Origin of the sequence: Streptomyces sp. NPDC048516, assembly GCF_043199875.1 — a bacterium.
Lineage (GTDB): Bacteria > Actinomycetota > Actinomycetes > Streptomycetales > Streptomycetaceae > Streptomyces.
Genome location: NZ_JBICWS010000008.1, coordinates 1 through 57,671 on the forward strand (window position 1 = coordinate 1; position 57,671 = coordinate 57,671).

The 57,671-nt window shown below is 70.7% G+C and carries 45 protein-coding genes (1 of these 45 running past the window's edge); 14 read left to right on the forward strand and 31 right to left on the reverse strand.

Going from position 1 to position 57,671, the window contains the following annotated elements; genetic code table 11:
• Positions 1–692 precede the first annotated feature (692 nt).
• The 3 genes from ACGFR7_RS17465 to thyX form a co-directional block, all read right to left on the reverse strand.
• Positions 693–2,378, reverse strand: a complete 1,686-nt coding sequence (locus ACGFR7_RS17465; protein ID WP_088800362.1) for a ribonuclease J — start codon at positions 2,376–2,378, stop codon at positions 693–695.
• 114 nt (positions 2,379–2,492) lie between these two features.
• Complete coding sequence (dapA, locus tag ACGFR7_RS17470; RefSeq protein ID WP_088800361.1) at positions 2,493–3,392, reverse strand: 4-hydroxy-tetrahydrodipicolinate synthase; 900 nt, start codon at positions 3,390–3,392, stop codon at positions 2,493–2,495.
• A gap of 197 nt (positions 3,393–3,589) precedes the next feature.
• Positions 3,590–4,348 (reverse strand): FAD-dependent thymidylate synthase, encoded by a 759-nt coding sequence (gene thyX, locus ACGFR7_RS17475; protein ID WP_393319450.1) that lies wholly within the window; start codon positions 4,346–4,348, stop codon positions 3,590–3,592.
• Positions 4,349–4,580: 232 nt separating this feature from the next.
• Between thyX and ACGFR7_RS17480 the strand changes: the two genes are divergently transcribed.
• Positions 4,581–4,820, forward strand: a complete 240-nt coding sequence (locus ACGFR7_RS17480; RefSeq protein WP_088800359.1) for a hypothetical protein — start codon at positions 4,581–4,583, stop codon at positions 4,818–4,820.
• 99 nt (positions 4,821–4,919) lie between these two features.
• Positions 4,920–5,477 carry a PH domain-containing protein gene (locus tag ACGFR7_RS17485; protein WP_393319453.1) on the forward strand — a complete coding sequence of 186 codons (558 nt, stop codon included), beginning with the start codon at positions 4,920–4,922 and terminating at the stop codon, positions 5,475–5,477.
• 67 nt (positions 5,478–5,544) lie between these two features.
• Here the strand turns inward: ACGFR7_RS17485 and ACGFR7_RS17490 are convergent, their stop codons facing one another.
• From ACGFR7_RS17490 to eccD, 6 genes are all read right to left on the reverse strand, one after another.
• On the reverse strand, positions 5,545–6,000 hold the full coding sequence (locus ACGFR7_RS17490) for a hypothetical protein (RefSeq protein ID WP_393319456.1): 456 nt from the start codon (positions 5,998–6,000) through the stop codon (positions 5,545–5,547).
• 5 nt (positions 6,001–6,005) lie between these two features.
• The gene (gene dapB / locus ACGFR7_RS17495) at positions 6,006–6,758 is read right to left on the reverse strand and encodes a 4-hydroxy-tetrahydrodipicolinate reductase (protein WP_393319459.1); all 753 of its coding nucleotides are present in this window, start codon (positions 6,756–6,758) and stop codon (positions 6,006–6,008) included.
• A gap of 36 nt (positions 6,759–6,794) precedes the next feature.
• Entirely contained in the window at positions 6,795–8,174 is a 1,380-nt protein-coding gene (locus ACGFR7_RS17500; RefSeq protein WP_393319461.1) for a M16 family metallopeptidase, read from the reverse strand.
• The gene (locus ACGFR7_RS17505) at positions 8,171–10,390 is read right to left on the reverse strand and encodes a polyribonucleotide nucleotidyltransferase (RefSeq protein WP_393319464.1); all 2,220 of its coding nucleotides are present in this window, start codon (positions 10,388–10,390) and stop codon (positions 8,171–8,173) included. The genes ACGFR7_RS17500 and ACGFR7_RS17505 overlap by 4 nt, the downstream gene beginning before the upstream one ends.
• 293 nt (positions 10,391–10,683) lie before the next feature.
• Positions 10,684–10,971 carry a 30S ribosomal protein S15 gene (gene rpsO, locus ACGFR7_RS17510; protein ID WP_006602744.1) on the reverse strand — a complete coding sequence of 96 codons (288 nt, stop codon included), beginning with the start codon at positions 10,969–10,971 and terminating at the stop codon, positions 10,684–10,686.
• 155 nt (positions 10,972–11,126) lie between these two features.
• Positions 11,127–12,590: a type VII secretion integral membrane protein EccD gene (eccD, locus tag ACGFR7_RS17515; protein WP_393319468.1), complete on the reverse strand. Its 1,464-nt coding sequence runs from the start codon at positions 12,588–12,590 to the stop codon at positions 11,127–11,129.
• A 256-nt stretch (positions 12,591–12,846) separates the two neighbouring features.
• On the opposite strand from eccD, the gene eccCa reads away from it, so the two are divergent.
• Positions 12,847–16,803 (forward strand): type VII secretion protein EccCa, encoded by a 3,957-nt coding sequence (eccCa, locus tag ACGFR7_RS17520; protein WP_393319471.1) that lies wholly within the window; start codon positions 12,847–12,849, stop codon positions 16,801–16,803.
• A gap of 251 nt (positions 16,804–17,054) precedes the next feature.
• Here the strand turns inward: eccCa and ACGFR7_RS17525 are convergent, their stop codons facing one another.
• Positions 17,055–17,852 (reverse strand): WXG100 family type VII secretion target, encoded by a 798-nt coding sequence (locus tag ACGFR7_RS17525; protein WP_393319474.1) that lies wholly within the window; start codon positions 17,850–17,852, stop codon positions 17,055–17,057.
• Positions 17,849–18,157 carry a hypothetical protein gene (locus tag ACGFR7_RS17530; RefSeq protein ID WP_393319477.1) on the reverse strand — a complete coding sequence of 103 codons (309 nt, stop codon included), beginning with the start codon at positions 18,155–18,157 and terminating at the stop codon, positions 17,849–17,851. The genes ACGFR7_RS17525 and ACGFR7_RS17530 overlap by 4 nt, the downstream gene beginning before the upstream one ends.
• 238 nt (positions 18,158–18,395) lie before the next feature.
• Here ACGFR7_RS17530 and ACGFR7_RS17535 point away from each other — a divergent pair, with 238 nt between their 5' ends.
• From ACGFR7_RS17535 to ACGFR7_RS17545, 3 genes are all read left to right on the forward strand, one after another.
• Complete coding sequence (locus tag ACGFR7_RS17535) at positions 18,396–18,803, forward strand: hypothetical protein (RefSeq protein WP_393319480.1); 408 nt, start codon at positions 18,396–18,398, stop codon at positions 18,801–18,803.
• 477 nt (positions 18,804–19,280) lie between these two features.
• Positions 19,281–21,578 carry an ATP-binding protein gene (locus ACGFR7_RS17540; protein ID WP_393319483.1) on the forward strand — a complete coding sequence of 766 codons (2,298 nt, stop codon included), beginning with the start codon at positions 19,281–19,283 and terminating at the stop codon, positions 21,576–21,578.
• On the forward strand, positions 21,575–22,912 hold the full coding sequence (locus ACGFR7_RS17545) for an SUKH-4 family immunity protein (RefSeq protein WP_393319485.1): 1,338 nt from the start codon (positions 21,575–21,577) through the stop codon (positions 22,910–22,912). The genes ACGFR7_RS17540 and ACGFR7_RS17545 overlap by 4 nt, the downstream gene beginning before the upstream one ends.
• Positions 22,913–23,013: 101 nt before the next feature.
• Here ACGFR7_RS17545 and ACGFR7_RS17550 read toward each other — a convergent pair whose 3' ends face one another.
• Positions 23,014–23,313 (reverse strand): hypothetical protein, encoded by a 300-nt coding sequence (locus ACGFR7_RS17550; RefSeq protein WP_393319487.1) that lies wholly within the window; start codon positions 23,311–23,313, stop codon positions 23,014–23,016.
• A gap of 581 nt (positions 23,314–23,894) precedes the next feature.
• Here ACGFR7_RS17550 and ACGFR7_RS17555 point away from each other — a divergent pair.
• Together ACGFR7_RS17555 and ACGFR7_RS17560 are read left to right on the forward strand one after the other, a co-directional pair.
• On the forward strand, positions 23,895–24,224 hold the full coding sequence (locus ACGFR7_RS17555) for a WXG100 family type VII secretion target (protein WP_393319488.1): 330 nt from the start codon (positions 23,895–23,897) through the stop codon (positions 24,222–24,224).
• Positions 24,225–24,442: 218 nt separating this feature from the next.
• Positions 24,443–25,471, forward strand: coding sequence for a PE-PGRS family protein (locus ACGFR7_RS17560; RefSeq protein ID WP_393319491.1), 1,029 nt, complete (start codon positions 24,443–24,445; stop codon positions 25,469–25,471).
• A 145-nt stretch (positions 25,472–25,616) separates the two neighbouring features.
• Here the strand turns inward: ACGFR7_RS17560 and ACGFR7_RS17565 are convergent, their stop codons facing one another.
• From ACGFR7_RS17565 to ACGFR7_RS17595, 7 genes are all read right to left on the reverse strand, one after another.
• Positions 25,617–26,927, reverse strand: coding sequence for a S8 family serine peptidase (locus ACGFR7_RS17565; RefSeq protein ID WP_393319494.1), 1,311 nt, complete (start codon positions 26,925–26,927; stop codon positions 25,617–25,619).
• A gap of 90 nt (positions 26,928–27,017) precedes the next feature.
• A complete protein-coding gene (locus tag ACGFR7_RS17570; RefSeq protein ID WP_393319497.1) occupies positions 27,018–28,520 on the reverse strand; it encodes a hypothetical protein in 1,503 nt (500 codons plus the stop codon).
• Between the two features lie 40 nt (positions 28,521–28,560).
• The gene (locus tag ACGFR7_RS17575) at positions 28,561–28,908 is read right to left on the reverse strand and encodes a hypothetical protein (protein WP_393319499.1); all 348 of its coding nucleotides are present in this window, start codon (positions 28,906–28,908) and stop codon (positions 28,561–28,563) included.
• Positions 28,909–28,928: 20 nt separating this feature from the next.
• The gene (gene mycP / locus ACGFR7_RS17580) at positions 28,929–30,074 is read right to left on the reverse strand and encodes a type VII secretion-associated serine protease mycosin (RefSeq protein ID WP_393319502.1); all 1,146 of its coding nucleotides are present in this window, start codon (positions 30,072–30,074) and stop codon (positions 28,929–28,931) included.
• A gap of 332 nt (positions 30,075–30,406) precedes the next feature.
• Positions 30,407–30,700, reverse strand: a complete 294-nt coding sequence (locus ACGFR7_RS17585) for a WXG100 family type VII secretion target (RefSeq protein ID WP_006602760.1) — start codon at positions 30,698–30,700, stop codon at positions 30,407–30,409.
• 125 nt (positions 30,701–30,825) lie between these two features.
• Positions 30,826–31,149, reverse strand: a complete 324-nt coding sequence (locus ACGFR7_RS17590) for a WXG100 family type VII secretion target (RefSeq protein ID WP_393319506.1) — start codon at positions 31,147–31,149, stop codon at positions 30,826–30,828.
• Positions 31,150–31,536: 387 nt separating this feature from the next.
• Positions 31,537–33,156, reverse strand: coding sequence for a type VII secretion protein EccB (locus tag ACGFR7_RS17595; protein WP_393319508.1), 1,620 nt, complete (start codon positions 33,154–33,156; stop codon positions 31,537–31,539).
• A gap of 345 nt (positions 33,157–33,501) precedes the next feature.
• On the opposite strand from ACGFR7_RS17595, the gene eccE reads away from it, so the two are divergent.
• The 3 genes from eccE (at position 33,502) to ACGFR7_RS17610 (ending at position 38,910) form a co-directional block, all read left to right on the forward strand.
• The gene (gene eccE / locus ACGFR7_RS17600; protein WP_393319511.1) at positions 33,502–34,728 is read left to right on the forward strand and encodes a type VII secretion protein EccE; all 1,227 of its coding nucleotides are present in this window, start codon (positions 33,502–33,504) and stop codon (positions 34,726–34,728) included.
• Positions 34,728–35,570: a hypothetical protein gene (locus ACGFR7_RS17605; protein WP_393319513.1), complete on the forward strand. Its 843-nt coding sequence runs from the start codon at positions 34,728–34,730 to the stop codon at positions 35,568–35,570. Before eccE ends, ACGFR7_RS17605 begins: the two co-directional genes overlap by 1 nt.
• Positions 35,571–35,904: 334 nt before the next feature.
• A complete protein-coding gene (locus ACGFR7_RS17610; RefSeq protein ID WP_393319516.1) occupies positions 35,905–38,910 on the forward strand; it encodes an SCO5717 family growth-regulating ATPase in 3,006 nt (1,001 codons plus the stop codon).
• 737 nt (positions 38,911–39,647) lie between these two features.
• On the opposite strand, the gene ACGFR7_RS17615 is transcribed toward ACGFR7_RS17610, so the two are convergent.
• The 9 genes from ACGFR7_RS17615 to rimP all read right to left on the reverse strand — a co-directional run bounded on the left by ACGFR7_RS17615 (position 39,648) and on the right by rimP (position 52,599).
• The gene (locus ACGFR7_RS17615) at positions 39,648–40,595 is read right to left on the reverse strand and encodes a bifunctional riboflavin kinase/FAD synthetase (protein ID WP_393319519.1); all 948 of its coding nucleotides are present in this window, start codon (positions 40,593–40,595) and stop codon (positions 39,648–39,650) included.
• A 305-nt stretch (positions 40,596–40,900) separates the two neighbouring features.
• Positions 40,901–45,007 (reverse strand): hypothetical protein, encoded by a 4,107-nt coding sequence (locus tag ACGFR7_RS17620; RefSeq protein WP_393319522.1) that lies wholly within the window; start codon positions 45,005–45,007, stop codon positions 40,901–40,903.
• A 404-nt stretch (positions 45,008–45,411) separates the two neighbouring features.
• On the reverse strand, positions 45,412–46,341 hold the full coding sequence (gene truB, locus ACGFR7_RS17625) for a tRNA pseudouridine(55) synthase TruB (RefSeq protein ID WP_393319525.1): 930 nt from the start codon (positions 46,339–46,341) through the stop codon (positions 45,412–45,414).
• On the reverse strand, positions 46,338–46,790 hold the full coding sequence (gene rbfA / locus ACGFR7_RS17630) for a 30S ribosome-binding factor RbfA (protein WP_086720471.1): 453 nt from the start codon (positions 46,788–46,790) through the stop codon (positions 46,338–46,340). Before rbfA ends, truB begins: the two co-directional genes overlap by 4 nt.
• Positions 46,791–46,855: 65 nt before the next feature.
• Positions 46,856–47,149 (reverse strand): DUF503 domain-containing protein, encoded by a 294-nt coding sequence (locus ACGFR7_RS17635; RefSeq protein WP_033269483.1) that lies wholly within the window; start codon positions 47,147–47,149, stop codon positions 46,856–46,858.
• Positions 47,150–47,326: 177 nt separating this feature from the next.
• The gene (gene infB / locus ACGFR7_RS17640) at positions 47,327–50,473 is read right to left on the reverse strand and encodes a translation initiation factor IF-2 (protein WP_393319528.1); all 3,147 of its coding nucleotides are present in this window, start codon (positions 50,471–50,473) and stop codon (positions 47,327–47,329) included.
• A gap of 163 nt (positions 50,474–50,636) precedes the next feature.
• Entirely contained in the window at positions 50,637–50,933 is a 297-nt protein-coding gene (locus ACGFR7_RS17645; protein ID WP_350254394.1) for a YlxR family protein, read from the reverse strand.
• A 137-nt stretch (positions 50,934–51,070) separates the two neighbouring features.
• Positions 51,071–52,063, reverse strand: coding sequence for a transcription termination factor NusA (gene nusA / locus ACGFR7_RS17650; protein WP_393319531.1), 993 nt, complete (start codon positions 52,061–52,063; stop codon positions 51,071–51,073).
• Between the two features lie 2 nt (positions 52,064–52,065).
• On the reverse strand, positions 52,066–52,599 hold the full coding sequence (rimP, locus tag ACGFR7_RS17655) for a ribosome maturation factor RimP (RefSeq protein WP_393319534.1): 534 nt from the start codon (positions 52,597–52,599) through the stop codon (positions 52,066–52,068).
• A gap of 160 nt (positions 52,600–52,759) precedes the next feature.
• Between rimP and ACGFR7_RS17660 the strand changes: the two genes are divergently transcribed.
• From ACGFR7_RS17660 to ACGFR7_RS17670, 3 genes are read left to right on the forward strand one after another with little or no spacing between them, the layout of a single operon-like run.
• The gene (locus ACGFR7_RS17660) at positions 52,760–53,320 is read left to right on the forward strand and encodes a hypothetical protein (protein ID WP_393319537.1); all 561 of its coding nucleotides are present in this window, start codon (positions 52,760–52,762) and stop codon (positions 53,318–53,320) included.
• Between the two features lie 49 nt (positions 53,321–53,369).
• Entirely contained in the window at positions 53,370–53,888 is a 519-nt protein-coding gene (locus ACGFR7_RS17665; protein WP_393319540.1) for a ferritin-like domain-containing protein, read from the forward strand.
• A 46-nt stretch (positions 53,889–53,934) separates the two neighbouring features.
• Positions 53,935–54,846: an aminoglycoside phosphotransferase family protein gene (locus ACGFR7_RS17670; protein WP_393319543.1), complete on the forward strand. Its 912-nt coding sequence runs from the start codon at positions 53,935–53,937 to the stop codon at positions 54,844–54,846.
• Between the two features lie 125 nt (positions 54,847–54,971).
• Here the strand turns inward: ACGFR7_RS17670 and ACGFR7_RS17675 are convergent, their stop codons facing one another.
• The 3 genes from ACGFR7_RS17675 to ACGFR7_RS17685 all read right to left on the reverse strand — a co-directional run.
• Positions 54,972–56,681: a proline--tRNA ligase gene (locus ACGFR7_RS17675; protein WP_393319546.1), complete on the reverse strand. Its 1,710-nt coding sequence runs from the start codon at positions 56,679–56,681 to the stop codon at positions 54,972–54,974.
• 235 nt (positions 56,682–56,916) lie between these two features.
• On the reverse strand, positions 56,917–57,453 hold the full coding sequence (locus ACGFR7_RS17680; RefSeq protein WP_393319550.1) for a GNAT family N-acetyltransferase: 537 nt from the start codon (positions 57,451–57,453) through the stop codon (positions 56,917–56,919).
• A 24-nt stretch (positions 57,454–57,477) separates the two neighbouring features.
• A protein-coding gene (locus ACGFR7_RS17685; RefSeq protein ID WP_393319553.1) for a GNAT family N-acetyltransferase crosses the window boundary here: on the reverse strand, positions 57,478–57,671 show its 3' end. It continues 652 nt past the right edge of the window; 194 of the gene's 846 nt are visible here — the last part of the coding sequence; its start codon lies beyond the right edge, outside the window; it ends in the stop codon at positions 57,478–57,480.

Genomic DNA, 57,671 nt, shown 5'->3' on the forward strand with positions numbered 1-57,671 from the left:
CTTTTGGCACGCTGTTGAGTTCTCAAGGAACGGACGCTTCCTTTGCGCCTGTTTCACCAGGCTCTCCGGGCGCTTCCCTTCGGTCTTGCGTTTCCGACTCTATCAGATCCTTGCGGGCCCGATTTTCGCCGGTGCGTTTCCGCCTTTCGGCTTCTTCGCGTTTCCAACCTACCAGATCCGTTTCCGTGTCTGGCCCCGTGCTGGAGCGGGTCGGCCGTTCTGCTTTCGCTTTCCGGCCTTTCCGACTCTATCAGATCCGATTTCGTTCCGTTGCCGGTTCTTATTCGGTCCGATTTCCCGTCGGAGGGGGTTTACCTTTCGGCTGATCCGACTTTATCAGATTGCTCTGGGCCGGAATTCCGCCTGGTTTCGCGGAGGCGCTCCGTACGCACAGGCGTGTGGTGCTTCCCGTTCAGGAGGAGACGTAAACGTACTGGAGCGGGGGGGGGGGGCGGGGGGGGGGCCCCCCCCCCCCCCCCACCGAGAAACAAGCCCCGGGCCGGGCCGCGCGACGCCGCCCCCCCCACCGCGGGGGGGGGCGGGGGGGGGGGGGGGGGGGGGGCGGCGCGGCGCCCGGGGGGGGGGGGGGGCCCGCCGGCCCCCCCCCCCCCCGCCCGGGGGGGGGGCCCCCCCCCCCCCCCCCCCCCCCCCCCCCCCGCTCCTACTTGAGTACCTGCGTACGGCCCTGGGCGTCAGACCTCGACGACCACGGGGAGGATCATCGGGCGGCGGCGGTAGTTGTCCGACACCCACTTGCCGACCGAGCGGCGGATCAGCTGCTGGAGCTGGTGCGCGTCCGCGACACCGTCCTGGGCCGCCTTGGCCAAGGCCTCATCGATCTTGGGGACCACGCCCGACAGGGCCGAGTCCTCGATGCCGGAGCCGCGCGCATGCAGGTCCGGGCCTCCGACGATCTTGCCGGTGCTGCTGTCCACGACCACGAAGACCGAGATGATGCCTTCGTCGCCCAGGATGCGGCGGTCCTTGAGATGGGTTTCCGTGACATCGCCGACCGAGAGGCCGTCGACGTAGACATAGCCCGCCTGGACCTTGCCGACGATCTTGGCGACACCGCCGACCAGGTCGACCACGACACCGTCTTCGGCGATGACGATCCGTTCCTTCGGAACACCGGTCAGGGCCCCCAGCTCGGCGTTGGCGCGCAGATGGCGCCATTCACCGTGGACCGGCATGAGGTTCTTCGGCTTGCAGATGTTGTAGAAGTACAGCAGCTCGCCGGCCGAGGCGTGGCCCGAGACATGGACCTTGGCGTTGCCCTTGTGGACGACGTCCGCACCCCATCGGGTGAGGCCGTTGATCACGCGGTAGACCGCGTTCTCGTTGCCCGGGATGAGGGAGGACGCCAGGATCACCGTGTCGCCCTGGACGATCCGGATCTGGTGATCGCGGTTGGCCATCCGGGAGAGGGCGGCCATCGGCTCACCCTGGGAGCCCGTGCAGACCAGCACGACCTCGTCGTCGGGGAGGTCGTCGAGCGTCTTGACGTCCACGACGAGGCCGGCGGGGACCTTCAGGTAACCCAGCTCGCGGGCGATGCCCATGTTGCGGACCATCGAACGGCCCACGAAGGCGACCCGGCGGCCGTACTCGTGCGCCGCGTCGAGGATCTGCTGGATGCGGTGCACATGGCTGGCGAAGCTGGCGACGATGATGCGCTTCTGGGCGTTCGCGAAGACCGTGCGCAGGACGTTGGAGATGTCCCGCTCGGGCGGTACGAAGCCCGGGACCTCGGCGTTCGTGGAGTCGGAGAGGAGAAGGTCGATGCCTTCCTCGCCGAGCCGCGCGAAGGCGGGGAGGTCGGTGAGCCGCCGGTCCAGCGGGAGCTGGTCCATCTTGAAGTCGCCGGTGTGGACGACCATGCCCGCGGGGGTGCGGATGGCGACGGCCAGGGCGTCGGGAATGGAGTGGTTGACCGCGACGAACTCGCAGTCGAAGGAGCCGATCCGCTCCGTGTGCCCCTCCTGCACCTCGAGGGTGTAGGGACGGATGCGGTGCTCCTGGAGCTTGGCCTCGATGAGCGCGAGGGTCAGCTTCGAACCGATGAGGGGGATGTCCGGCTTCTCCCGCAGGAGGTAGGGGACACCGCCGATGTGGTCCTCGTGGCCGTGGGTCAGCACGATGCCGTCGATGTCGTCGAGCCGATCCCTGATGGACGTGAAGTCCGGCAGGATCAGGTCGATTCCGGGCTGCTCCTCCTCGGGGAAGAGCACTCCGCAGTCGACGATCAGCAGCCGGCCGCCGTACTCGAAGACCGTCATGTTGCGGCCGATTTCACCCAGGCCGCCGAGGGGGGTGACGCGCAGGCCACCCTTGGGAAGCTTCGGCGGGGCGCCGAGCTCAGGATGCGGATGACTCAAAAGACTCTCCTCACCACACACGCCACGCTGCCGTCGAGGGCACGTGGCGCGCATGACATTCGTGCACTTGCTATGAGGCGGTTGTTGGTCCGTATTCAGTTGTGAAGCTTGTGATCAGAGCTGTACCCCGCCGGCGGCGAGATCGCGCGTGAGCTGTTCGGTCTCCTCGGGGGAGAGCTCCACGAGCGGCAGCCGCAGCGGCCCGGCGGGCAGACCCTGGAGGCCGAGGGCGGCCTTGGTCGTGATGACGCCCTGGGTGCGGAACATGCCGGTGAAGACGGGCAGCAGCTTCTGGTGGATCTCGGTGGCCTTGGTGACGTCGCCATTGAGGTGGGCGTCCAGGAGGGCGCGCAGCTCGGGGGTGACGACATGGCCGACCACGGAGACGAAACCGACGGCACCGACCGAGAGCAGCGGGAGGTTGAGCATGTCGTCGCCGCTGTACCAGGCGAGGCTGGAGCGGGCGATGGCCCAGCTGGCGCGGCCGAGGTCTCCCTTGGCGTCCTTGTTGGCGACGATCCGGGGGTGCTCGGCGAGCCGGACGATGGTCTCGGTGTTGATCGGGACACCACTGCGGCCGGGGATGTCGTAGAGCATGACCGGCAGGTCGGTGGCGTCGGCGATGGCCGTGAAGTGCCGGAGCAGGCCCTCCTGCGGGGGCTTGCTGTAGTACGGCGTCACCGCGAGCAGACCGTGGGCGCCGGCGTCCTGGGCGGCGCGTGCCAGCTCCAGGCTGTGGCGGGTGTCATTGGTACCGGCTCCGGCGACCACAAAGGCGCGATCGCCGACCGCATCGACCACCGCGCGGACCAGCTGGGCTTTCTCCGCATCGCTGGTGGTCGGGGACTCTCCGGTGGTGCCGTTGACGACGAGACCGTCGTTGCCGGCGTCCACCAGGTGGGCAGCCAGCCGCTGTGCGCCATCGAGATCGAGGGCGCCATCCGGCGTGAACGGCGTGACCATGGCGGTCAGCACCCGCCCGAAGGGGGTCTGCGGTGTGGAAGTCGGAGCCATGGGTCCCACGCTACTCGTAGCTCACCGCGGGATGCGCCTCTGGGGAGCAGGGATGTGGACTCCGGCACTGCCTGCTCGGGGGTTCAAGCAGTGCCGGGTCCGTCTGTTCAGCGTAGATGAACTTCTCAAAATGCCGCAATCCGGACACTTCGCACGTCTGTCCCGCGCGCTCCGGTATCCGGCCCGCAACCTGGGCCTTACGGAGCGATCCGGCCGTTCGCATTGAATGCGCCGTACGTGAGCGGCATGAGCTTCGCCCAGTGCGCTTCCATCTGCTCGCCGACCATTTCGATCTCGCGCTGCGGGAAGGACGGCACCTTCGCCTGCTCGTGCTGGGTGCGCAGGCCGAGGAAGTGCATCAGGGAGCGGGCGTTGCAGGTGGCGTACATGGAGGAGAACAGGCCGACCGGGAGCACCGCGCGGGCGACCTCGCGGGCGACGCCGGCGGCGAGCATCTCCTGGTACGCCTCGTAGGCCCGGCGGTAGGAGTCCTCCATGACGCGGCCGGTGAGCTCGTGCTGCGCCTGGGTGCCCTCGACGAATTCGTACTTCCCGGGGCGGCCCTGCTGGACGAGCTTGCGGGACTCGCCGGGGACGTAGAAGACCGGGTCCAGCCGGCGGTAGCGGCCCGACTCCTCGTTGTACGACCAGCCGACGCGGTGGCGCATGAACTCGCGGAAGACGAAGATCGGCGCGCTGATGAAGAACGTCATGGAGTTGTGCTCGAAGGGGCTGCCGTGCCGGTCCCGCATGAGGTAGTTGATCAGGCCCTTGGAGCGCTCCGGGTCCTTCTGCAGCTCCTCCAGGGACTGCTCACCGGCCGTGGAGACCCGGGCCGCCCACAGCACGTCGCTGTCCGCGGCGCTGTGCTTGACCAGCTCGACCGTCACCTCGCTCCGGAAGCTGACGGCTGCACTGTCGGGGCTCTCAGTGCTCTCGGCGGGGGTTTGGGACACCGGCGGTTCCTTCCAATCGATCCTCGTGCGCGACCACCCTACGGCCCGCCACTGACAGTCCGGGAAACACCGCGTGATGCCGCGTTAGCCGCAAAACGGGCGCGCCGTAGCAGCGCACGGAGCGGCCGTTGATATTTTTCACAGAAGTCCCTGAAAACGGGCACCAACTGCACGCCACAAACGTCTAACCCTGTGACAGTGCCCACTTCGAGGTTCCTAGGAGAGCCCGCTCATGTTCCGCCGGCGAGAGCCCGTCCCGTTCGCCTTCGTTGCCGAGGCAGACCGGTTCCGCAGCAATGTCACTCCCCCGCCGCGGCAGCGCGCCTCGCGCGCGCAGCTCCTCGGCCAGTCTCTCATCACGCTGACAGTCGTGGGCGGCCTGGCCGGCGCCCTGCTGTTCGGCGTTCCCGCACTGCAGCAGGACAGCTCCGGGTCGAGCCGGGTGCATCAGTCCGAAGCATCGCATCGCTGAACGGGCGGGCGGGGCGTGCCGCCAAGTGGTTCCGCTCCGCCGGTCCCGATAGCCTCACCGGTCACAGCTTCCGTGCGTGCCCATGAGTGAGGATCAGCCGTGCCCCTGCCCTTCCTGACGGCCGACCGCGACCTCGATCCCGACACCCGTGCCGCGGATTCAGCCGCGCTGCCGCATGACGAGCCCGACCACTGGCGCCGTCCCTACCGCCCCGGACCGTGGCGGGTAGGGGCGGCGGCGGTGTTTTTGCTGCTCGCCTCGTTCGTGCTGATCTCCGCACTGATCATCACGATGGCCGGCTCGCTGCCCGGCGCCGCGGCCTGTGCGGTGGTGGGGGCAGCGATGATCACTCTGGCCCTGCGGCTGCTGCGGGTCGGGGTGTGGGTCAGCGCGCACGGCCTGCGGCAGGTGAATCTGCTGCGTACGACGACCGAACCCTGGAGCGCCGTCGCCTCCGTGCGCACGCGCCAGCAGCCGGTGCGCTGGCTGGGGCTGCCGCGCACGGTGCAGGGACAGGCGCTGATCATCGAGCGGACGCAGGGTGAACCGCTGCGGTCCCTGCTCACGGACCACAACGGCGACTTCCTGTCCCGCCCGGAGGCGTTCGAGCGGGCCGCGGATGTGCTGGAGGCCTGGGCGGCGGAGTACCGCGCCTGAGGCCCGGCGCCGCGGACCCGCCCCTGGCGCGGTACCGGGCCCGTACCGGCCCTGGGGGAAGTCTCCCCTAGGCGGCGGGTACGGGCTTGTCGTCGTGCAGGGCGATGGCGCGCTGCATCGCCTTCCGGGCGCGCGGGGTGTCCCGGGCGTCGTGGTACGCGACCGCGAGCCGGAACCATGCACGCCAGTCGCCGGGGGCGTCCTCCGTCTCGGCCTGCCGCCGGGCGAAGACCGCGTCGGCGGCGTCCCGGTCGACCCGGCCGCCAGGGGTCCGCGCCGGCTCGTCGGCCGGCAGGCCGCCCTCGGCCTCCAGGGCATGCGCCAGCCGGTGGGCGTCACGCGCGAAGCGGGTGTTGTGCCGGAGGAACCAGGCTCCGATGAACGGCAGCACGAAGGCCACCGCGCCCATGCCCATGGCAGCCGGCTCGCCGGTCATCAGGAGGAGTACTCCCTCCAGCGCCACCACCCCGAAGACGAGGACCAGCACGGTGGCGAGGAAGAAGTACGTGATCTTTCCGCCCATACCCGTCAGCCCAGGTCGAGGAAGTTTTCCAGGCCCACGGTCAGGCCCGGAGTGGTGACGACGCGGCGCACACCGAGCAGGATGCCCGGCATGAAGCTGCTGTGGTGGAGGGAGTCGTGGCGGATGGTGAGGGTTTCGCCCTCCCCGCCGAGAAGTACCTCCTGGTGGGCCAGCAGACCGCGCAGCCGCACGGAGTGCACGGGGATGCCGTCCACGTCCGCGCCACGAGCGCCGTCCAGCGCGGTGGTGGTGGCGTCCGGCTGCGGGGCGCAGCCGGCCTCCTCCCGGGCCGCGGCGATCAGCTGGGCGGTGCGGGTGGCGGTGCCGGACGGGGCGTCCGCCTTCTTCGGGTGGTGCAGCTCGATGATCTCGGCCGACTCGAAGAAGCGGGCCGCCTGCTGCGCGAACCGCATGGTCAGCACCGCACCGATGGAGAAGTTCGGGGCGATGAGCACGCCCGCCCCGGGCGAGGCGGCGAGCGAGGTGCGCAGCTGCGCAAGGCGCTCATCGGTCCAGCCGGTCGTTCCGACCACCGCGTGGATGCCGTGCCGCACACAGAAGTCGAGGTTGCCCATCACGGCACCGGGGTTGGTCAGCTCGACCACGACCTGGGCTCCGGCCTCGACCAGCGTCTCCAGCTTGTCGCCCCGGCCGAGCCCGGCCACCAGCTCCATGTCGTCGGCGGCCTCGACGGCCCGTACGGTCTCGGAGCCGAGGCGTCCCTGGGCTCCCAGTACGGCCACGCGCAGCTTGCTCATCGTTTCCCGTCCTTCTCTTGGTGGTGTCGCGGGGGCCTAGGCGACGATGTCGTCCAGCCGGGCCGCCTGCCGGTCCTTCAGGGGGCCGATGACGGACAGCGAGGGCCGGGTGCCCAGCACCTCGCGGGCCACCTCGCGCACCTCGTCCGGGGTGACGGCCGCGATCCGCGTCAGCATCTCGTCGACCGACATCTGTTCGCCCCAGCACAGCTCACTCTTGCCGAGGCGGTGCATCAGCGCTCCGCTGTCCTCCAGGCCGAGGACGGTGGACCCGCGCAGCTGTCCGACCGCGCGGCGGATCTCGTCGTCGGTGAGGCCGTGGGACGCCACCTGCTCGAGTTCGTCGCGGCAGATCTTGAGGACGTCCTGCACCTGGTTGGGACGGCAGCCGGCGTAGACGCCGAACAGCCCGCAGTCGGCGAAGCCGGAGGTGTAGGAGTAGACGCTGTAGGCCAGGCCGCGCTTCTCGCGGACCTCCTGGAAGAGGCGCGAGCTCATCCCGCCGCCCAGGGCGGTGTTCAGTACGCCCATCGCCCAGCGCCGGTCGTCGGTGCGCGCCAGCCCCGGCATCCCGAGGATCACATGGGCCTGCTCGGTCTTGCGGTTGAGCAGTTCGACGCGGCCGGCGGCCTTGACGGCGCGGGTACCGGAGCGCGGGGCGATCGGGACGGCGTCCGTACGCTCCAGGGCCCCGGCCTGCTCGAAGGCGCGGCGGACCAGGCGGACGACCTTGGCGTGGTCGACGTTGCCCGCGGCCGTGACGACGAGGTGCGTGGGGTCGTAGTGCTTCCTGTAGAAGCGGCGGATGCGCTCGGGGGTGAGGGCGTTGACGGTGTCGACGGTGCCCAGGACCGGGCGGCCGAGCGGGGTGTCACCGAGCATGGTGTGCGCGAACAGGTCGTGCACGCAGTCGCCCGGGTCGTCCTCGGTCATCGCGATCTCTTCGAGGATGACCCCGCGCTCGGCGTCCACGTCCTCGGCCTCGACCAGCGAGCCGGTGAGCATGTCGCACACCACGTCGATGGCGAGCGGCAGATCGCTGTCCAGCACCCGCGCGTAGTAGCAGGTGTACTCCTTCGCGGTGAAGGCGTTCATCTCGCCGCCGACCTCGTCGATCGCGGCGGAGATGTCCAGTGCGCTGCGCCGCTCGGTGCCCTTGAAGAGCAGGTGCTCGAGGTAGTGCGTGGCGCCGTTGAGCGAGGGGGTCTCGTCGCGGGAGCCGACGTGCGCCCAGATGCCGAAGGTGACGGAGCGGACCGTGGGCAGCGTCTCGGTGACGATCCGCAGACCGCCGGGCAGGGTGGTCCGGCGGACCGTTCCGGCGCCCGCGGTGCCCTTGAGAAGCGTTTGGGTACGGGCGACGGCCCGCCCCTCCGAAGAGGTGCGGGCCGTCGTCGCGTGCGTACGGGACGTCACTTGGCGGCGTCGTCCTTCGTGTCCGCGTCCGCGTCCTCTTCCTCGATCACGGGGATCAGGGAGAGCTTGCCGCGCTGGTCGATCTCGGCGATCTCGACCTGGACCTTGGCGCCCACGCCGAGCACGTCCTCGACGTTCTCCACGCGCTTGCCACCGGCGAGCTTGCGGATCTGCGAGATGTGCAGCAGGCCGTCCTTGCCCGGGAGCAGGGAGACGAACGCACCGAAGGTGGTGGTCTTGACGACCGTGCCCAGGTAGCGCTCGCCGACCTCCGGCATGGTCGGGTTGGCGATGCCGTTGATCGTGGCGCGGGCGGCCTCGGCGGCCGGGCCGTCGGCGGCACCGATGTAGATGGTGCCGTCGTCCTCGATCGTGATGTCGGCGCCGGTGTCCTCCTGGATCTGGTTGATCATCTTGCCCTTGGGGCCGATGACCTCACCGATCTTGTCCACGGGGATCTTGACGGTGATGATCCGCGGGGCGTTCGGGGACATCTCGTCCGGAACGTCGATGGCCTCGTTCATGACGTCGAGGATGTGCAGACGCGCGTCGCGGGCCTGCTTCAGCGCGGCGGCCAGGACCGAGGCGGGGATGCCGTCGAGCTTGGTGTCGAGCTGCAGCGCGGTCACGAACTGCTTGGTGCCGGCGACCTTGAAGTCCATGTCACCGAAGGCGTCCTCCGCACCGAGGATGTCGGTGAGGGCGACGTAGTGGGTCTGGCCGTCGATCTCCTGGGAGATCAGGCCCATGGCGATACCGGCGACCGGGGCCTTGAGGGGCACACCGGCGTTCAGCAGCGACATGGTCGAGGCGCAGACCGAGCCCATGGACGTCGAGCCGTTGGAGCCCAGCGCCTCGGAGACCTGGCGGATCGCGTAGGGGAACTCCTCGCGGGTCGGCAGCACCGGCACGATGGCGCGCTCGGCGAGCGCACCGTGGCCGATCTCGCGGCGCTTGGGCGCACCCACGCGGCCGGTCTCACCGACGGAGTACGGCGGGAAGTTGTAGTTGTGCATGTAGCGCTTGCGGGTCACCGGGGAGAGGGTGTCCAGCTGCTGCTCCATGCGGAGCATGTTGAGGGTGGTGACGCCCAGGATCTGGGTCTCGCCACGCTCGAACAGCGCGGAACCGTGCACCCGCGGGATGGCCTCGACCTCGGCGGCGAGCGTACGGATGTCCGTGACGCCGCGGCCGTCGATGCGCTTCTTCTCCTTGATGACGCGCTCGCGGACCAGGCTCTTGGTCAGCGAACGGTACGCGGCGGAGATCTCCTTCTCGCGGCCCTCGAACTGCGGGAGCAGCTTCTCGGCGGCGACAGCCTTGACGCGGTCCAGCTCGGCCTCGCGCTCCTGCTTGCCGGCGATGGTCAGCGCCTGGGAGAGCTCGTCCTTGACCGCGGCGGTGAGCGCCTCCAGGACGTCGTCCTGGTAGTCGAGGAAGACCGGGAACTCGCCGACGGGCTTGGCGGCCTTGGCGGCGAGGTCCGACTGGGCCTTGCACAGGACCTTGATGAAGGGCTTGGCGGCCTCGAGACCGGCGGCGACGACCTCTTCGGTCGGGGCCTCGGCGCCGTCCTTGACCAGCTGGATGGTCTTCTCGGTGGCCTCGGCCTCGACCATCATGATCGCGACGTCGCCGTCCGGGAGGACGCGGCCGGCCACGACCATGTCGAAGACGGCGTCCTCGAGCTCGGTGTGGGTCGGGAACGCCACCCACTGGCCGTTGATCAGGGCCACCCGGGTGCCGCCGACCGGGCCGGAGAAGGGCAGGCCCGCGAGCTGGGTGGAGCAGGAGGCGGCGTTGATGGCGACCACGTCGTAGAGGTGGTCGGGGTTGAGCGCCATGACCGTCTCGACGATCTGGATCTCGTTGCGCAGGCCCTTCTTGAAGGAGGGGCGCAGCGGCCGGTCGATCAGCCGGCAGGTGAGGATGGCGTCCTCGGAGGGACGGCCCTCACGGCGGAAGAAGGAACCGGGGATCTTCCCGGCTGCGTACATCCGCTCCTCGACGTCGACGGTCAGCGGGAAGAAGTCCAGCTGGTCCTTCGGCGTCTTGGAAGCGGAGGTGGCCGACAGCACCATGGTGTCGTCGTCCAGGTACGCCACGGCGGAGCCGGCGGCCTGCTTGGCCAGGCGGCCCGTCTCGAAGCGGATGGTGCGGGTGCCGAAGGGGCCGTTGTCGATCACGGCTTCGGCGTAGTGGGTCTCGTTCTCCACCAGGGATATCTCCTCGTCTGCGTCCGCTGCCCGTATGGCTGCGGACCGTCTTCGGTGGAGCGCCGGTGCGGGCCGGTCTTCGATCGAAGCACCCGGAGTGATGACACATGGCGTCCATGGATCGTCCGGGGGCCACTACCGAGGACCGGCGGCCAGGTGGCGCTCCTACCGCGTTCAGTTTTGCGATATGGCACCAGACTACAAAGCTTCCGTCCACCATGAGGTGGCGCGAGTGTCCGGCGCCTATGGCAAAGGGAGCGGCCCCTGGTAGGAACCGCTCCCTCTACGGCGTCTTACTTGGCGCCCGCCGCGCCGCGGCGGATGCCCAGGCGCTCGACCAGCGCACGGAAGCGCGTGATGTCCTTCTTCGCCAGGTACTGCAGCAGACGGCGGCGCTGGCCGACGAGCAGCAGCAGACCACGGCGGGAGTGGTGGTCGTGCTTGTGGGTCTTGAGGTGCTCGGTCAGGTCCGAGATGCGGCGGGAGAGCATCGCGACCTGGACCTCGGGGGAGCCGGTGTCACCCTCCTTGGTGGCGAACTCGGCCATGATCTGCTTCTTCGTAGCGGCGTCGAGCGACACGCGGTACTCCTCAGGGTTCCGGCCGGTGAGCGCCCCTGGTTTACCTCACAGGGAATCTTGGATGACTCATCCGGGCCGTCACACAGCGTACCAGCTCAAAACGGCCCCCCGACCGGGTGGTCGGGGGGCCGTGGAACGGGCCGGTGAGCGGGGCCTCAGCTGGTGGTCAGGCCGCGCACCTTGCCGTACACGTCCAGGACCGCCAGGCACAGCGGCACCAGGGAGAGCAGGACCAGGCCGTCGAAGATGTCGAAGATCCGGCCCCAGAAGGGGGTGACACCCTTCTGGGGGACGATCAGGCCGACGCTGACCAGGAGGGCGGCGCCCGCCGCGATGCTGCCGGAGAACCAGACGGTGTGGATGTTCAGCGGACCTGAGTCCTGGTAGCGGGCCAGATCGATGAACATCTCCGTCGGCGGGTTCAGCGCGATACCCAGGATGAGCAGGACGATCGTGAGGATGCCGGCGATGGTCAGGCAGGCGACCTGCGCGGTGTAGTCGAAGAGCCGGGCACGGAGCATGATCGTGATGCCGGCGGCCAGCGCGAGCAGCTGGGCCCACACGTTGTCCGAGAAGCCGAGGACCACACCGGCCGAGCCGACGGTCAGGGCGGCGCAGCCGGCGACGAGGCCGAGCAGCAGCTCGTGCCCGCGCTTGGCCTGGTTGCCGATCTTGACGAAGTCGACGGACTCGGTCTCGCCGCCGTTGTCGTAGGAGCCCTTGGCGATCTGGTCGGGCGACTTGTAGCCGATGGGCAGCCGGGCGAAGCGTGCGGAGAGGCCGGGCAGCCAGGCGACCAGGGCGATGGAGACGACGGCGGTGACGGCGGCGACCTCACTGGGCGAGGCGTCGGTGAGGATCGCGGCGAAGACCGCGAGGGTCCCCGTGGCGGCCAGGAACGCGGCGGCGACGAAGGGGGCGTCACCGCGCGGCAGCATGACCACCAGCAGCGCGGAGGCGATCAGTACGGTCACACAGCCGACGAGGAGGTGCAGCCGGCCGGGGTCGGTGCCGGCGTCGACGGGGAAGATGCCGGAGCCGGCGAGCAGGAGGTGCGGAAGCGAGGCCAGGCCCAGCGCGATGGAGGAGCCGTGGTCGTCGTAGACGCGGGCGCGGACGCCGGACAGCGCGACCAGCACGATGCCGACGACACCGGCGATGATGCCGGGCAGGCGGTGCATGTCGCGGTGCTCGGGCTCGGAGACCCACAGGGCGAACGCCATCATGACGAGCAGCAGCACACCCGCGGTGAGGCCGACGACGCGCATGAGGTCGTCGCTCCAGCGGCTGCGGTTGCGCTTGACCGCGGAGGCGACGGCGTCGGATACATCGTCGAAGACCGGGAGCGGCAGCGACTCGGCGAACGGCTTCAGGAGAAGAAGGTCGCCGTCGAGAATCTGCTGCTGCGCCAGCGACTGTCCGGCGTCAAGAACCGTGCCGTCGCGGCGTACTAGGTGATAGCCGGTCGGAGCGCCCTCCGCCTGCGACTGACCGGAGAGCCTCAGAATCTCCGGATAAATGTCGACGAGTGCGACGTCCTCCGGCAGAGCCACGTCAATCCGTGCGTCCGGCGCGGCGACTGTGACCCGGCAAAAGCCGGTGCCAGTGCTCGTGCTCACCTGGCGGTTCCCCCTATCCGTTGGGCGTTTTGTCGCGTCGCGCGCCCTATATATAGAGCCGTCACTTCGGGGCTGTGGGCACGCTCGCGAGGCGTCAGCGTACCGTCCAATTCAACGGCCGCCCCACCCACCCCGAGACTTGACCGTTGACAGTAGGATCAACGCCTGGTTCGGGCCAAGCACTTGGTCCGGGGGGACCGTCGAATCCAACGGGGGCGGTCCGAGTCTGCGAGATGCATGAAGGACTGATGCCTCGGTGAGCGTTGTCATCGTCAAGCGCCCGCCCCGCGCGCTGCCACCCGAAGTTCCCTCCGAGGAGGTGACACTCGAGGCGCCCCCGGAGCTTCCGCGTGAGGGCGATTCAGAAAACATGCTGATGACCCTTATGCCCATGATGGGTATGGCGTCTTCGGCGGGATTCTTGTTCATGGGCAACCAGCCGTTCATGAAAATCATGGGCGGCTTTATGGTGGCGTCCACCCTGGCAATGGCGATCGTGCAGATCGTCAAAGCCCGCCAAGGGCCTTCCGGGCAAATGCTCCAGGAACGCCAGGATTACCTCAAGTACCTTACGCAGAAGCGGAAAGAGGTACGGCGCACCGCGCGCAAGCAGCGCGACGCGCAGCTGTTCACCCACCCCGACCCGAGCCAGTTGTGGTCGATCGTGGCCGAGGGCAAACGCGTATGGGAGCGCCGGGCGGGCGATCCGGACTTCGGGCAGGTACGGCTGGGGCTGGGGCCGCAGCAGCTGGCCACTCCCCTGCGGGCTCCGGAGACCGCTCCGGTCGACGAGCTGGAACCGCTCACCGCGCATGCGATGAAGGAATTCCTCGACAAGCACGGGCAGCTGGACGACCTGCCGCTGGCGGTCTCGCTGCGCGCCTTCTACCACCTGACCGTCTCCGGCGACCCGGACACGGTCTACGGCGCCTCGCGCGCCATCGTCGCCCAGCTGTGCACCCTGCACTCGCCCGAGGACCTGGTGGTGGCCGTTGTCGCCGCGCCCGGTGCGCAGGCGGAGTGGGAGTGGACCAAGTGGCTGCCGCATGCGCAGGGCAAGACGACGGACGGCGCAGGCAGCCGCCGGCTGGTCGTCGGTGACCTCGGTGAGATCGAGGAGCTGCTGGCGGACGAGCTGGAGGGCCGCGGCCGGTTCAACCCGCAGGGCACTCCGGTGACCGACACCCCGCATGTGCTGGTCGTGCTGGACGGCGGCGACGTGCCGATGGATTCGGTGATCGCCGGGGCCGAGGGCCTGCAGGGCGTCACCATCCTGGAGGTCGTCCCGGGCGATCTGGACGAGATCCGCGGCGGCCTGGCCGTCCAGGTGTGGCCGGGCAAGCTGGTGCTGGAGTCGGCCGGCGGCGCGGTCTACCACGGTGTCTGCGACACGCTGTCGATCGCCGAGTCGGAGGCGCTGGCGCGCCAGCTGGCCCCGCTGCGGGCGGGCTCCGGGGCGGACGGCGAGGAACCGCTGCTGTCGAACCTGGACTTCACCGATCTGCTGAACCTGGGTGACGCCGGTTCCGTCGATGTGTCGCGTACCTGGCGGCCGCGCACGCTCCACGAGCGGCTGCGGGTGCCGATCGGTGTCGACAAGGACGGCCAGCCCGTCATGCTCGACATCAAGGAGGCCTCGCAGGAGGGCATGGGCCCGCACGGTCTGTGTGTCGGTGCGACCGGTTCCGGTAAGTCCGAGGTGCTGCGCACCCTGGTGCTGGCGCTCGCGGTCACCCACTCCTCGGAAACCCTCAACTTCATCCTCGCGGACTTCAAGGGTGGCGCCACCTTCACCGGCATGTCGGAGATGCCGCACGTCGCGGCGGTCATCACCAACCTCGGTGAGGACGTCACGCTGATCGACCGCATGCGCGACTCGATCACCGGTGAACTCCAGCGCCGTCAGGAGCTGCTGCGCTCGGCGGGCAACTACGCCAACATCACCGACTACGAGAAGGCGCGTGCCGCGGGTGCCCCGCTGGACCCGCTGCCCTCGCTGGTGATGGTGCTCGACGAGTTCTCCGAGCTGCTGACCGCCAAGCCCGACTTCATCGACATGTTCATCCAGATCGGCCGTATCGGCCGGTCGATGGGTGTGCACATGCTCCTCGCCTCGCAGCGCCTGGAAGAGGGCAAGCTGCGCGGCCTGGACACCTTCCTGTCCTACCGGCTGGGTCTGCGGACCTTCTCCGCGGCTGAGTCGCGGACCGCGATCGGCGTGCCGGACGCCTACCACCTGCCGAACGTCCCCGGTTCCGGCATCCTCAAGTACGACACCGAGACGATGGTCCAGTTCAAGGCCGCGTATGTCTCGGGCCCGTACCGCGGTCCCGGTGCCGGCGGCGGTTCCGGCGGCAGCCGGACGAACCGGCTGCCGGTGCCGTTCACGGCGGCCCCGGTCGTCGAGCAGATCATCGACGACCCCACGCCGGTCGCGCCGGCCGAGCCGGAGCAGGACGACGCGCTGGCCGACACCGTGCTCGACGTCATCGTCCAGCGCATGCAGGGCCAGGGCCCGCCGGCGCACCAGGTGTGGCTGCCGCCGCTGGACGAGGCGCCGACCGTCAACCAGTTGCTGCCGACGCTCGCGGTCACGCCCGAACGGGGGGTGCACGCGCCGGAGTACACCGCGCTCGGCAAGCTCGTGGTGCCGGTGGCGCTGGTGGACAAGCCGTTCGAGCAGCGGCGTGACGTGATGTACCTGGACTTCTCCGCCGGTGCCGGTCACGGCCTGGTCGTGGGTGGTCCGCAGTCCGGCAAGTCCACGCTGATCCGGTCCGCCATCGCCTCGTTCGCGCTCACCCACACCCCGTCCGAGGTGCAGTTCTACTGCCTCGACTTCGGTGGCGGCGGCATGCTGGCCATGGAGGGCCTGCCGCACGTCGGTGGTGTCGCCTCGCGTCTGGACGCGGAGAAGGTGCGCCGTACGGTCTCCGAGGTCGTCGGCATCCTCAACGAGCGGGAGGAGTTCTTCCGCGCCAACAGCATCGACTCGATCGGCACCTACCGCCAGCGGCGGGCCTCGGGCGCCTACCCCGACCAGAAGTGGGGCGACGTCTTCCTGGTCATCGACGGCTGGGGGACGTTCAAGACCGACTACGAGCAGATGGACCCGGTGATCCTGGACATCGCCGCCCGGGGTCTCGGTTTCGGCGTCCACCTGATCATCGCCGGTTCGCGCTACACCGAGGTGCGGCCCGCGCTGCGCGACCAGCTCCTCAACCGCGTCGAGCTGCGCCTGGGCGACCCGATGGAGTCGGAGTTCGACCGCAAGCGCGCGGAGAACGTCCCGATGGGCAAGCCCGGTCGCGGTATGTCCCCCGAGAAGCTCGACTTCCTGGCGGCGCTGCCGCGGCTGGACGGGATGAGCGACCCGGAGACGCTGAGCGAGGGCATCGCGAACCTGGTGTCGACGGTCAGCGAGCACTGGCAGGGCGAGCCCGCCCCCGCGGTGCGGATGCTGCCGACGATGCTGCACGTCAACGAGCTGCCCAAGGGCAACGACTACCCGGATCACGGCATCGCGATCGGTGTCGACGAGACCACGCTGTCGCCGGCGTTCATCGACTTCGAGACCGACCCGCTGCTGGTCATCTACGGCGAGAGCGAGTCCGGAAAGTCCTCGCTGCTGCGCCTGCTGACCAAGCAGATCGCCGAGCGGTACCCCTCCGACAAGGCACTGATGGTGGTCTCCGACTACCGTCGTGCGCTGCTCGGCGAGGTCCCCGAGAGCCATCTGTACAAGTACTGCGCCGCCGGGCCGCAGTTGCAGGAGGTCATCAGCGGTCTGGCCGGTTCGCTGGGCCGGCGGATGCCGGGCCCGGACGTCACGCCGGAGCAGCTGCGCAACCGCAGCTGGTACGACCTGCCGGACGCGTTCGTGATCGTGGACGACTACGACCTGGTGGCGACCAGCAGCGGCAATCCGCTGCAGCCGCTGCTGGAGTATCTGCCGTTCGCCCGTGACCTGGGTCTGCGCCTGATCATCGCGCGCAGCTCCTCGGGCGCCGGACGCTCCTCGTTCGAGCCGGTGATGCAGCGGACGAAGGAGCTCGGTGCGCAGGGTCTGCTCCTGTCCGCCGACCCGTCCGAGGGCCCGCTGATGGGCAACGTCAAGGGTCAGAGCCTGACGCCGGGACGGGCCACGTTCATCACGCGTAAGCGCGGTGCGCAGCTGGTCCAGACGGGCTGGCTGCCGGCGAACAGCCGCTGACCGGTCCGTACGCCTCAACGGCGGTGGGGGGCGGCCCCCCCGGGGGGGGGCCCCCCCCCGGGGGGGGGGGGGGCGGGGGGGGGGCGCCGGGGGGCCGGGGGGGGGGGCGGCGGGGGCCCCCCCCCCCCCGGGGCGCCCCCCCCCACCGCCGTTTCGTCTGTGCGCGCGGTGCGCCCGGTGCGCCCGGTGCGCCCGCGCGGTACGTGCGCGCCGGACGTGCCGGACGTGCCGGACGTGCCGCGCCGGGTGCGTCAGCCGAAGGCCCCGTGCCGGGTGATGTCGGGTCCGGGCCGGCCGGGTGCCGCGCCGCCGGACGCCGCGGCGGGGGCGTGGGGTTCGGGGGCGTCGGCGGTGGCGGGCGCCGCGGCCCGGGGGACGGGCTCGGCGGCGGGGGCTGCCGCTTCCTTCTTCTGCGGCCCGGTCTTCAGGTCCCGCTCATGGCCCGGCGCCGGAGCCGGAGCCGGTGCCGGAGCCTGATCCGGATCCGTCCCGGGCAGCCGGCTCCGTACGCCCTTGGCGATGCCCTCGCCGCCCCGCTCCGTGGCGGCGCCGCCTTGCGCCGGGCCGAACGGGTCGGGCCCCTGCGCCGCCGTGGAGGTGGCCCATTCGTGCCGTACGGGCGGCCGACGTCCCTGGCTGCCGCCGCCACCGCGCCTGCCGAACGCGCCGCCGAGGCCATTCGCGAGCTGCCCGAGCGCCATGAAGCCGTAGGCGATCTCGGGGCCGGACGACGACTGTGCGTCGTCGGCGGAGTGGTGCACCGGTGGTGCGCGGTGGTCCTTCTCGCCCTCGTCGCCGGCGGGCTGCGCGGCGGCGGTCTCCAGGTCGGCGGCGGCCAGTTCGAAGACCGGCAGGGAATCGTCCACGGACCGCTTGAGGCGGTGCCACTCCCCCGCGAACGCCTCTCCGGCCGGGCCGTGCCAGTTGGCCGCTGCCGCGGTGCCGACGTGCCGGTCCAGATCGCGGACGAGGCCGTCGAGGTGCTTGCCCATCTCCCGCCAGCCGGCCGCCGCTTCCCGCAGGGCCTCGGGGTTGCCTCGCTCGCTCACTGGACGCTCCGCATCATCTCGGCCAGCTCTTCCTCGGACGCCTGCGTATTCGCGGCGGTCTCCTTGATCCCTTTACCGACCTCCGCGAGGCGCTGCTGCAGCTGGACGAGCGCCTGCTCGGCCTGCTCGTACAGCTCGCGGTGGGGCCGGGCCGCCTCGTCGCTGCCGAATCCGTCCCGCAGGGCCTGGGCATCCGCCCGCCGCCTGAATGCGGCAAGCTGCCGGCTCAGTTCTTCCGCACGTATCTCGAAGGTCGCACCGAGCCCCCGCAACTCCTCGGTACTGAGCCGGACTTCATCGGACATCATTTCTCCCCGTATTGCATGACGGCTGCCTGCCGGCATCGCTTCAGGTCTAGCACACCGGCAATAGTCCCGAAGCCCTCTGCACAGCGGGCGGGCGGAAAACCACGGAATTCAGCATCCCGCGATATCCGGCAATACCGACAACCCCCGTCTTGACGCCCCGTTCACACCCGTCATTAGACTTCGGCACGCCGGTGCCGCACTCGCGGCCTGTGCCATCGCGTTCAAGGGGGCAGACATGAGCAATGAGCGGCAGATCCAGGACGAAGACCTGATGGACGTCGCCCAGGATCCCGAGCAGGCGCACCGGCTGCGCAAAGCGCTGAAGGTCCTGGCGGACAACCCCGATGTCGGCGGCAAGCTCCGGGAGATGGCCCAGGAGGTGCTCTCCGGGCGCATCGGCATGAAGGACGCCATCGCGACGCCGGGGTACATGGAAGCCCTGGGCGACCGGATGAACGAGATCCGGCGGGCCGCGGAGAACCAGACCATGGCCGAGCGCGAGGAGTCCCGCGAGAAGTTCGCCGCGTGGCAGAAGGAGCAGGAGGCCAAGGAGGACGAGGAGCGTGCCGAGCGTGACGGCCCTTCCGGCACCATCGTGACCTCCCCGCGGCGCGGCGGCCGGAGCGGCGGGCACCGGAACTGACCCGGGCACCGCGGGGGCGGTCCGCGGTGCTCACCCGGGGCGGCGCTGCAGTGCGGGAGGCAGCAGTTCGCTCTTTCCTTCCGGCCTGCCGCCTCTCGCCTCTCGCCTGCCACTTCTCACCCCTCGCCGCTCATCGTCTCTCGCCACTCATCGCCTCTCGCCGAAATCCGTTCCCCCGGCACGGAAAGCCGCCAGGGAAGAAAGCGGATCCACCGCGTCACCATTCGGCCGGATCTGCTTTCTTTCCCCACACGGTGATCTCGTTTTCTCCACATCAGGTCCCGGGACAACTCACTTCACTCTCCACCCGCCCGTCTTCCGTTACGACCGCCGCACACCGGCCCCGGCCTGCCGGTTCCAGTTCCGGCACAGCCGCCCCCGCGCCATCCTCCGCGTACGCCACGGATCATAAGATCGAGCCGGAACACGCAGGAATCCACAAAGGTGGAGGCGGGATTGATGGGGGACGAGGAAGCCATGAGCGCCTCAGGCGAAGGAAAAGCCGCGGCGGCCGGATATGTACCGCATCCGTACGTCGGCGGCCGTACCGCCGTGCTCCGCGCGCTCGCGGCCTGGCGCATGCGGTGGCCGGGCGCGCCGCGCGTCATCGTGCTCACCGGCAGCCCGGGCAGCGGACGTTCGCGCCTGATCACCGGCTTCCTGATGATGTGCGACCCCGTCCACCGCAAGCAGTTGCCGCTGGACGATCTGGACCCGGCAACGGTGCCCCCGGATCTCCCGGAGCCCGCCGCACCGAGCCCCGCGGGGCGCACCGCGGCGCAGCTGTTGTGGCTCATCTCCGATCATTTCGGGCTGGGCGCCGACCGCGACGACGACATCTTCACCGAACTCGCCACCCGTGAAGAGCCGGTGACCCTTGTGGTGCCCGATGTCGACCGGGCCGGTCCGGTACGCGCCGCGGACGAGCCGGCGCGCGTCGTCCGGGACGTCCTCAAGCCGCTCGCCGCCATCGAAGCGGTGCAACTGCTCGCCGAGGTGCCGCGCGATCTGGCCGAGGAGCTGGCCGGGGCGCTGCCGCCCGGCCAGGCGCAGATCATCGATCTCGACGCGCCCGAGTGGGCCGACCCCAAGGGCTTGGTGCGGTACGCCGAGACCGCGCTCGCCCCCGGCGCGGGGGCGCCGGAACTCCCGTACACCACGGACCCGTCCGCGCGCCGGGCGCTCGCCGAAGCCCTCGCGACGCGCGCGGACGGCAACTGGCTGACCGTCCGGCTCGCCGTGCAGTCGCTGATCGTGCAGCCCGCGGGCTTCGACCCGGCGGACGACTCCCTGCTGCCCGGCAGCGTCGGTGAGGTGCTCGATCTGCATGCGCGCCGGCTGGGTGCCGATCCGCGGACCCTGCGGCTGATGCTGGCGCCGCTCGCGTTCGCCGAGGGCAAGGGGCTGCCCGTCCAGCTGTGGGCCGCGCTGGCGAGCGCCGTCGCGGGACGGGACATGAGCCAGGACCTCGCCGACGGCATGCTGCTGGCCGCGCCGTTCATCGAGCCGGTCGAGCCCTCCCGGGGCGCCGGCGGCGACGGGAGCGGGGAGGGCAACAGGGACGGGGGTAGGGACGGGGAGAGGGACAACACCGCGGATGACGGTGGGGCCGGCTCCGGAGCCGACGGCGGCCGTACGCTGCTGCGCCTGATGCATCCCGGGATCGCCGAGGAGATCCGCTCCGGCCTGCCGGACGTCCGCGACGCCCAGACCAAGATCGCCATGGCGCTGCTGGAAGCGGTGCCCCAGCAGGACTGGGCGCAGGCCGATCCGTATATCCGCGACCATCTGGCGGCGCACACCCTCGATGCCGGCCTCCTCCCCCAACTCCTCACCGACCCCGGCCTGTTCGCCCACGCCGACCCCGTGACGATGCGCGCCGCCATCGAAGCCGTACCCCCGGAGCAGCTGGGCGCACCGGCCCGTACGTACCTGCGCACCGCCCCGCTGCTCACCCGCTCCCAGGCGCCGGCCGATCTGCGGGCGGCGTTCCTGGAGTCCGCGTTCGTCGAGGACGGGCTGGTGGCCTACGCGGACGCGCTGCACACACTCGGCTTGCCCCTGCCGTGGCGGACGCTGTGGAGCGTGCCGCTGGTCGGCGTCCGCGCCGTGACCACGGGTTCCCTGCCCCCGCGGAGCGGGGACGGTGCGACGGCGGGCGCGACCGGGGGCCCGGACGCGACCAGCGGCCCGAACGCGACCGGCGGCCCGGACGGGATGCCGGCGGAGAATGCCACGGCCTCCGGCGGCGCGGCTCCCGTTGCCCCGGACGGCAGCGGTGCCGGGCCACTACCGGCGACACCCGCCTCCGCTCCCCGCCCCGTGGCCGCCTTCCTCGTCCCCGCGGGGACCCCCGGTGCCCGTACGGTGCCCGGGCCGGACGGCGGCGCCGCCGAGGCGGGTGACCGGGCGCTCCTCGTCCACGATCTGCTGCGTCCGGGGTACATCGACGCCGATCCGGCACAGGTACAGCTGCCCTCCGCACAGGCCCAGGAGGCGGCGCCCTTCGGGCTCAGCCGCGGCGCCGACTATCTGCGGGTATGGGCCCGGGCAAGCGAGGAAGTGGTGGCCGCGCTGCTCTCCGACACCCCGTTCACCGGCGCCGATCTCTCACCGGACGGTGTGCTGGTCGTCGCCACCGCGCGCGGGGTGACCGCCCGGCAGATCCTCGCCGCGGCTCCCGCGACCGTGCCCACCGTGCCGGCCCAGCGCACCGGCACCGCCGACTCCGCTTCGTCCGACGGCCTCGAAGGCCTCGAAGGAGACCACTCGTGATCACCCAGACGCAGGCCCACGCCACCGCGGCCCGCTGGCTCAACCCCGGGGGGCATCAGGGCCCGCCGCGGGAGGTGGCCATGCAGGAGTTCGACCTCGGCTGGGTGGTGTGGGCCGTCCCGCCGCCCCCGGAGGTCGACCCGCGCACCGGGCAGCGACGCCCGCCCGCCGAGGTCGGCACCGCCTGCGGTGTGGTCGACCGGACCTCCGGCGAACTGACGGTGTGGCCGTCGGTGCCGGTCGACGAGGTCGTTCGGATGTACCGGCAGAAGCACGGCGCCGGGGCCGGTACCGGAGTGGCTCCCCCGGCGCCCGCGGAACGTCCGGTCACCGGCCCAGGCAACACCGCCGTCGCGACCTACAAAGACCCGTCGACCGGCGAGGAGACCAGCCTCGCCCGGGTCTCGGCTCCCGGCAGCCCGCCCGCCGAGTACCAGCTCCACGACGAACTGCAGCGGCTGGGCATCAACCCCGCTGACGTCCGCGCCGTCCACACCGATCTGCGGTCGGCCCTGCTGCCCGGCGGCTATCCCGGTGACTTCATCCTCCGCACCTTCTCGAACGCCACGTTCTCCTGCACCGAGGGCTACGGCATACGTCCCGAGGAGCGCGCCGAGGGCGTCGCCGCACTGGTGCGGCACGTCGCGATGATGCACCAGCTGGCGGGCCGGCCCGCGCCGCCGCGGCCGCACCGGCTGCCGGTGCCACAGCGCGTCGAGGCGGCGCCACCGATGCGGGACGTGGCCCTCGGCAAGCACCTCGTGGAGGTCTTCGGGCCCCAGGGCGTCCACCGCCCGGACGCCGACGACCTCGCCGCGACCCGGCTCCCCGAGGCCACGAAGAACACCCTGATCTGGGCCGGGCTGCCCGCCCAGGTCCCCTACTTCTTCACCGCCGACCGGCCCGACGCGCCGCCCGCCGGCGGACTGTTCCCGGACGTGGCGGCCTACCTGCGGGGAAGCGGCACCGAGGCACGCGAAGAGACCCTGACGACCCTCGCCGGCTACGTCCGGATCGGCACCGACGGGCTCTACACGCTCGCCGTTCAGTGCACCGCTCCGGAGCAGAACCAGAGCCTCGTCGGCACCGTCTGGGCGGTCCAGCCGTCGTCGGGAGGCGGCCGGTTCGTCAACCGCACCGCGTCCGCGTACCTGCGCTCGCTCGCCCTGCTGGTCACCACGCGCCGGCAGATGGAAGGCATGGACCCGTACGCGGCGGGTGCGGCGGTCGCCGCCTTCCAGGAACAGATCGCGGCGATCGACTCCTGGGCGCTGGACGACGACGGCAACTGGTGGTCGCTGGTCATCGAGCAGATGTGGCACGGGTTGTTCTGAGGGCGGGCGGCAGCCCTCGGGGGCGGGCCTCGGGCGGCAGCCCTCGGGGGGGCGGGCCAACTCTTCACGCCCGGCGCTCGCCCCTCCCCCTCCCCCACCCCTCAGGGCAGCAGCAGCCAGTCGGCCGCCAGCGCTGCCGCCAGGCCGATGCCCAGCAACCAGGTGCCGAGGCGGGTACGCCCGTTCCGGCTGAGTTCGATCACTACGCCACAGAGCACCAGCGCGGCCCCGTACACCCCGACCACCAGCACCGATGTACGCGACGCCAGGCGCACCACGAGCACCACCGCCATCGCGGCCATCAACACCGAGGCCAGGACCATGCGTATTCGCCTGGCCTGACGGGGCGTCAACCCGACTCGGCTCTCGGGAAGGGGCTCTTCTGCGCCGGCTACGTCCATGAGCGGGAATGCTACGGGACGAGTGATCGCCCGGCTGCCCCGCACCTCTGAGTCGCGCCAACTGACCTGGCTACCACGCCGGTTCGGCTACAAAGCACTGACCGCCGACCGCCGACCACCCTGCGCTCGGCACTCGGCGGTCGATGTTCGATGTTGGGTGTTGGGTGTTGGGTATTGGGTGTTGGGTGTTGGGTGTCGGACGGTCGAATTTCCTGCATTCGCGCGCTCTCAACCGTCAACGGGGTGGGCCCACCCGTACGGCCCATTCCGTAAGGCCGCAGGTTGACGGCGTGGCCCCCTACCCCGACCCCGACCCCGAATGATTGACCAACGACACACCAATACTTAACCTGCCCTTTCAGCGCACCGTCCGGGGGCATCCCCGGACGCCCCCTCCTCTCGCAAGATTCACCAATGCCGCAGCCCGGCCCAATTCCACTGCATTCGCACGCCGTTGAGCCGCAAGATGCCCACGTTCCCTCCACATACCTCGCCTTGACATGCTTGCGTTCAGATCGCCTAATGTGTGGTTCGTTGAAGATGCGACAGGTATCCACCGGCGACGCATGACGGGGGCAAGGGTGGCAGGCAAGGCATTTGACGTTGATCCTGATGTGCTGCGCAAGCAGGGCGACGCATTCATCCACATCGGCAGCGATTTCACCAAAGCGTCGAAGAAGCTTCAGGACGATCTTGAAGGCCTCGGCAGCCCCTGGGAAAACTGCGACTTCGGCGACATTTTCGAAACGATCTACACGCCCATCAGGGACGGCATGTTCGAATCGATGGACTCCCTCGGCGAACGCCTCGAAGGCATAGGCGACAAGCTCCAGAACATGGCCGGCTCGTACACCCAATCCGACGAGCAGGGCATCCACACCATCAGCGCGGTCGGCCGCCCCGCCATCTGACGCCCGGTGGGCATCCCGCCCATGAACCCGGTCGCCGGGGCACCTGAAAACCCCACCGAGCCCCTTCCCGGCCACCTTCCCGCAGCGCCTCGAAGGCGACGAGGCCGAGCCGCGGAGGGGCCTCCCCGGGGGCCACCGCCGCCATCCCTCTCACGATTTCCTTCACCGCCGCCATTGCAACTCCGCAATCGGCTACCACTGCACGGGGGACGATCACTGTGTCATTGACGCTGCCAGGCGAGGTTGCTTGGGTCCTGGATTTGCTCGGCTACAACTGGCCGGATGCCGACGAGGACAAGCTCCACGAGTGTGCCCAGACCTGGCGCAACTTCGCCGAGGCGGTCAATCAGGCGTCCACCAAGGGCTCTTCGGCAGCCGGCGAGGTCGTCTCCGCCAATTCCGGAGAGGCGATCGACGGCTTTTCCCACGAATGGGGTTCCTTTGCCGGAGGCGGGGACAGCGGCGACAACTACCTTCGTGACGCCGCCGCGGCGGCCGAGGTCATCGCCGTCGCCTTCGATGCCGCCGCCCTCGCCGTTCTCGCCGGCAAGATCGCCGTCATTGTCCAGCTCGTCATGCTCGCCACCGAGATCATCGCGGCACAGGCCGCCGCGCCTTTCACTCTGGGCCTGTCCGAACTCGGTGCCGCGGGCGCCACCCAGGCCACCCGCCTGATCGTCCGCCAGATCCTCGACAAGATCAAACGCGAGGTCATGGAGGCGGCCACCAAGGCCATGGAGCACGCCACCATGGATGCCATCAAAAAGATGGCGAAGAAGGCCGTCTCGAAGGAAGCCCGCAAAATCGCGGCCGACTACGTCAAGAAGACGGTCAAGGAAACCGTCAAGGACAAGGTCATCGATCAGGCGAAGGAAATCGCCAGGGACAAGATCGTCGAAGAGGGCAAGGCAAAGGCCCAAGAGGCCGCCACGGAGATGGCCCAGAACGTCGCCCAGCAGGGTATCGAAAGCCACTTCGGCGCCCGCGAAGGAATCGACTGGGGCGAAACCGCCGACATCGGCAAGGACAAAGCCGGCGAATACGTCGACGGCATCAAGGAAGGCGCCCAGGAGTACAAGGACGGCGTCGCGAGCCTCGCCGACCCCACCACTTATGTCGACCACGCCAAGGAAGACCTCACCAACCGGGGCCTGGACCACGCACAGCGCCACGTCGACCGCCGCACGGGCGGCGCGGCCACCCGCCACCAGGACGTCACGGACGAGGTGCGTTCGGTGTTCGGCTGAGCCATTCGGCAACGGCTCGTTCGTCCCGCCGCCAGGACCACAACAGGGGTGGAACCGCAGTCATCAACTGCGGTTCCACCCCTGGCGGCGTTCTGGCTACGCCCCCCTGCTCATACCGGCGGATGAGCGGACCGAGCGTGCATCCTCACTGACGAGGAGGATAGTTGGGCGGTGCCGACTGGTACCCGCCAGGACCACCCGGCTGCTGGTAGGAACCGGGGTACTGCGGGGGAACCCCCACACCGCCGTTCGGACCGCCGAAGCCAGGACCACCAGGAGGCGGACCGTTACGGCGCTTCTTGTTGGCAACGATCACACCGATGACGATCCCCAGCACCACGAACACACCCACAGCGATACCGACGATCGCCAGGGGGGTGACACCACTGCTCTTCTCGGCACCGCTGCTCGCCGAAGGGCTCCCCCCAGCCGCATCCGCGCCGGCACCGGCGGAAGGCTCCGTGTCCTTCGGCATGGTGAGGGGCCCGTTCTTCGAGCCGGCGGGAACGTTCTCCGACAGGGCACGGTACGGGCGGATCACCCCGTAGCCATACTTGGGGTCAGGGGAAGAGATGCCCGTCTTGCCGTCAGGTGTGATCGCCGTCCTCGTGAGCCGATTGGCGACCTGACCTGCGGTGAGGTTGGGGTACTTCGAGCGCACGAGGGCGGCGGCGGCCGATACGTAGGCGGTTGAGTCGGAGGTGCCTGTGGCCTGCCGGTACTTCGGGGAAGTACCGGCGGAATAGATCTTCTCGCCCGGGGCAATCAGCCGGATATGCGGCCCGTAGTTCGATTCACCAAGCACCTTGCCGTCCTTGGCGACTGCGCCGACCGCCAACACACCGGGCGCCGCAGCCGGATAGAGCGGCTTACCGCTGCCCTCGTTGCCGGAGCCGCCAACCAGTAGCACGTCCTTCTTTACCGCGTAGTTGATCGCATCCGTTTCCTGCTGAGTCAAGCGGGGGGTCACAAAGGACATGTTGATGACCTTCGCCCCATGATCAACTGCGTAGCGAATGGGACCGTCGATGTTGTTCGCGGTACCGCCGATCTGCTGATTCAACTTGACGGGAAGAATTTTGACATCCGGCGCCAACCCCATGATTCCATCGGCATGGTTGGGTCCATGGCCGTGCGCCGCGATCAAAGCGGCCATGGCTGTGCCGTGATCATCACCGGTTGCGTGATCTGCCGTACCGCCCCCGGTGTCAAAGTTTTTACCCGGGAGCACGTTGCCCTTGAGGTCGACGTGGTCTCCGTTGACACCGGAGTCGATGACCGCCACGGTGACGCCCTTGCCGGTCGACTCTTTCCACACCTTTTGCGGATTGAACGCATCAAGCGCCCATTGCCCGTCCCTGATGTAGTCCGCCGAAGCGGTCGGCGCGGCGGTGAAGAGCAGTGCTCCTGCCACCGCCACGCCGCCAACTGCACGCAGCGTCCGCGTGAAGCTCATGCTGCAACACCTCTCCTCAACAGGTTGCGGCCCGCAGCCTGAAGACTGCGGGCCCACCTCGTTTCCGCCGCTGTCACACCCGAAGGCTAGCTACTCAATCACCTTGGGAGCCACATTGCGGTCGGTCGTCCACGTCTCCTCGTCCTCAATCAGGTAGTCCGGCCGCTCGCCGTTCTGGCCCTTGTCGTTCTTGCCCTTGGCTCCGTGCATACCGTGCGCCCCGGGCATCCCGGCCGACCGACGACTGCCGGAAGCCGCGGCGCCCGACTGAGCACCGCCGCGACTGCGATGCAGACCCGAACCACCCTGGGAGCCACCGGCCCCCTTACCTTCGGTGCCGCCGCCGACGACGCCACCCTTCTGGCGAGCGAGGCCAAGGCCGCGCCCAGCTCCCCCTGCACCCTTGGCGCCGCCCTTGGCGCCTGTCGCACCGACGCCGCCCATACCTGGCATGCCGGCACGTCCGGCCCCACGCCCGGCGGCCCCGGGGCCCGTGGTCCCGCCAGTACGACCACCAACGCTCCCCGTGGTCCCACCAGTACGGCCACCAGTGCCGCCGTTCATGCCGCCCGGCACACCGGGAAGCCCTCCAAGGCCGGGACCAGTGCCGCCAGGACCGGTGCCACCACCCATGCCTCCGGTGCCGGGGCCGATACCACCACCGCCTGGGAGGCTTCCACCGCCTCCGCCGGGGCCCACTCCGCCTTGCGGAGGAGTCAGGCTTTCAAGACCCGTGCCCACATGCGGCGTGAGGGAGCCCGGGGCCGGCATCGTGTTGCCGATACCCCCGCTGATCCCCGGCGTCTTCACACCGTCGCCCGAAAACCCCGGCCCCTTCTCCATGGGCTTCATCGAGCCCTTCGACATTCCCTTGGGCCTGGTGACAGCTGCCGGCAGGGGGTAGTGCACCGGCGGGATTCCCGGGTTGTCCGGCGGTGGGATGTCAGTCGGGTCGTCAATGCCTCTGACATTGGGCCTACCAATGGCCACCGCGTTGGTTCGGTAAGCAGCCCCGAGGTACTCCATGGTCGCGGCAGCCTTCAGCTGCGTCTCTTTCTGCGCAGACAGGTCGTCTTCATTGTCCTCAACGACCTGAGTCGCGCTCTTTCCACCCGCCAACTGCGCGTCAGCGTTCTTGTCCTGGCGCTCGATGTGATCCGTCGCCCAGTCCCAGGCCCGGTCACCCCAGTCGGGCATCTCCATGCCATCGAGGTGCTGCTTGTAAGCACTCAGAGCCTCGTGCGCGCGGCCCATGCCTTCGCTCACGTTCTTGGCGTACAGAGCGCCGTTTCCGATGTTCGCGCTGATCGTCTTGGCGCGCTCGCGAAACGCCTTCGCGGCGGCGCCCTCCCAGTGCTGCAAGACCTCCTCGATGGCCTTGTCGAAATACGCGCGGATGCCACCGCCGTCGTCGACCACCATCGTCTTGTGCACCTGTCCCCAGGCGTGGGCAACCCCGGCGACCGTCTCCGGCTTCGCATCGGCCACCATGGCCTTCAGCGACGTGAAGTCGACCTTGTAGAACTTCGTGGAGTTCTCGATGGCATAGCACTTGTCCTGCGGTGCGTACTTATCGTCCGCGCGACTACCCACGCCCCTGCCCCCTCTTCTTCTGCGAGCTCATTGCCGTCGTTCAGGAGTACTTGTTGTGCGATGAAGACTGACCGTTCTTCATCGCATTGCTCGTGCTCTGCTCCTGGTCCTGATAGGCACCATGAGTCCTCGAGGTCTTCTTCTGAAGATCATCAATCAGATCCTCGAGCTTGTGGAGGACATGGGTCTCGATGAAGGTCTTCATCTCGTCATGCGTCTTCCGCAGCTCGCCTTCCTCCTCGAAGCCCTTACCCAGCGAGCCTTCCGGAAGGTGTGTCCCGCTCTTCGCCTTGCCCGAGGCACTCTGCATGTCCTTGAGCACGCTGTTGAGCTTCTTGACGACTTCATCGAGCCTGTCAAGATCGACGCGGTAGGAATCGTTAGCCACCCTTGGCCTCCCCGTGTTTGCTATGAAGTTTTCCGACGCCAGTCACGAAGTGCGATGGCGCAACCCACCACCGTACCGACGGCCAGAAGTCCGCCGCCGACAATGTAGACGGACACACGGGCACGCCGGTCCTCGGGGGTTTCGCCGAGTGTGACGGCAACCGGATGGATATCGGAGCCGTCAGCCACGTTCGAGGGCTTGTCCGGCTTGGGTTCGGCAGTGGGCTCGGTGTCGTCGTTCAGAGCTGCCACCGGGTCGACGACGCCCCAGCCGATGAAGTTGTCGCGGTTCTTGCGCACTCGCTCGGCGGTCTGCTCGAGATGCCAGATGAGCTGCTGCGGCGACCAGTCCTTGTGCTTGGCCTTGAGCAGGGCTGCGGCTCCCGTGACATACGGAGCGGCGAAGCTGGTGCCCTGGTCGACGCAGTTGCCGCCGTCCGGGACCGTGGAAACCATGTCGACGCCGGGGGCGGCGATCTGGACGAAATTTCCGGACTGCGAGAAAGGCGCGCGTTCGTTGTTGCGGTCCGAGGCGGCCACTGCCAAGACGTTGGGGTACTTGTTCGAGTACGCAGCTGGGTACATGTTCTTTTCACCGCCGTCGGCACCACCGTTGCCGGCCGAGGCGACCACCAGAATGCCCTTGGTGTTGGCGCGGGCGATCGACTGCTCAAGGGTGGGCAGAAGGTGGGGGTCCGCGCCGGTTCCCTGAGAGATGTTGATGATGTCAACGCCCTCCGCCACGGCCTTGTCCACGGCCTTGGCGAGGCTGTCGGCGGTGCCGGCCTTCTCGGCCGAGGTCTGCTGGAAGGGGATGACCGTGGCCTTGGGCGCGATTCCGAAGAAGCCGGAACCCTTGATCGGGCGGGCGGCGATGATGCCTGCGACCTTGGTGCCGTGGCCGACCTTGTCCTCGGTCGGCTTGCCATTGACGAAGGTTTTGCCGCCGCTGCCGATCGCGTGTTTCAGCTGCTGGTTGCCGTTGTCGATACCGGTGTCGATGACACCGACACGGATGCCTTGCCCCTTCATTCCGTTGGCCCACAGCTGATTGGTCAGGAGCCGCTGCAGCGACCACGGGGTCTCTGCGATGTTGTCCGTGCCGAACTTGCACTCACCGCTGTTGAGCGGCACGTTCTCGTCCGCGATCGCCGGCGCGGCGGTCACGCTCGTCAGGCCGGCAATGCACACCGCCAAAACCAGTGCGCTCGCCGCTCGGCGAGGGTGCCCGGCTCGATGACCAATGGCGCGAGATCCCACGGGTTGTCTGCTCTCCATGTGTGACGGAACGATCGGGGCGAGGGGTGAGGAGCGAGGGGTGAGGAGTGAGGAAACGGCGGAGAAAGGGGGAGTGTGGAGGAGATGGCGGGGGTATTGCGGGGCGGTATCGGACGGCAGAAGGGCGAGCGCACTGATGCAGCGCGCTCGCCCTCATTGACCACTGTGCGAGCCTTCGGGCCGCTCAGCCGGTCGCCATCCGTACCGTTGCTGCCGTGAGGTCAGCCCGCCCAGATACCGGAGTTCTTGTGCTCGGTGGCCTGGTAGTTCTGGGCGGCCTGGTCCAGCGCCTTGGCGATGGCCTCAAGCGTCGAGTGCAGGGAGGCCGCACGCTGGTCCCACTCGCGCTGGCGGGCCTGGTAGCCCTCCTGCGCGGCACCTTCCCAGCTGGCGGCGATCTTCTTGACGCCCGCCTCGAGGTCGTCGAGCTGCTGGCGGATGTTGTTGGCCGTACCGCGCACGTCGGAACTGGCCTGCGAGATCGTCGCGAAATTAACGAGGATCTGGCCTGACATGGTGTCTCCTCAGGAGTTGATGAAGCCTGGTCGATGCACGTGCCCCAGTGGGCCGGCGGGGACTGCCCGCCCGGCCCGGACCGAGGCCGCTGAGCCGCTGCGCCGCGGAACGCGACGCGGCCCCATCATCCGAACGGGGAAGCCGAAGCGGAGATGTGCGAGATCGACTGGTGCTGCTCCTCTTCGGAGGCGGAGTAGTTCTTCGTGGTCGCGTCGATCGCTTCCTTGATCTCGCCCAGAAGCTGGTTGAGACGAGTGGCGTCCTCGTTCACCTTGGACTGGAGCTGGTTGTACGAGGAGGCCGCAGCACCCTTCCAACCAGACGTGATGGTGTCGACGACCGTGTTCAGGCGAGAGATCTCGCCCTGGATCGACTGGTTGACCGAGGAGATCTTGCCGCTGAACGCGACCATCTCCTCCTCGGTGGTTGTGTACTGCTGACCAGCCATAGTCAACGTCCCCCATGAGACTTGTACGTCGTACCGCGGCATGCCGCCACAGGCGCTCGCGCGGTAGGCATCTCCTGCTGACGCCATTGGCTACTTTAACCACTCCATATGCCTGTTCCCAACAGGGGGAGCGTTCTTGTGACGGGATCACAACATCGCCAACTGGCCGCCATGGAAACGTTGTTCAAATGAACCGGACGAAAGCGATGCTATCGGTCGGCTCCGGGCAGACGGAAGTAACGAAGATCGCACGCGGAAGGCCACGGCGATCGCGGTCAATTCCATGGTGCACGGAATGCGGACGCCGAAGTCCGCGCCGATTCCGTGACGGAACCCGCGCGGACCTCGTGCGCCTCAGAACCCAGGCCCCTCAGGACCTGGCGCCGCTCAGGACGACTGCGGCTTCATGGCGCTGCGGATGTCCAGCGCCGGCCCCTCGGAGAGCAGGGTGGACCAGGCCTTCGGAATCAGCGGCGGGTGCGTGCCCCCGTAGCCGAGGTGAAGCCTCGACTGATCGACTTCCTGCTTGTCGTTGCCTGCCTTGTCCCCGCCGTCGTTGTTCCGCGGAACGGAGTAGCGCAGCCCCGTGTCGGTGGCCAGGAAAAGGCTGCCGCTCTTCGCCTGGGGCGTGGCCACCTCCGTGTACAGCAGGCCGCTGCCGGGGGTGACGTACGAGCTGGCGCCGCTGGCGAGCTTGGCCGGGTAGTCCTTGCCGACCCAGGTCTGCATGTCCGGCACACCGTTCGGGTAGCCGAGCTGCTTCTCCTCGCCGCCCGGGTACTTGTTGTTGGTGCCGTTGTAGATACTGCAGGACACGCCGCTGCGCGTGGGGGTGACCAGCCCGCCGCCCTGGGATCCGAAGTTGTTGGCCGGGGAGACCGCTTCCTTCGGCCACGGCGAATCGAAGTCGCCGAACGCCTTCCCCAGGTACGTCGTCAGGTTCCCCGAGTCGTCCTTCTTGGGGGAGATGCTGCTGGCGGCGACGGGTACGGGGACGATCGGCGAACCGTCGGAGTGCAGCTTCCTGGCGTTCGAGCCCTGCTCCAGGAGCCTGGCGACGAACTTCGTCACCTGCTCGACGCCGTCCTTCTCCACGACGTACTTCTGGCCGTCGCTGTCCTCGAGGATCGAGCCCACCCTCTTGCCCTTCTCCGGGACCTTGGGGGCGGTGGTCATCGTTCCCGCCTGCTCGACCTGCGGCATGCTGATGGAGAGCTGGTCCGGGAGGGTGAGCAAGGTGTCCATGTACTGCTGCGACACCTTCTGCGGCTGGGCGTTGGGGCCGAAGACGATCCGGCGCAGGAGGGCGTCACCGTCCACCCTGCTGCCGGCCCACCCGCCCATGCGGGTGGAGTTGAACCCGAAGGCCATGCCGTTGTTGTCGACCAGCCACTTCTTGCCCTTGGGGTCCTCGACGTACAGCGCCTGATGGACGTCGAGCTTGCCCTTGTCCTCGACGAGCTTCTTGTCCTTGCCGGCCAGGACGAAGACGGCCTGCTGCGGCTTGGAGTTGGTGCCGGTGCCGGGGCGGTTGCACACCGCCCAGGTCTTCGGCTTGTCGGCGTCCTCGGAGCCGGGCAGCCGGTCGGGCGCGTACGGAATGCCGAGGGCGGGCCCGTGCGGGAGCTTTCCGTCCAGCTCGGATTCCTTGACCTTGACGACTTTGAACTGCGGGTCGATAAGAAGCCGGGCGGAGGCGAGATTCAGGATGGGGTGCAGCAGTTTCTGGTGGTGGCTTTTCAGGACGATGTAACGCGTGGTCGATTCGTCCCCGACGATGACATTCTTGCCGACCTCGTCCCACCCCTGCGGCGCAACCGGCTTGAGAATGCCGCACGCGCCGAATCCCACGAGCATCACAACACCCATGACGATACTTGGCACCACCGCCTTGAGCGGCTTGGGGGCACTCTCGATCGATCCGTTCGGCAGCGGCTTCAGAAATGCCGCATTCGTGCGCTTTCGAGCAAACGAATACGCATTCAGCTCGTCCCGACGTGATGCCATTGTTGCTTTCTCTCCCCGCCTGTCGGATCTACATCGACCGCCCCCGGCACTCACGCCGTAGCGCCCTCTACTATGCCGTGTGTCGATCGACCCGTACGGTACGGGTGCCACCTTCCAACGCACCAGTCTCAGCGGGCGACCGACACGTCCAGAGGCCACACCACCAGTAGAGGAGCAGGCCGGGGGATGTCCAGCGCCACCAGGGCTCGACGCCGCAATGGGCGGCAACAGCAGCAACAGCCTTCCGCTGCCCCGCAATACGCGGGAAATGCTGACCAAAACGGTACAGCTTCGGGCAACAGAGGAAATGGCGGCGGGGATTCCGCGACCCGTCCGGCCGGTCCGGTGGCACCGCGACTGCGCCAACAGGCCGGAACCATCGGCGGGGTGCGCGTCCAGCAGCTGGCCATCATCGAACTCGCCGCGGCGCTGGTGCTGGTGGGCTGGACGATCCACCCGGCCGCACTGACCGCGGCCATTGTGATCGCGGCCCTACTGGTCATTTTCGCGCTCGGCCGGCGGCGGAGGATTCCGCTGCCGGAATGGATCACGACCGTGCGCGCCATGAAGCGCCGCGGCAAGGACAGCAACTCCGCGCTCGCGGCGACGCAGGGCGTGGACCCCGCGTTCGCACCGGTGGTGGAGTGCGAGCCGGCGCTGCAGACCTATGAGTTCACCACCGAATCGGACCAGCGCGCCATCGGGTTCGTCGGTGACGGGACCTTCCTGACGGCTCTCGTCCAGGTGGATGCCCGTGACGAGCCGCTGCGGCCGCAGCGCGGCAGCCACATGCTGCCGCTCGAGGTGCTGCACACCGCGCTCGACATCGAGGACATCCACCTCGAATCGGTGCAGTTCGTCCAGTACACCCAGCCCGCGCCGGCGCCGCACCTCCCCGAACAGGCCGTCGCGGCCCGTTCCTACGCGCCGCTGCAGGCCCAGTCGCAGACGCCGGCGCTGCAGCTGACGTGGATCGCCCTCAAGCTCGACCCCGAGCTGTGCGCGGAGGCGATCGAGGCCCGCGGTGGCGGGATGGAAGGCGCCAAGCGTTCGCTGCTGCGCGCCGCCGACCAGCTCGTCAGCCGGCTGACCGCACACGGCGTACGCGCCAAGGTGCTCGCCGAGCGGGAGGTCGTGGCCGCGATCGGCACCGCGGTGTGCGTCAGCCCGCGGGCCGCCAACGGGGCGATGGGACGCGACGGCCGGGCGGCCCGCCGCACCCAGGAGACGACCCGGGCGATGCGCTGCGACGACCGCTGGCACACCACCTACTGGATCGGCCGGTGGCCCCAGCTGGGGCAGGGCGGCGCTCCGTTGGCGGCCATCACCCAGCTGCTGACCAGCACCAGGGCGATGGCCAGCACCTTCACGCTGACCGCCACGCACGGCAATGGCCGCGCTCCGGCCATCTCGGGTTACGTCCGCCTTTCCACCCGCAGTGAGAACGAACTCTCCGCCGCCCAGAGCGAGTTGGAGCGTCGTTCCGGTTCCGTGAAGGTCGGGCTCGTACGGCTCGACCGGGAACAGCTGCCCGGCCTGCTGGCCACGCTTCCCCTCGGAGGTACCCGCTGATGGCCTCTCCCACCTATCAGCCCCGCGTCAACACCAGTGGCAACGGCTGGCGCAATCCCCCCGTCGCGGGCGGCACCGGTGCTGGCCGCCTCTCGCACCAGCCGCGTCCGGACGAGGGGCAATCGGGTCCGAACGGCCCGAAGCCCCGCCCCGGTTTCGGCCTGCGCGGCCCGCGGCGCAGCCCGCACATCCTGACCGCGGACTCGCTCGCCTCGCTGACCCTGCCGGTCGGTGACGACGGCGTGATCATCGGCATCGACCCGCAGAACCAGCCGGCCGTGCTGAGCCTGCTGCGCCCGGCGCCCATGGAGATCGCGCTGGTCGGCAGCATGTGGATGGCGCAGGTGCTGGCGCTGCGTACGGTCGCCACCGGCGCGCGGGTCGCGGTCGAGACGGCGCGGCCGCCGGCCTGGGGGCAGATGGCGCAGGCCGCGGGCGGCGGGCAGCAGTGCGTCTCCGTCCACGATGTGCGTCAGATCGCGCCCCAGGGGCCGTCGGTCTCCAGCCCGGTGCTGGTCGTACGGGACATGGGTGCGCGGCCGCCGCGCAATCAGCTCGCCCCGAGCCCCTGGCAGTCGGTGCTGACCGTGCTGCCGTTCCTGGGGCCGCGGTCGCCGCAGATGCTCAGCCGTGCCGATCTGGTCGGTCTGCAGCGGCTCTCGCCCGAGGAGACCGAGGTTGTGACGCGAATCATGCGGCTGCCGGAGCAGGTCGGCGCGGTGCTGCCGACGCTCAGCGACAACGCCATGCTGTGGTGCTCGCGCGATGGCCACCAGTTCGTCATGACCCAGCCCACGGACGCGGAGACCAACCTGCTCGGCGGCCCCCGCCGTATGGACTGACCGACCCTGCGGGCCGGTTGCCCCACGGGGCGCCGCGCACCGCGCGTACACCACCGGCCGCAGGCACGGCGTGACGGGCGCACCCACGGGTGCGCCCGTCAGCGTGCCGAGGGGCTTGAAGACGAGATGACACCGACTGCCGCTATGGGCCGAGTCTTGATTAGGCTGTGCAGGAGAGCCGCAGGAGCACAGCACGACGGCAGTCGAAACGGGGACGGAGACAGTTAGTGTTGGCGCAACCCCGGGTGGTGTGTTCCGACTTCCGCTACATCCGATCGATCCGCCTGTATCCGGTCCTGCCGTTCAGGTGCGTTGCAGTACACCAGGAGGCACAGTGAACGAGCAGGAGGCTTTCCGTCCGGACGGAAACGATCCTGACGACGACCAGTCCGAGTTCGACCTGACCGGTGAGTTCAAGATCGATTTCGCCGCACCGGCCTGGTACGCGAGCAACGACACCAGTGGTGGGGGCACGAGTGCCGCCTCCCCCGCGACTCCTCCTGCGTCTTCGCCCACCGCTCCGCCCGCCACCGCCCAGTCCCCGCTCGGCCCGCCCACCGGCCAGCCGCTGCCCGGGCCCGCCCAGGGGGCGCCTGGAATTCCGCCGCAGCAGCCGCAGCAGCCGCAGCAGGGTGCGCCCGGGATTCCGCCGCAGCAGCCGCAGCAGGGTGCCCCCGGGGTTCCGCCGCAGGGCGTGCCGACGGCCCCGCCGCCCGTGGAGGCCGCCCCGCCGAGCTTCCCGACCCTGCGCCCGCAGGACTCCGGCAATGCCACACCGGCCACCGGCATCGACGCACCGCTTGCCGGCGGTGACGCACCGGCGACCGGCAATGCCACACCGGCCACCGCGACTCCCGGCCCCGAGCCGACCGCGGAGGTCGCCCCGGCCACGGACGACGGTGCGGACGCCGGCAATCGCCGCTCGGGCACGGGTGTCGACCCGTCGTTCTCCCTCTGGGGCGACGGCGATGACGACGAACCGAAGGCAGCGAGCGCGACCGACGCCAAGCCCGAAGCCGAGGCCGAGGTGAAGCCCGAGGCCGACGCCGCGCCCGCGGTAGCGCCGGAGACCGCACCCAGCGCGGTGCCGCAGCCCCAGGCCGCCCCGACGCCGCACGCCGCCGAAGGTGGAGCTCCGGTCCCTGAGGCGGTCACCCCTGCCCAGCCCGCGCCCGACGCCGCAGCGCAGGGTGGACAGCCCGCCCCGGCCCAGCAGCAGCCGCAACCCCAGGCCCAGCCCCAGCCCCAGCCCCAGGCCCAGCCCCAGCCCCAGCCCCAACAGGCCGCGCCCCAGCAGGGCATGCCGCAGCAGGGGGTTCCGCACCAGGGCGTCCCGCAGCAGACGACTCCGCAGGGCGTGCCCCAGCAGAGTGCGCCCCAGCAGGGTGCTCCGTGGGGCGCTGCCGCCGAGGGACAGCAGCAGGGTGTGCCCGGGCAGGGCCCCCTGCCGCCACTGCCGGCGGAGTTCCAGCCGGCGGACCCGCGGATGGCGCAGGCGCAGGCGCAGGCTCAGGCCGCCCAGCAGGGCCAGCAGCAGCACGCAGCGGCGCAGCAGCCGCAGCAGCCGCAGGCCGGCTATCCGCAGGGACAGCACGCCCAGCAGGGTGGCTACCCGCAACAGCAGCAGGGCGTCCCCGGCCAGCAGCAGTCCGCGTACGGCTACCCGCAGACCGGCTACGGCTACCCCCAGCAGGGCCAGCAGGGCCAGCAGCAGCCGCAACAGCACCCAGCGGCGCAGCAGTCCGGCTACGGCTACCCCCAACAGGGCCAGCAGCCGCAGCAGCACGCCGCGGCGCAGCAGTCCGGTTACGGCTACCCGCAGACCGGTGCGCAGGGCTACTCGCAGCAGGGCCAGTACCCCCAGCAGGCGCAGGCCGGCTACAGCCAGCAGCATGCCGCCGCCCAGCAGGCGGCACAAGCCCAGGCGGCACAGGCCCAAGCAGCGCAGGCGCAAGCGGCACAGGCGCAGCAGGCTCAGCAGGCCCAGGCCCAGCACGCGCAACAGGGCCAGCAGGCTCAACAGCCCCAGCAGGCCTACCAGCCGCTCCCCGGGCAGCAGGCCGGAGACCCGAACGCGGCGGCGAACTACGCGTCGTACTCGCAGCCGGGTCAGCAGCAGCCGCAGCAGCGGGCCGCTCCCGGCGCGCCGCTCGGCTACAGCGCCGCGGTGGAGCTGACCTCCGACCGGCTGCTGCGCAACCAGCCCAAGAAGCGCAAGCCGGGCGCCAATGCCCAGCCGTCCAAGTTCAAGCTGGGCGCGAAGAAGGAAGAGGCGGAGCGGCAGCGCAAGCTGGAGCTGATCCGTACGCCGGTGATGTCCTGTTACCGGATCGCGGTGATCAGCCTCAAGGGCGGTGTCGGCAAGACCACCACGACCACCGCGCTGGGCTCCACCCTCGCGTCCGAGCGGCAGGACAAGATCCTGGCGATCGACGCCAACCCGGACGCCGGCACGCTCGGCCGACGGGTGCGGCGCGAGACGGGTGCGACCATCCGCGACCTGGTGGGTGAGATCCCGCATCTGCACAGCTACATGGACATCCGCCGGTTCACCTCGCAGGCCCCTTCCGGCCTGGAGATCCTCGCCAACGACGTGGACCCCGCGGTCTCCACGACGTTCAACGACGAGGACTACCGACGGGCGATCGACGTCCTCGGCAAGCAGTACCCGATCATCCTCACCGACTCGGGTACGGGCCTGCTCTACAGCGCGATGCGTGGAGTGCTCGACCTCGCCGACCAGTTGATCATCATCTCCACCCCGTCCGTGGACGGTGCGAGCAGCGCGAGCACCACCCTGGACTGGCTGTCCGCGCACGGCTACGCCGACCTGGTGCAACGCGGCATCACGGTCATCTCGGGAGTCCGCGAGACCGGCAAGATGATCAAAATCGATGACATCGTGTCGCACTTCGAGACCCGCTGCCGCGGTGTGGTGGTCGTCCCCTTCGACGAGCATCTCGCCGCAGGTGCCGAGGTCGACCTGGACATGATGCGGCCCAAGACCCGTGAGGCGTACTTCAACCTCTCCGCCCTGGTGGCCGAGGACTTCGCGCGGGCACAGCAGGCAGCGGGGATGTACCCGCAGCAGCAGATGGGCGGCGACCCCTACGCCCAGCAGCAGTACGCCCAGCAGGGGCAGCCCCCACAGGCACAGCCGCAGCAGCAGCCGCAGCAGGGCCAGCCGCCGGCCGGTTACCCGCCCCAGCAAGGCGGTTGGACCCAGCAGCCTGCCCAGCCGCCGGCTCACTGGCAGCAGCAACAGCCCGCTCCGGACGCACCGCAGCCGGAACAGCCCGGCCTGGCGCCGGGGTGGCAGCAGCAGCCGCCTCCGCAGTGAGGCGGGCATAGCAGCACGGCCATAGCGCACTGGCGCACTACGGGGCGGGGCCCGGCATCAGCGAGATGCCGGGCCCCGCCCCGTAGCACGTCATCCCTCGGACGAGTGAACCCCTCTCAGCCGAACTCCGCCTGGAATCAGCCGAGTTGCTGACGCCGCACCTCCACCCACCAACCCCGAATCGGCGAGACCGCACCTCCACACCCGCCCACCCCCCGAAGGGGGGTGGGCGGCGGGGAAAACATATGGGGGTAGGGCCGGATCAAACAGGAAGGAACCACCGGTACCCGCGGAGGGGAACTACCGGTACCCACGGAAGGTAAGCACCGGTACCCGCGGAGGGGAACCGCCGGTACCCGCGGAAGGCGAACCACCGGTCACTCGGGAGGCGAACCACCGGTCACTCGGGAGGCGGGGCCAGCAACCGCGAGAGGGAAAGGGCCGGCAACGGCGGGAGGCTAAGGCCCATGGCCGCCGGAACGGCAAGCCATGGAAACGGAAGCGGCAGCGAAGGTCCGCAATCGCAATCGCGCGAAGAGAGGCGGTAGGCCAGGAAACCGGAGCAGGAAGACGTCCGGGAATCCGGAGCAGGAAGACGTCCGGGAATCCGGTCCAGGAAGAAGTCGGGGAAACCGGGCCAGGGGAAAGCGGCAAGCCGGGAAGGCCAGGAAGGCCGGAAGGCCGGAAGGCCGCAACCGGAGAGCCCAGTCGCGGCGATCACTCCCAACCGGCGGCGATCAGCCCGCCTCCGCGACCAGCCCGCGGGCCAGCTTCACATCGACCGCCATCCGCTCCAGCAACGCGTCGAGCGTGTCGAACTTCTCCTGGCCGCGGATGTAGGCGACGAAGTCCACCCCGACGTGCAGCCCGTACAGATCCAGGCCGACGCGGTCGATGGCATACGCCTCGACGGTCCGTGCCGTGCCGTCGAACTGCGGGTTGGTGCCGACCGAGATGGCCGCCGGCATCGCCTCGCCCTCGACCTGCAGCAGGCCGGCGTAGACGCCGTCGGCCGGGATCGCGGTGTGCGGCAGGGTCTCCACATTGGCCGTAGGGAAGCCCAGTTCACGGCCGCGCTGGGCACCGCGCACGACAACGCCCTCGACCCGGTGCGGCCGTCCGAGGACCTCCATCGCACCGGCCACATCACCCTCGGCGACCAGGCGGCGGGTGAGCGTGGAGGAGAACGGCTCGCCGCCGCCCGCCGCCCCGCGCTCATAGAGGTCGATGACCTCCACGCTGTAGTCGTAGGTGGTCCCGAGCTCCGCGAGGGTCGCGACGTTGCCGGTCGCCTTGTGTCCGAAGCGGAAGTTGGGGCCCTCGACGACGACCTGGGCGTGCAGCTTGTCGACCAGCACCTTGACCACGAAGTCGGCCGGCGCCAGCTTCGAGAACTCCTTGGTGAACGGGAGAATGAGCACCGCGTCCACCCCCAGACCGGCCATCAGCTCCGCGCGCCGGTCGTGCGGCGCCAGCAGCGGCGGGTGGGTACCGGGCCGCACGACCTCACTCGGGTGCGGGTCGAAGGTGACGACCACCGCGGGGATCCCCAGCTCACGGGCGCGCGCGACGGCCTTGCCGATGATCAGTTGGTGGCCGCGGTGCACTCCGTCGTAGGAGCCGATGGTGACGACGCTGCGTCCCCAGCCCTCGGGGATGTCCTCCAAGCCACGCCAGCGCTGCACAGTGCCCGCTCCTCGCCCGAACCCTTGTCCGTCCATTGCGCCAATTCGGCATGGCGCAGGTCTAAGACTGCCATGCCGCGGGTGATGCTCCGCGCGAAGGGTGGCTCAGGGCACCCGTCCCGCCTCCGGTCCGCCCCTGATCCCACGGGCGGCCTCGCGGGTCACGGAGGGCTCTCCTCGGGCTGCCCGGTCCGGCCCGGCCCGCACCGCCCGGCACCCGCAGCCGCCTGTCGCCCACCCCCGCAGCCCCTCGGCCCGCCCCGACTGCCCCGCCCGACTGCCCCGCCCGTCAGCTGTGACACCCGTCAGCTGTGACACCCGGCGAGCGTGGCACGGGCGCCGGGGCCCACCACTGCCGCCCACTCCCCCGGCTCGTCCGTCGCCCAGTCCTGCACCCGCCGCGCGAAACCCGGCAGCCGCCGCCCCAGTTCCACCAGCCGCCGGTCGAAGCAGGCCGCGCCCGCCGGCGTGCGCACCAGCAGCATCCCGGTGCGGTGCACCAGCTCCCTGGTGCGCTCCGCCGGCCGCCGCTCCGCGCCTTCGGCGGCGGCCTCCAAGAGCGCCTCCAGCACACGGGTGTCCCGGCCCCCGCTCCCCTCATGGACCCGGTGCGGCGCCGCATAGGAGGCCTCCTGCGCCAGCAGCGCATCGAGCAGTTCACGGCGCAACGCAACCGAGTCGCCACACCCCGTCTCGGCCACCACGGCAGCGAGCGCGCACCGGACCGCTACGGGGGAACCGGTCAGCAGCTCCACGGCGAGCGGCCGGAGCGCGGCGCGGGCGGCCGGGCCCCGTTCGAGGCGGCGGTCGATGAACTCGGCGACCGGCCGTGCGGCACGCTCCGGGCAGTGCCGGGCACAGTCACGGACGAGGTCGGCGACGCGGGCGACGAGGTCCGGCGCATCGGTGCGGGCGAGCATGCGCAGCAGGGCGGCCGCCACCGGTGGCCCCGCGCCGCCGATCAGCCGGGCCCGGAAGGCGGTCAGCACCGGTTCGGGGTGGTCGGCGAGGGCGGCGGTGAAGACCGTGGGCGGCAGCTGCGGATCCCCCGCGACAAAGCGGGCCAGCGCCCGGTCCAGGAAGCGGGAGCGGGTGGCCGGGTCGCCCATCAGCAGGGCCAGCGCGGAGCCGTGGTGGGCGCTGTCGGCGCTCCGGGCGAGCAGGCAGAGGGCCGCGTAGCGCAGCAGGGCGCGGTCGGGTCCGGCGGTCACGTGCCGGGCGGCCCGCAGACCGTACGACACGGCGGCGGCCCGCCGCTCGGGGCGCACGTCATGCGCCCACCGGTCCACGGCCCGGCACACCGCGGCCGGCTCGTCCTCGGCCAGCGCGTCCATCAGCTCGTCGCCCCTGGGGTGCGCGGCCTGCACCAGCGCTTCCGTGAGGGCGTCGAGCGCCCGGTGGCGATGGGTGTGCAGCAGCGCCTGCGCGGCGGTGGCCACGGTGATCTCGCCGGGCACAGCCTCTACGGGGCGGGCCGGGCCGCCGTCCGGCGCGCCGGGGCGTTGCAGCGGGCGGCTGTCGTCGAACCAGGCGCACAGCAACGGCTGCATCTGCTGCGGATCCGCGCGCAGCAGTGCGGCCGCGGCATCGAGAAACCGGGGCGAGCCTGCCGCGGCGGGCCGGGACCCGGTTGCGGGGGCCGCTGCGGACGCGCTGCCGCCGGTGTCCGCCCGCGCGGGGGTGCCCGCCCGGGCGGGGGTGGGGCGCGGGCCACCGGTGGCGTCCGGCCGGCCGTCGCCGTCCCGGTCGGACGCCGGGTCGTCGGCGGGGTGGACGCGTACCCGCGGCGGCGGCGCGAAGTCGTGGCCGGCCCGCGGACCGTCGGCGGATACGGCGGGGGACGTCGGATTGCCCGGCGCGGGATCGGACGCCCCGAGCGGGCCGGACGGGCCGGACGACGACAACCGGTCGGGCAGCGATGACGAACCGGACGGTGACGGCCACCCGGACCGCGATGACGGAACGGGCCTCGACGGCCGCGACGGCCACACGGCCCGCGACGGCGCCCCGAAGGGCACAGCTCCCGTGGCCCCCGTCCCCGCCTCCGCCTCCGTGTACCGCTTCGCGCCGGCCGGCCCCCGCCCCGCCCCGCACGGCGGCCCGTCGGCCGGCAGCAGGCGGCGCAGCAGGTCCATCCGGTCCTCGTCGGCCAGCGCCAACCGCTCCCAGAACCACGGCCCGAAGGCCTCCAGCCCCGTCTGCACGAAGCCGCCCGCCCGGAGGGACCGCTCCGTGATCCGGTCGGCGAGCAGCCGCAAGACGCCCGTGTAGGGCCTCGCGTCGGGGACCCGGAGCAGCACACCGGACAGCAGATGAGCGGCCCACCAGCGGCCGTCCACGGCGCGCGCGGCCGGTGAACCGGCCCCGGGGGCGGCCGCGGGGCCGGCAGCGGGGGCGGTTGCCATCGGCACCAACTCTGCCAGCCGGAAAGTCAGTTGCACCGTTCCCTCGCGCCTGCCGAGCAGCAGCAGCGCCTGGACGGCCGGCCCGGCGCGGTGTCCGGGCACGGGCAGCAGGTCGAGGTCGACATGCGCGCCCTGCAGCCACTCCGCGAACTCCTCGTGGGCGAAGCGGAATCCGGTGCCGGCCGGGACCAGCAGCCCCTCGGCCAGCACCGCACGGGCCCAGCCGGGCTCGCGCGGGAACACCTCCTCGAAGGAGGTACGGTCCAGCGCGCCGGGGCCGGGGCCGAGGCAGCGCCGGGCCGCCTCGTGCACCTGGCCGGCGACCTGGGCGGCCAGCCGGCGCACGGCGGTGCCGCGCGGCGCGGGCCGGTGACCGGCCGCGAGCCGTACGGCGATGCGCAGGCACACCAGGTCCAGGTAGGCGTCGAAGATCTGGTGGCGGTCGGGTGTGCCGAGGCCGGGCGGCACGTCGGCGCACCGCCCTGCCCCGTCCCCCTCGGTGAGCGCCGCGCCGACCTCCGCGAGCAGGCGCAGGGCCAGCGGATGGCGGGCGTCCGGTGCGGCCGGCGCGCCGGGCGGCAGGCCGTAGTGGCCGCGGGCGCGCTCCGCCTCCTCCTCGGTGAGGTCACCGAGCTCCACGCAGGCGGGCAGCGCGGGCGCCGGACGCAGCGGCCGGTGCAGCAGGCCGGGCGGGAAGAGCGCACCGGCCCGCTCCCAGTACTCGGGGCGGCAGGCGATGACCAGTCGCACACCGGTGGTACGCAGCCAGTCGGCCGTCGCGTCGGTCCACTCCGCCAGCCGCTCCCCCTGCGCCAGGGCCGACGGCATCTCCTCCGGCCCGTCGAGGAGCACCAGCAGCGGGCGTCCGGCCGCGGACGCCGCCCGCGCGACGTCCTGGCAGGTGGTGTCCGCCGGGTCACCGGCGGTGCGGCCCTCCCCGGCGACGATCCGGCCGGCGGACCGCAGCGCACGCTCGACGGCGCTGCGTACCCCGTCGTCGCCGGACCGCAGTTCCGCGCCGCGCAGCCGGATGGTCGCGGCGGGGCGGGGGCCCTGAGCCCTGCGTGCCGCGAGCCCGGCCAGTTCCGTGCTCCGGCCGCATCCCGGCTGCCCCACCAGCCCCAGCACGCTTGCCCGCGCCGTCCCCTGGCTCTCCTCGAAGCGCGCGAACTCAGCGGCCACCTCAGGCCGTTCGACCGGCTCCCGCGTCGGCCGCGGCCGCTCGGGGGAGCCCGTCGAGGGCATCGACAGCTCGGCGAGATGCCGCGCGCCGGCCGGGTTCAACTCGCTGCCGTAGGCCGGGACGGTCGCCTCATTGCGCTCCAGCAGCGCGGCCAGCGCGCCGTGTGGCGCGGCTTCGGCGACCGCGCGCAGCGGAATCGCGAAGCCGCCCGCCCGGCGCCCGAAGACACTCTCCCCCGGGCGGCCGCGGCCAGGAGCCTGGGGGTGCAGCGCGGTGCCGAGGATGCCCAGCACCGCGCCGGTCCGGGCGTCCAGCACCGGCCCGCCGACCGCCAGACCGCGCAGCCGCAGCGCCTCCCGGCCCCCGGCGCACAGGCCGAGCTCCAGCGTGTCGTCGAGGAGGTGGACGCGCTCGGCGGCTGTGTACATCACCCCGGAGCCCGGCCCGACGACCGTGCCGTCCAGCCAGCCACCCGCCCAGATGCGGGCTGCCGTGCCCGCGGCCGGCCGGGCCGCGGCGATGGGCAGCGGCGTGAGCCGGTGCGGTCCGAAGCCGCCGGCCCGTACGAGGGCGAGCCCGGCCTCCGGCAGAGGCGTCAGCGCATCGGCCGCCACCACGCACGTCCATCCGCCGCCACCGGCCGCGCCGCCTCCGGCGCCGTCCGCCATGGGCTGCAGCACCAGTTGCGTGGCGCCGTCCACCGCTTCGTGGCTGGTGATCACGGTGCCGTCGTGGTTCGCGAGAAACCCCGTCCCACGTGTCCGACCTGCCAGATCACGGATCCGCACCAGTGCCGTGTCCGCATCGGCATCCAGCAATGCCATCGCCGGTCCTCTCACCCTGTGCCGTCCCCCGCACGGTAAGCAGGCGGTGATCGTCTCGACAGGGCTCCTCGGCAACGCGCCCCCGTCCACGCCTTGATTCACTTCAAGCGCCTCACCGAATGAGTGAATAGCCGGAACCCACTCGGAACGGGAGGGCCGGAGTACCGAGGAGCCGGGAGGGCCGGAGGGTTCCGAGTACCGGAGGGCCAGCAGGTGACGCAGGACAGCAGGCGACGCAAGACAGCAGGTGAGGCGGGAAACAGACGAGAGGGGGAGCACGGACCGCATACGGGCGCGCAAAGGGCCGGCCCCGGAGCGCGTCCGCGCGTCTCCGGACCCGGCCCTACGGCGGGTGCGGTCCTACCGGTGCCTGATCGCCGGCCCCTGGTACGGCAACTGCGGCACTAGACCGCGAACACCGCCAGGCTCTTCGCCTTCCCGCCCTGGTTCTCCACCAGCGCGAGGAACCGGCCGTCCGGCCCGAACGCCGCGATCGGGCCGCTGCCCTCGAACCGCGGCATCGGGATCCGTGCGCCGTTGAGCAGCAGCCGGACCTGCGGCTCGGCCACATCCCAGCGGGTGAAGGCCGCGGCGGCCGCGTCCCCGAGCGGCATGACCGGCAGGCCCTCCCCCTCGGTGTCGTCCACGGCGGCCTGGAGCTGGTCGAGGGTGCGCGCCCGGTCCAGCTTGTACGGGCCGACGCGGGTGCGGCGCAGCGCCGTCAGATGGCCGCCGACACCCAGCCCGTCCCCCAGGTCGCGGGCGAGGGCGCGGATGTACGTACCGGACGAACACTCGACGGAGACCAGCAGATCGGTCACCGGGGTGCCGTCCTCGGCCTCGGTCTCGTGCGCGGAGTACACCAGGAACGAGGAGACGGTGACCGGCCGGGCCGGGATCTCCACGTCCTCGCCGTCGCGGACCCGCGAGTACGACCGCTTGCCGTCGATCTTGATGGCGCTGACCTTCGACGGGACCTGCATGATCGCGCCGGACAGCCGGCCGACGCCCGCGTCGATGTCCTCGCGGGCGAGACCGTGTGCCGCCTTCGACGCGGTGATCTCGCCCTCGGCGTCATCGGTGATCGTCGTCTGGCCGAGCCGGATCGTACCGACGTACTCCTTCTCCGTCAGCGCGAGATGGCCGAGCAGTTTGGTGGCCCGCTCGATGCCCAGGACGAGCACGCCCGTCGCCATCGGGTCCAGCGTGCCGGCGTGCCCGACCCTGCGGGTGCGCGCCATGCCGCGCATCTTCGCCACCACGTCATGCGAAGTGAAGCCGGCCGGCTTGTCGACGATGACAAGACCGCCCGGCTTGTTGCTCTCACGCTTCATTCTGCCGCGGTGCCCTCGTCGTCGTCCTCGCCCGGCTTGCGGTACGGGTCGGCCTCGCCGGCGTACTGAGCGCCCGAGGAGACCTCGCGCACCTTGGCGTCCGAGGCGCGTGCCTTGTCGAGCAGGTCGTCGATCGTCTTGGCGTTCTCCGGCAGGGCGTCCGGCACGAAGGCCAGGGTCGGCGTGAACTTCGTCCCCGCCGCGGCCCCGACCGCGGAGCGCAGGATGCCCTTGGCGCTCTCCAGCCCGGCGGCGGCGCTGGCCCGCTCCTCGTCATCGCCGTAGACCGTGTAGAAGACCGTAGCCTCCCGCAGGTCGCCGGTGACCCGGGTGTCCGTGATGGTCACGTGCGAACCGAGCCGCGGGTCCTTGATACCGCGCTGCAGCTTCTGGGCGACCACCTCCCGGATGAGGTCCGCCAGCTTCTTCGCCCGCGCATTGTCGGCCACTGGTCCGTCTCCTTCTTTCTTCCACAATTGTGCTTCCACCGGCGGCGGCCTGCCCGGTCCCCGGGTCAGTCGTCGTCGCCGTGCAGCCGCCGGCGTACCGACAGCAGCTCCACTTCGGGCCGTGCGGCGACCAGGCGCTCGCAGCGGTCCATGACATCGGTGAGATGTCCCGTGTCCCCGGACACCACCGCCAGGCCGATGGTGGCCCTGCGGTGCAGATCCTGGTCCCCGACCTCCGCGACGCTCACCGCGAATTTGCGGTGCAGCTCGGCGACGATCGGGCGGACGACGGAGCGCTTCTCCTTCAGCGACCGTACGTCGCCGAGAAGCAGGTCGAAGGACAGTGTCCCTACGTACATGCAAGACGGGTCAAGCCACCCGTGGGGCCTTAGGTGTCCGTGTCATTTCGAACCGTACACGGAACGGCCGGGGCCGATCGACGGAAATACCTTCCGCCGACCGGCCCCGGCCGGCCGCCCGCCCGTCGCCCGGCCACCACCTCGGGTGGACCGGGCCGCGCGCGGGCCGCTGCACGATCAGCCGCGCGGCTTCTCGCGCATCTCGTACGTCGCGATGACGTCGTCGATCTTGATGTCGTTGAAGTTTCCGAGGTTGATACCGCCCTCGAAGCCTTCGCGGATCTCGGTGACGTCGTCCTTGAAGCGGCGCAGACCCTGGATGTTGAGGTCTTCCGCGACCACCTTGCCGTCGCGGATGAGGCGCGCCTTGGTGTTGCGCTTGACCTCGCCGGAGCGGATGAGCACACCCGCGATGTTGCCGAGCTTGGACGAGCGGAAGATCTCGCGGATCTCCGCGGTACCGAGCTCGACCTCCTCGTACTCCGGCTTGAGCATGCCCTTGAGGGCCGCCTCGATCTCCTCGATCGCCTGGTAGATGACCGAGTAGTACCGGACGTCGACGCCCTCGCGCTCGGCCATCTGCGTGGCACGGCCTTCGGCGCGCACGTTGAAGCCGATGACGATCGCGTCGGAGCCGGACGCCAGGTTGATGTCGGTCTCCGTGACCGCACCGACGCCGCGGTGCAGCACCCGGATGTCGACCTCTTCGCCGACATCGAGCTGGAGCAGCGAGGACTCCAGGGCCTCGACGGAACCAGAAGCGTCACCCTTGATGATGAGGTTGAGCTGCTGGACCTCGCCGGCCTTGAGCACCTTGTCCAGGTCCTCGAGGGACACCCGGCGGGTGCGCTTGGCGAAGGCGGCGTTGCGCTCGCGCGCCGCGCGCTTCTCGGCGATCTGACGGGCCGTACGGTCCTCGTCGACGACCAGGAAGTTGTCGCCGGCGCCCGGGACGTTGGTCAGACCCAGGACCAGGACGGGGGTCGACGGACCCGCTTCCTCGACGTTGTTGCCCTTGTCGTCGAACATCGCACGGACTCGGCCGTACGCGTCGCCGACCACCATCGTCTCGCCGACGCGGAGCGTGCCGCGCTGGACCAGGACGGTCGCCACGGCGCCGCGGCCACGGTCGAGGTGGGCCTCGATCGCGATGCCCTGCGCGTCCTGCTCCGCGTTGGCGCGCAGGTCGAGCGAGGCGTCCGCGGTCAGGACCACGGCCTCGAGCAGCTGCTCGATGTTCAGACCCTCACGGGCGGAGATGTCGACGAACATCGTGTCGCCGCCGTACTCCTCGGCCACCAGACCGAACTCGGTGAGCTGGCCGCGCACCTTGGTCGGGTCGGCGCCCTCGACGTCGATCTTGTTGACCGCGACCACGATCGGGACCTCGGCCGCCTTGGCGTGGTTCAGGGCCTCGATCGTCTGCGGCATGACACCGTCGTTGGCCGCCACCACGAGGATCGCGATGTCGGTCGACTTGGCACCACGGGCACGCATGGCGGTGAACGCCTCGTGACCGGGGGTGTCGATGAAGGTGATGCGCCGCTCTTCGTCGTTGACCTCGGTCGCGACCTGGTAGGCACCGATGTGCTGGGTGATGCCGCCGGCCTCGCCCGCGATGACGTTCGTCTTGCGGATCGCGTCGAGCAGCCGGGTCTTACCGTGGTCGACGTGACCCATGACGGTCACCACCGGCGGACGCGCGACGAGCATGTCCTCGCCGCCCTCGTTCTCACCGAAGTCGATGTCGAAGGACTCGAGCAGCTCGCGGTCCTCCTCCTCCGGGCTGACGATCTCGACGACGTAGTTCATCTCTTCGGCGAGCAGCTGCAGCGTCTCGTCGGAGACCGACTGGGTCGCCGTGACCATCTCGCCGAGGTTCAGCATGACCTGGACCAGCGACGCCGGGTTGGCGTTGATCTTCTCGGCGAAGTCCGTCAGCGAGGCACCACGCGACAGGCGAACCGTCGCGCCGTTGCCGCGGGGCAGCATGATGCCGCCCACCGACGGGGCCTGCATGGCCTCGTACTCCTGACGCCTCTGCCGCTTCGACTTGCGGCCACGACGCGCCGGACCGCCGGGGCGGCCGAACGCACCCTGCGTGCCACCACGGCCACCGGGGCCGCCGGGACGACCACCGAAGCCGGGACGACCGCCGAAGCCGCCGCCACCACCGGGACCGCCGCCACCGGGACGACCGGCGAAACCGCCGCCGCCACCCGGACGACCGCCACCGCCACCGGGACGACCGGCGAAACCGCCGCCGCCACCGGGACGACCGCCGCCGCCGCCGGGACGACCGGCACCGCCGGGACCGCGACCGCCGCCACCGCCGGGGCCCGGACGCGGGCCGGCAGCGGGACGCTGCGGCATCATGCCCGGGTTCGGACGGTTACCGCCGCCACCGCCGGGACGCGGAGCGCCACCGGGAGCGGCACCCTGCGGACGGGGCATACCACCGGGGGTGGGACGCGCGCCGCCCTGGCCGCCGCCCTGGGGACGGGGGCCGCCCTGGCCGCCGCCCTGCGGACGCGGGCCGCCGGGACCACCCTGGCCGCCGGGACGCGGGGCGCCACCGGGACGGGGAGCCTGCGGACGGGCCATGCCGGTGGAGCCACCGGACGTGAAGGGGTTGTTGCCCGGACGGGGGCCGGAGGGCCGGCCGCCGGGACGCGGGGCCGGACGCTCGCCACCGGGACGCGGAGCGTTACCGCGGCCCTGGCCACCCTGACCGCCCTGACCACCCTGGCCGGGCGCCGGACGGGCCGGACGCGGGCCGGGGGCACCGGGACGGGGAGCCGACTGGCCGGCGGCGGGAGCGGCCGGCGCGGACGGCGGAGCCTGGAACTCGGGCTGCGCGGGGGCGGCCGGAGCGGGCTTGGGTGCCGCGGGGCGCGCCGGGGCGGGGCGCGGGCCCGGGGTGGGGCCTGCGGCGGGAGTGCTCTTGGGAGCCACCGGGGCCTCGGGGGCCTTCGGTGCCTCGGGGGCTGCCGGGGCCGCGGGGCCCGGCTTGGGGGCGCCCGGCTTCGGGGCAGCAGGACGCTCCCCCTCTGCCTTGGGGGCGGGTGAGGTGCCACCGGCCTGCGCCGGAGACGGCGCGGACGGCTTCGCGGGGGCCGACTTGCGCGGCGCCGCGGGCTTACCGGCGGCGCGGCCATTGCCACTGCCTGCCTGGAAAGCATCCGTCAGCTTGCGAACAACCGGCGCCTCGATCGTCGAGGACGCCGAACGGACGAATTCACCAAGTTCTTGGAGCTTGGCCATGACGACCTTGCTCTCAACACCGAACTCCTTGGCGAGTTCGTATACCCGGACCTTAGCCACTTCGCTCCTTCTAGGTCCGGGTTGTCCACCGGACCGTCGCTACTTCATGGGCGTACTCATCGCGTACTCATCGAGTGCTCATCGCAATCTCGACCTACTTCCGACTCGCGAGGTACCTGACCGCACGGTTTTCCGTGCGCTGTGCGTTTCGTGCTGCTGTGCGTTATTGCAACGGCGGCTGCTCGACGGGCGTCCGCTCGATGAACCGGCGCAGCGCCGTCGCGTCGAACGGTCCCCGGGCCCGGTAGGCCCGGTTGAACGCCCGGCGGCGAACCGCCAGGTCGAGGCAGACCAGTGTCGGGTGCACGTAAGCACCCCGGCCGGGCAGCGTACCGCGAGGATCGGGGACACACTCACCCTCGATCACCACGATGCGCAGCAAATCGCCCTTGGCCGCTCGCTCCCGGCATCCCAGACAGGTGCGCTCAGGGCATGCGCGGGCATGCGTCCGGCCAGACACTGCTTAAGTCTACCTCCCCGCGCCGGCCCGACCCCTATGGGGTAAAGGCGGAACGGCTGCTCAGAATTCCGGTCGGAGCGCCGCGGCACCACCGATTTTCGCCGGGCCGCGGCGCCACCGTCCGTAGTGGAACGGTCTCAGTCCTGCGGTGCGGGCTGCTCGGTGTCCGGACGGATGTCGATCCGCCAGCCCGTGAGACGGGCGGCGAGCCGGGCATTCTGCCCTTCCTTGCCGATGGCCAGTGACAGCTGGTAATCGGGGACGGTCACCCGGGCGGAGCGGGCCGCCAGGTCCACGACCTCGACCTTGCTGACCCGGGCCGGCGACAGCGCGTTCGCCACCAGCTCGGCCGGGTCGTCCGACCAGTCCACGATGTCGATCTTCTCACCGTGCAGCTCGGCCATCACGGCGCGCACCCGGCCGCCCATCGGGCCGATGCAGGCGCCCTTGGCGTTCAGGCCGGAGCGGGCGGACCGTACCGCGATCTTGGTGCGGTGACCGGCCTCGCGGGCGATGGCGGAGATCTCCACCGAGCCGTCCGCGATCTCCGGGACCTCCATCGCGAAGAGCTTCTTCACCAGATTGGGGTGGGTGCGCGACAGCGTCACGGACGGGCCGCGGACCCCCTTGGCCACCCGGACGACGTACGAGCGCAGCCGGGTGCCGTGCGCGTAGTCCTCGCCGGGGACCTGCTCCTGCACCGGCAGCATGGCCTCCATCGGGCCGATGTCCACCAGCACGTTCTTGGGGTCCTTGCCCTGCTGGACGACGCCGGTGATGACATCGCCCTCACGCCCGGCGAACTCGCCGAAGGTGATCTCCTCCTCGGCGTCCCGCAGCCGCTGCAGGATGACCTGCTTGGCGGTGGTCGCCGCGATCCGCCCGAAACCGGAGGGGGTGTCGTCGAAGTCGCGGGGCTCGGCGCCTTCCTCCAGGTCCTCCGGATCCTCCTTCGCCCACACCGTCACATGGCCGGTGTTGCGGTCCAGCTCCACCCGCGCCCGCCGGCGGCTGCCCTCGGTGCGGTGGTAGGCAATGAGGAGGGCCGACTCGATCGCCTCGACCAGCAGGTCGAACGAGATCTCCTTCTCCCGCACCAGTCCCCGCAGGGCACTCATGTCGATATCCACGGCTACGCCTCCTCCTTGTTCTCGTCGATCTTCTCGTCGTGTTGCGCGTCACGCTTGTCGGACTTGCGGTTGAACTCCAGCTCGACACGCGCCTTGGCGATCTCGTCGAAGGAGACCCGGCGGGTGGTCGGCTTGCGGCCCTTGACACCCGGCACCTCGAGGTCCAGCCCCGAGTCGTCGACGGCGGTGATCCGTGCCACCAGCTCGCCGCCCTCGTGGAGTTGGGCCTTGATGAGGCGGCCGACGGCGCGGCGGTAGTGCCGCAGCTCGGTCAGCGGGCGGTCGGCGCCGGGAGAGGTCACCTCAAGGGTGTACGGGGCGCCGCCCATCACATCGGAGTCGTCCAGGACCTGCGAGGCCTCACGGCTCAGCTCGGCACACTCGTCCAGCTGGACGCCCTCGTCGGAATCGACCACGATCCTCAGCACCCGCCGCTTGCCTGCCGGTGTCACCTCGATCTCTTCCAGATCCAGGTCTCGCGCGGCGACGAGCGGTTCAAGCAATCCGCGCAGCCTCTCGCTCTGGGTCGTGCTCATCCGGGTGACTCCTCGGCCGCGTGTGCTGTTGTGGGTGGGTCGCGTGTCGGCTCAAAGCCTATCGGTTCCGGCGGGGTACTGACGATTCGGTGGGTGGTCACGGATACTCTCGCCTGCGGTGATCACGACGAAAGACCCCGGGAAGTGCAACGTGCCGAAAGTGGCGCTCACACGCAGAAGGACCCTGCTGGCCGGCGCCGCCCTCGGGGGCGTGGCGCTGCTCACCGGCTGCTCGGAGGACGACGGCCCCGACCGGACCGAACACTCCCGTGCCGCCGACCGGCTGCGCGGGCGCTCCGCCCGCGACAGCACGACCCTGCTGGCGCGTTACGACGCCACGCTGGCCGCGCATCCGGCGCTGGAGTCACGGCTGCGCCCGCTGCGCTCCGAAGTCGCCCGGCACGCCGAGGCGTTCACCGGCGAGCGGGCCGCCCCCTCCCCCGGCGGCGGGGCAGGCGGCGGGGACGGCGACGGCCCGGCGCGCGATGCCGGCGCGCCCGCTTCCGGTCCCGCTCCGCACGGCTCCCGGCGGCCGTCCGACCCCCAGGTCCCCCGGGACGAGCGGGCTGCACGGACCGCCCTGGCCGACGCCGAACGCAAGCTCGCCGACGTCCGTACCAAGGCCCTGACCGCCGCGCCCCCCGAGTTGGCCCGGCTGCTCGCCTCGGTCGCGGCGGCCGGCGCGGCGCATGCGTATCTGCTGACGGAGCCGGCCGGATGACGGGCAGGGCAGCACGGCCAGGAGCGGCGACCGGCGAAGGGGTGAGCGGATGAGGGCCACAGCGGTGCACGGCAGGAACGGGCGCGAGGACGCGGACGGCGGGCACGACGAGCTGATCGCGGTGCAGGCGGCGCTGGCCGCCGAGCATGCGGCGGTCTACGGCTACGGCGTGGTCGGCGGGCGGGTCTTCGGCGACCGGCGGAAGGAGGCGCAGGCCGCGTACGACGGGCATCGTGCGCGCCGGGATGCGCTGCGCCGCGAGGTGCGCGACCTGGGCGGTACCCCGCGGGCCGCGGCGGCCGCCTACGAGCTGCCCTTCCCGGTCCCGGACGCGGCCGCCGCCCTCCGGCTGGCGGCGGAGCTGGAGGACCGGCTGGCCGCCGTCTACGCGGATCTCGTACGGGCCGGTGCCGCGGCCCGGCGCACCGAGGCGGCGGCCGCGCTGCGCGAGGCAGCGGTGCGGGCGGTGCGCTGGCGCGGCAGCGGCGTAGCCTTCCCTGGGCTCGTGGAGCGGGCCGCGGCCGCCACCGGGTCCGGCGCCGCGAGCGCTTCCGCGGGCGCGCTCTGAACGACCGCCCGCGGCGGTCACGGCCCGGGAAGGGGACAGCTCAAGCATGGCAACGGCACCCGTCGAACCGCCGCAGCGGTTGGTGAGTTCGCTGAGCGGCGATCCGGAAAGTCCCGCACGGCAGTGGCTCGCTGCGCTGCCGACGCTGGTTCAGCAGCGGCTGGAGGCCTGGGATCTGACGCTGGAGCGGGTGCAGGCCCCCGGTGGGCGCAGCAGTCTGGTCGCCCTCGTACGGCAGAAGGACCAGTCGCCCGCCGCGCTGAAGTTCCCGGTGCCCGGGCGGGTGTCCGGGCACGAGGGGGCGGCGCTGGAGGTCTGGGACGGCTGGGGCGCGGTACGGCTGCTGCGGTCCGATGCCACCAGCGGTGCGCTGTTGCTGGAGCGGCTGCAGGGCGGTGTGTCGCTGCGGTCGCTGCCGGAGGCCAAGGCGCTGCTGGAGGCAGCCGGTACGGTGCGGCGGCTGTGGGTACCGGCGGCCCCGGAGCATCCCTTCGAGACGCTGGCCGGGCGTACCGAGGAGGCCGCGGAGGCACTGCGGACGGCCGGGGCGCTGTCCGAGCCGGCCGCACCGCTGGTGGAGCAGGCACTGGAGCTGCGACGCGCCCTTCCGGAGGGGTCCGACGAGCGGTTCGTGCTGCACGGCGCGTTCCGGCAGGGCAAGGTGCTGGCCGGTGAGCGGGCGCCCTGGCTGGCGGTCGGCCCGTCGCCGGTGGTGGGCGAGCGGGCATACGACCTGGCGTCCCTGGTGCTGGACCGGTTCGAGGATCTGGCGGCCGGGTCGGGCGCGGCTGCCGCGGCCCGCCGCAGGGTGGCCAAGCTGGCCGACTCCCTGGAGGTGGACCGGGACCGGCTGCGCGACTGGACGCTGTACCGGGCGGTGGACACCGGTGTACGGGAGGTGGCGGTGGGCGACCGGCAGCGCGGCGAGCTGCTGTTGGAGTTCGCGGCCTGGCTGTAGGGGCCTGGTCGTGGCGGCTGGCTGTAGCGGCCTGGCTGTAGGGGGTGGCTCCCCCGGTGTGACGGACGAACGGGCCGGCCGCCGGGGTGTGTGCCCGGCGGCCGGCCCGTTCGTTCGTGCGGTGGTTACGCGCCGAGGCGGGCCACGGCCTCCTCGACCGTCAGCTCCTCGCGCTCGCCGGTGCGGCGGTCCTTGACCTCGACGACGCCCTCGGCGGCGCGGCGGCCCGCGACGACGATGGTCGGCACGCCGAGCAGTTCGGCGTCGGTGAACTTCACGCCGGGCGAGACGCCCGCCCGGTCGTCGACGAGGACCCGCAGGCCCGCGGCGCCGAGCTGTTCGCCGACCTCCAGGGCGAGCTCGGTCTGCTTGGCCTTGCCGGCCGCGACGACGTGCACATCGGCCGGGGCGACCTCGCGGGGCCAGCACAGGCCCTTCTCGTCATTGGTCTGCTCGGCGAGGGCGGCCACCGCGCGGGAGACGCCGATGCCGTACGAACCCATGGTGACCCGCGCGGGCTTGCCGTTCTGGCCGAGCACATCGAGCTCGAAGGCGTCCGCGTACTTGCGGCCGAGCTGGAAGATGTGGCCGATCTCGATGGCGCGGTCGATCTTCAGGCCGGTGCCGCACTCCGGGCAGGGGTCACCGGGCTCGACGACGACCACGTCGAGGTAGTCGTCAACCTCGAAGTCCCGGCCGGCGACGACGTTCCTGGCGTGCTTGCCCTCCTTGTTGGCGCCGGTGACCCAGGCGGTGCCGGGGGCGATACGCGGGTCGGCGATATAGCGGAACGCCTTGCCGGCCAGTCCCTGCGGGCCGACGTAGCCGCGGACCAGCTCGGGGCGGTCGGTGAAGTCCTCGGCGGTGACCAGCTCGACGGTGGCCGGTGCCAGGTGCTCGCCGAGCTTGCCGAGGTCGACCTCGCGGTGGCCGGGGACACCGACCGCGACGATCTCGCCGTCGACCTTGACCAGGAGGTTCTTCAGGGTCGCCGAGGCCGGTACGCCAAGGTGCGCGGCGAGGGTCTCGATGGTCGGGGTGTCGGGGGTGTCCAGCTCCTCGACGGGGCCGTGCGCCGAGCCGTCGGCGGCCTCGACCTTGACCGTGACGGCCTCGGTGTTGGCGGCGTAGTCGCAGGCCGGGCAGTCGACGAAGGTGTCCTCACCGGCGGCGGCGGGGGCCAGGAACTCCTCGGAGGCGGAGCCCCCCATCGCGCCGGAGACGGCGGAGACGATGCGGTAGTCCAGGCCGAGCCGCTGGAAGATCTTGGTGTAGGCCTCGCGGTGCAGGGCGTAGGACTGCTCCAGGCCCTCGTCGGTGGTGTCGAAGCTGTACGAGTCCTTCATCTGGAACTCGCGGCCGCGCAGCACACCGGAGCGGGGGCGGGCCTCGTCGCGGTACTTGGTCTGGATCTGGTAGAGGATCACCGGCAGGTCCTTGTAGGACGTGCACTGGTCCTTGACCGTGAGGGTGAAGATCTCTTCGTGGGTGGGGCCGAGGAGGTAGTCGGCGCCCTTGCGGTCCTTGAGGCGGAAGAGCAGGTCGCCGTACTCCTCCCAGCGGCCGCTGGCCTCGTAGGGCTCCTTGGGCAGCAGGGCCGGCAGCAGGACCTCCTGGCCGCCGATGGCGTCCATCTCCTCGCGCACGACGCGGGAGACGTTCTCCAGGACCTTCTTGCCCAGCGGCAGCCACGTCCAGATGCCGGCGGAGGAGCGGCGGACGTACCCGGCGCGGACGAGCAGCTTGTGGCTGGCGGTCTCGGCGTCGGCCGGGTCGTCGCGCAGTGTCTTGATCATCAAGCGGGACATGCGCTGGACCTGTGCGGCGTGGGCCATGGAAGTTTCTCCTGCGTAAGAAAGGTGACTCCCTGGAGGTTAGCCGTAGGGGTCTCTCCCGCGGAAATGCGATACCGCTGCGGTTGGGCTTCCTTCCCGCGTTTCCGGCTGTCCCGGCGTGCGGGTTCCTCTTGTTTCGCCTGCGGCGGGCCAGGTCCGCTGCGCGGGGCCGTGGGTGCGGTGAAGAAAGTGAATGCGAGTGGGGGCGTGCCCCTGTTGTCCCCTGGGGGGCCGTTCAGGCGCGCTTCAGAGGGAGAGGGGCACCCATGACGGCGTACGGCGTGGGGGCGCTCGGGAACAGGACGCGGCGGGCGATGTCCTGGTAGCCGAGGGAGCGGTAGAGGCGGCGGGCGGGGCTTTCGGTGTCGATGGCGGAGAGGATGGAGCGTGGCTGGGCGGCGCCGTCGGTGATGCGGGTGATCAGTGTCCGGCCGATGCCGCGGTGCTGGTAGTCGGGGTGGACGTGCAGCTCGGTGATGGTGAAGGAGTCGTCGAGCCAGTGGTCCAGGCCCTCGTTGCGGAGGTAGGGCTCGACGACGGTGGACCACCAGTGGGCGCGGTCGTTGGGCATGCCGTAGACGAAGCCGACCAGCCGGCCTGCGGGGGTGGTGGCGCCGAGGGCGCGGGCGCCGGGGCAGGTGAGGTGACGGAGCACGATGTGCCGGCGGACGGCGGTCTCCTCGGCGCTCAGGCCGAACGCGACTGCCTGGACGGCCAGTGCGTCGTCCACGCGGGCAGCGAGATCAAGCGGGCCGACCGCGACGTCATCCATGCTCGGAGCGTACAAGGCGGCGGGTCAGAACAGCACGCTCATGAACGCGCCGACTTCCTCGAAGCCCACCCGCCGGTAGGAGGCCCGGGCTGCGGTGTTGAAGTCGTTGACGTAGAGGCTGACGACGGGCGCGACGTCGTTGAGGGCGTAGCGCAGCACGGCGGCCATACCGGTCTCGGACAGGCCCTTGCCGCGGTAGGCGGGGTCGACCCACACAC

Coding starts and splice junctions, on each gene's coding strand:
- ACGFR7_RS17620 (WP_393319522.1), bottom strand. CDS start 45,007: ATGGCATTGCTGGATGCCGATGCGGACACGGCACTGGTGCGGATCCGT.
- ACGFR7_RS17680 (WP_393319550.1), bottom strand. CDS start 57,453: ATGGATGACGTCGCGGTCGGCCCGCTTGATCTCGCTGCCCGCGTGGAC.
- ACGFR7_RS17480 (WP_088800359.1), top strand. CDS start 4,581: ATGTTCCGCCGGCGAGAGCCCGTCCCGTTCGCCTTCGTTGCCGAGGCA.
- ACGFR7_RS17585 (WP_006602760.1), bottom strand. CDS start 30,700: ATGTCAGGCCAGATCCTCGTTAATTTCGCGACGATCTCGCAGGCCAGT.
- ACGFR7_RS17530 (WP_393319477.1), bottom strand. CDS start 18,157: ATGTCCGATGAAGTCCGGCTCAGTACCGAGGAGTTGCGGGGGCTCGGT.
- ACGFR7_RS17590 (WP_393319506.1), bottom strand. CDS start 31,149: ATGGCTGGTCAGCAGTACACAACCACCGAGGAGGAGATGGTCGCGTTC.
- ACGFR7_RS17540 (WP_393319483.1), top strand. CDS start 19,281: ATGAGCGCCTCAGGCGAAGGAAAAGCCGCGGCGGCCGGATATGTACCG.
- ACGFR7_RS17605 (WP_393319513.1), top strand. CDS start 34,728: ATGGCCTCTCCCACCTATCAGCCCCGCGTCAACACCAGTGGCAACGGC.
- ACGFR7_RS17490 (WP_393319456.1), bottom strand. CDS start 6,000: ATGGGCGGAAAGATCACGTACTTCTTCCTCGCCACCGTGCTGGTCCTC.
- ACGFR7_RS17565 (WP_393319494.1), bottom strand. CDS start 26,927: ATGAGCTTCACGCGGACGCTGCGTGCAGTTGGCGGCGTGGCGGTGGCA.
- ACGFR7_RS17550 (WP_393319487.1), bottom strand. CDS start 23,313: ATGGACGTAGCCGGCGCAGAAGAGCCCCTTCCCGAGAGCCGAGTCGGG.
- ACGFR7_RS17595 (WP_393319508.1), bottom strand. CDS start 33,156: ATGGCATCACGTCGGGACGAGCTGAATGCGTATTCGTTTGCTCGAAAG.
- ACGFR7_RS17675 (WP_393319546.1), bottom strand. CDS start 56,681: ATGGCCCACGCCGCACAGGTCCAGCGCATGTCCCGCTTGATGATCAAG.
- ACGFR7_RS17635 (WP_033269483.1), bottom strand. CDS start 47,149: ATGTACGTAGGGACACTGTCCTTCGACCTGCTTCTCGGCGACGTACGG.
- ACGFR7_RS17665 (WP_393319540.1), top strand. CDS start 53,370: ATGAGGGCCACAGCGGTGCACGGCAGGAACGGGCGCGAGGACGCGGAC.
- ACGFR7_RS17670 (WP_393319543.1), top strand. CDS start 53,935: ATGGCAACGGCACCCGTCGAACCGCCGCAGCGGTTGGTGAGTTCGCTG.
- dapB (WP_393319459.1), bottom strand. CDS start 6,758: ATGAGCAAGCTGCGCGTGGCCGTACTGGGAGCCCAGGGACGCCTCGGC.
- ACGFR7_RS17535 (WP_393319480.1), top strand. CDS start 18,396: ATGAGCAATGAGCGGCAGATCCAGGACGAAGACCTGATGGACGTCGCC.
- rimP (WP_393319534.1), bottom strand. CDS start 52,599: ATGAGCACGACCCAGAGCGAGAGGCTGCGCGGATTGCTTGAACCGCTC.
- truB (WP_393319525.1), bottom strand. CDS start 46,341: ATGAAGCGTGAGAGCAACAAGCCGGGCGGTCTTGTCATCGTCGACAAG.
- dapA (WP_088800361.1), bottom strand. CDS start 3,392: ATGGCTCCGACTTCCACACCGCAGACCCCCTTCGGGCGGGTGCTGACC.